Raw genomic sequence first — 51,344 nt, forward strand, 5'->3', positions numbered from 1 at the left:
AGGCGGCATTACGCCGCCCCCGGGACCATGCCTCAGTACGGCACCCACGCATCGCGCCAGGCCGAACCCACGCCCGGCCGGTAGGCCTCGGCGTTGACGTTGCACCACGCGCCTTCCGGGAACGGGCGGCAGGCGTACAGCTTGCCGTCGGTGCTCTTCACCACGGTCTCGCCGGGCTTGTAGCTGCCAAGTCCGGCCGGATACACGAAGTCGTAGTCGCCACCCGGCGGTGGATCCACAGGATCGACCGGATCCGGAACGCGTGTGTCGAGCTGGAACCGATGACCGGGCTTCAGATAGACGCGGTTCTCGGTGGCCGAGGCGATCGGCCTGATCACACCATTGTTCATCACACCAACGCGCGCCTGCTGCGCACTGGCGTTGACCGCATGGGCCAGAGCCAGCGGCCACTGGTTCGCCGCAGTCTGGCCGGCGGCCAGGGTGATCTTCGGGCGCTCCAGATCGTTGCCTTGGGCGTTGAACACGCGCAGGGTCAGGGTGGTGCCCACTTCCAGCGCGCCGCGGGCGGTGACCGGACCGGCATCCTGCCATTGCGCTGGCGGCTCGACGCCACCGCCTCCCTCGAAACGCACGTCCATGCAGGTGTAGAAGGCCTCGGCCGAATCCGAGCGCTGCCAGGTGTTGTAGATCAGGTGCTGGCCGCTGCGCTGGGGCAGTGGGCAGTCCAGCTTGTAGACACCGCCCGCGGACAACGGGACGTCGCCCAGCGTGCAGAACTCCTGCAGGTCGGCCCAGCGCAGCGGGCTGCCCGGCTGCCAGCCATCGCGGGTGACGTAGAACTTCCATTCGCGGGTGGCATGCGGGGCAGAGGCAAGAAATTCAAAGGTGTAACGGCCGTTGCCATCGGCGCGGATCGGCGTGGTCGACCAATCGGACCGGTCCAGATCCAGGCCGCGGTACTTGCTGTTGCCACCGCTGCACAGCTCGCCGTCGGGAACGACTGCCTGGTGGTTGCCATTGGCATTGGCCTGGTTGATGCCGGCCCAGTCGTAGAAGGGCTGTGCGCCGCCGATGTCCTTGGCCGCAGCACAGGCGGGGTTGGTCGGCTGCTCTGGATTGCCCTGGTAGCAGGCGTACACCCGGCTGGTGGGTTTGGACATGGTGCCGTGTGCCAGCGCGCTGGCAGAGGCGCCCAGGCTGGCGATGGCAGCCACCGCGAGAGCAAGTCGATTGAGCGGTTGCATGATGGGGTCCTGTGGACGGTGGAAGGTCCAGCGAGTCTCCACACGATGCACAGCGCCAACCATTCAACGATTCCGAAAAGCTGCAGGCTGCGACGGGATGTGCAGTGCCTGCGCGAACGGGTTAACACTTCAAGCCGGACCCGCAGGTCTGCCTCTGCCCCATTGCAGAAGCGGGGCGGCACGCGCGCGCCGCCCCCGCTCAGTCACTCAGTCACTCAGTACGGCACCCACGCATCGCGCCAGGCCGAACCCACGCCCGGCCGGTAGGCCTCGGCATTGACGTTGCACCACGCGCCTTCCGGGAACGGGCGGCAGGCGTACAGCTTGCCGTCGCTGCTCTTCACCACGGTCTGCCCGGGCACGTAGCTGCCGATACCGGCCGGATACACATGGTCGAAATCACTGCCGGGTGACGGCGTACCCGGGTCTGGCACCTTGGTGTCCAGCTGGAAGCGGTTGCCGTCCTTCAGGTACACGCGGTTGTCAGTGGCCGAGGCGGTCGGTGTGATCGCGCCGTTGCTGAGTACGCCGACGCGTGCATGCTGGGCACTGGCGTTGACCTTGCGCGCAAGCGCCAATGGCCACTGCGCCGGCGTGGTCTGGCCTGCGGCCAAGGTGGCTTCCACGCGTTCCACGTCGTTGCCGTTGGCATTGAACACACGCAGCGCCAGGGTGGTGCCCACCGGCAGCTCGGTACGTGCAGTCACCGGCCCGGCATCCTGCCACTGCGGCACCGGCGTGGTACCGCCGCCGCCTTCAAAGCGCACGTCCATGCAGGTGTAGAACGCTTCGGTCGAATCGGCGCGCTGCCAGGTGTTGTAGATCACATGCTGGCCGCTGCGCTGCGGCAGCGTGCACTGCAGCTTGTAGGTGCCATCGGCCGACAGCGGCGTGTTGCCCAGCGAGCAGAATTCCTGCAGGTCGGCCCAGCGCAGCGGGCTGCCCGGTTGCCAGCCGGCGCGGGTGACGAAGAACTTCCAGTCGCGCGTGGCGTGCGGGGCGGTCGCCTTGAACACGAAGGTGAACCTGCCGTTCGCATCGGGCTGGATCGGTGTGGTCTGCCAGTCGCTGCGCTCCAGGTCCAGGCCGCGGAAGGTCGGGTTGTTGCCGCTGCACAGCTTGCCGTCGGGCACCACGGCTTGGTGGTTGCCGTTGGCGTTGGCCTGGTTGATGCCGTTCCAGTCGTAGAACGCCTGCGAGCCGGCCACTGCCTTGGCGGCCGCGCAGGCCGGGTTGGTGGGGTTCTCCGGGTTGCCCTGGAAGCAGGCATAGACGCGGCTGACCGGGGTGATCATCGTGCCGTGTGCGGCGGCGTTTCCGGCAACGCCAACACCGGCGCCAACGAAGACGGTGGCCAACAGCAATGGGGTGTATCGCAGAGACATGGCGCATCCTTGTGGTCGTCGAAGGGAGCGGTGACCGCAGCACCCACGCCGTGTCGCGCGACGGACGATGAGCGGTACCGCCGCGAGTATCGAGCTGCAATACGCAGTGGGAAACCACGTCAACGCCGATCCGTGACTACGTGTGTGAAGCCCTTCCCGCAGGCTTCACGCCACGCTGAACGAACACGCTGGCGGTCACGCCTGCGGCGCGGCGATGATCACGTTCCCGTGCAACGTCATTGCCGCGGGTGGCCGACCCGATCCACCTGGCACGAAAAGCATCCATGCCCTGCGTTGTGCAGCTGCACGAAGGCCACCGTCGTATCGGCGAACAGCCGGTCCAGGTGCGCGGCAACCTCGGTGCCCTGGCAGACCAGGCCGCTCAGCATGAAGTCCGCGCTGTCATAGGCGCGCACCGAGATCAGCCGACGTTGCACGTAGGCAGGTACCACGCCCGCTGGCAGCACGCAGCGGGTTGCACCGCGCTGCACGAAGATCGGGCCCGAAGCGCGGTAAGGCGACTGCGTGGCCAGGTGGGTGTAAGGCAGCAGAAGCAGTTCTGCACCGGCAGGTGCGTCGGTCAGGCTGACCCTGCAGGGGTAGCCGCCGCTGTCGCCAGCGCGCCGGCGCACGATTCCCCGCGCGGCCAGCGCATCGTCGCTGGATTCGAACAGCGCCTCGAACGGCTGGTGGTCGATGCCACTGAGTTGCCACGGATGCATGGAGTGTCTCCCGGTTGTGCGCGCATTCTGCCGGCGCCACGGGCCGCCTGCTCGCCATTTTCCGCCACCTGATCGCGCTGGCCGATACCGCCCTGTACCGGGCAAAGGCCGAGGGTCGCAACCGTCTGGTGGCCGTGCCGACGCCGGCCCAGGACATCCGCCTGTCGCCGTCAGCGTCCGGCGCGTGTAAGTTGGGTCACATTCGATTGGTCACATCTGCCGCGGCACACCGTCGTGGTGGACAGGAACATCCCCAGGGGAATCACGCACGATGCAAAGACACCATTTCGCGCGGGCCGGGTTGCTGGCCAGCATGCTGATTGCCGGCTGCAGTGCACCGCCGCAGGCAGGGTCCGACGGCGCGGGCGATACACCCAGCCGCCGCTACGGCCAGATCGATTTCCGCCCCTGCACGCTGGCCACCGAAGGCGCCAATGCCAACGTCGAGGCGCAGTGCGCGACGTTCCAGGTGCCCGAAGACCGGAGCAGGCCGGATGGCCGCAGGATCGACCTGCGCGTGGCCTGGCTGGAGTCGGGAAACAGCGGTTCGGGCCTGCCGGACCCGGTGTTCTTCCTGGCCGGCGGACCTGGCCAGGCGGCCAGCGAGGTGGCCGTCATCGTCGATACGGCACTGCGCCAGGTGCGCAAGCAGCGCGACATCTTCCTGATCGACCAGCGCGGCACCGGCGGCTCCAATCCGCTCAGCTGCCTGGGCGCGGACGGCAAGGAGCTGCCGATGGATGAAGACGCTGCGCCCAGCGAGGCGCTGCTGCGCGAGTACGCGGAGCGCTGCGCTGCGTCGCTGAAGGGCCGTGCCGACCCGCGCTTCTATACCACCGCCGAAGCCATCGCCGATCTGGACGCGGTACGCCAGGCGCTGGGCGCCAACACGCTGAACCTGGTCGGTGGCTCGTACGGCACCCGCGTCGCCCAGCGCTACGCGGCCGCGTACCCGCAGCACACCCGCAGCATCGTGATCGATGGCGTGGTACCGAACGAGCTGGTGGTCGGCGGCGATTTCGCCACGACTTTCGACAACGCGATCACCCTGCAGTCCGAGCAGTGCCGCAAGGATGCTGTTTGCAGCAAGCGCTTCCCGGTCGACACCCGTGCGCAGCTGCGCAGCGTGGTGGAAACCCTGCGCCGCGCGCCGGTCACGGTCGACTACCGCGACCCCGGCACCAACGCGCCGCGGCAGGAGGTGCTGACCCCGGACAGCGTGGTCGGCCTGGCGTTCGCCTTCTCCTACGTACCGCAGTACTCCTCGCTGTTGCCGCTGGTGCTGGATGAAGCGGCACAGGGTCGCTATGCACCACTGGCGTCGCTGGCGCGCGGCGCTACCCGCAGCATGGATTTCCAGATCAACCGCGGCATGCAGTGGTCGGTGATCTGCAGCGAAGACGCTCCGCGCTACCAGCCGCCGGTCGAAAGCAGCGACAGCCTGGTCGGCCCGGAAGTGGCGCGCGCGTTCTTCGCCGCCTGCCCGGTGTGGCCGCACCAACCGGCTGCGGCGGCTGCGGCAGTGCCGCTGCACAGCGACCTGCCAGTGCTGCTGCTGTCCGGCGAACTGGACCCGGTGACGCCGCCGCGTTACGCCGAGCAGGTGCTCAAGGGCCTGCCGAAGGGACGCGCGCTGGTTGCCCGCGGCCAAGGCCACGGCACCCTCACCGCCGGCTGCATGCCACGCCTGCTCGGCCAGTTCATCGACACCACCGATGCCAAGGCGCTGGATGCCAGCTGCCTGGACACGCTGAGCTACGTGCCGGCGTTCACCTCGTTCAACGGATGGGCCCCATGATCGTCGCCGACAACCTGCACAAGGCCTTCAATACCCGCACCGGTCGCATCCAGGCGGTGGCCGATGTCGGCTTCCGCGCCGAGGATGGCCGCATCACCGGCCTGCTCGGGCCGAACGGCGCCGGCAAGACCACCACCATGCGCATGCTGTACACGCTGATGACGCCCGATGAAGGCAGCATCACCGTCGATGGCATCGACGCGGCCCGCGATCCGGTGGAAGTGCGTCGCCACCTCGGCGTGCTGCCGGATGCACGTGGCGTCTACAAGCGGCTGACCGCACGCGAGAACATCGCCTACTTCGGCGAGCTGCATGGCCTGTCGGCGTCGCGCATCCGCGAACGCATCGAAGTGCTGTCGCATGCGCTGGACATGGCCGACATCCTCGATCGGCAGACCGATGGCTTCTCGCAGGGCCAGCGCACCAAGACCGCCATTGCCCGCGCGCTGGTGCACGACCCGCGCAACGTGATCCTTGATGAACCCACCAATGGCCTGGACGTGATGACCACCCGCGCGCTGCGCCGCTTCCTGCTGGGCCTGCGCGAGGAAGGGCGCTGCGTGATCCTGTCCAGCCACATCATGCAGGAGGTCGGCGCGCTGTGTGACCACATCGTGATCATCGCCAAGGGTACGGTGATGGCCGCCGGCAGTGCCGATGAACTGCGCGCGCAGTCCGGCGAGCCCAACCTGGAAGATGCGTTCGTGAAACTGATCGGCAGCGAAGAGGGCCTGCACGCATGAGCATGATGTCGACCCTGATGACGGTGATGCGCAAGGAACTGCGCGACCTCTCGCGTGACCGCCGCACATTGCTGCTGACCCTGCTGTTCGGCCCCGTGCTGTACCCGCTTCTGATCCTGGGCATGGGCAAGCTGGCGGAAAGCCGCGTGCGCATCCAGATCGAACAGCCGCTGCAGATTCCGACCATCGGTGCGGAGAATGCGCCGAACCTGGTGCGCTTCCTGGCGGCGCAGGGATTGAACGCCGCGCCGGCACCGAAGGACCTGGCCGAAGCGATCCGCTCGCAGGAGATCGACGTGGCCCTGCGCATCAGCCCTGAGTTCGGCAAGGACTGGGCCGATGGCAAGCCCGCGCTGGTGGAAGTGATTCGTGACAGCACCCGTCGCGCCGCCGAAGTGCCCAGTGCACGCCTGCAGGCGGCCCTGGCAACCTACAACGGCCAGGTTGGTGCGCTGCGGCTGATGGCGCGTGGCGTCGACGCACAGGTTGCACGACCGCTGGATGTGGCCACCCAGGACATGGCCAGTGCCGAGGCCAAGCGCGGCATGATGCTGTCGATGCTGCTGCCGGTGCTGCTGACGCTGACCTCGTTCATCGGCGGCGCCTACCTGGTGATGGATGCCACCGCCGGCGAGCGCGAACGGCAATCGCTGGAGCCGCTGCTGGCGACCCCGGGGTCGCGCAGTGCCATCGTCAGCGGCAAGATCGCCGCCGCCTGCGTGGTCGGCTTCGCCTCGTTGCTGCTGACCTTGATCGCGTTCAAGGCCAGCGCACAGATCGCGCCCGGCAACGTCGGCCGACAGCTCAACATGAACATCGGCTCGATGCTGCAGATGCTGCTGGTGATGGTGCCGATGCTGCTGATCGGCACCTCGTTGCTGACCTTCCTCTCGGCCGCGGCCAAGAGCATGAAGGAAGCGCAGAGCCACATGACCTGGCTGGTGCTGCTGCCGATGCTGCCCGGCTACGCGCTGATGGCTTACCCGGTGAAGAGCGAGCTGTGGCAGTACGCGGTGCCGTTCCTGTCGCAGAACCAGATGCTGCTGAAGGTGATCCGCCACGAGGTGATCAGCCCGACCATCTGGGCGATCTACCTCGGCGCCAGCCTGGCGCTGGCCGCCGTGCTGTGGTTCGCCGCCGTGCGCCGCTACCACAACGAGCGGCTGGCGATTTCCGGCTGAGCGTAACCGGTAGCGCCGGGCCATGCCCGGCGGATGAAACGAGGCCCGGTCATTCCGGGCCTCGTGCATTTCAGTGCTGTGAAGCGTTTCCGTCTGCATACCGCGCCGGCGTCACTCCCATCTCGCGCTTGAACACTGCGATGAAGGAACTGGCCGTGTCGTAGCCCAATGACAGCGCCACCGTGGTGACGGATTCACCGGCCAGCAATCGCGGCAGGGCCAGCAGCACGCGCAGGCGCTGCCGCCAGCGGGTCAGGGTCATGTTCGTTTCGGCCTGCCAGCGGCGGGCGAGGCTGCGACTGGACAAGCCGCTGGCGGCTGCCCAGTCCTCGACGGTACGGGTGTCATGTGGCGCGCGTGCCAGGGCGGCGGCGATGCGGCGCAGGCGGCGGTCACCGGGTTGCTGCAGCGCAAGTGGCAACGGCGTGCCTGCAGCGATCTCATCGGCGATCACCCCGGCCAAGCGCTGTTGCCGCGCATCCAACGCCTGCCCGCACCAGTGCAGTGCCCGCGGCACCGCCACCTGCAACACGTCGCTGGGCTGGAAGATGCGCGGTGCGGTGGGCAGGTCCGCGCAGGCCGCCTTGCTGAAGTACAGGCTCCAGCCATCGAAGCTGCCGATGCTGGAAAGCGCATGCGGGTGCTGCGGCGGAAGCCATGCCACGTGCCCGGCCGGAAGCAGCCAGTGGGTGTCGCCCACCTCGATCCGCAACAGGCCGGTGTGGGCACCCAGCAATTGCCCGCGCGCGTGCTGGTGGCGGGCGGTGCGCCGTGAACCCGGCATCGTCAGCTGCGCGCCGAGCAGGGCCGGCCCGCCGCTGGCCTCAGCCAACGCAGGGTCGAGCAGTGGTGTCTGGAATGTCTGTTCTGCCATATCCATTGGCAGTTATACGGCAGAACCGCCGGTGGCGAGCGTCGACACTGGGCGCCCACCTCCCAGGAGCACGCCATGCAGCCGCACGACATCCTTCCCGACCACCAGAACGAGGTGCAGGTGAACGGCCTCACCCTGCGCAAGGGCAGCGTCGGCGCCTTTCTCGCCACCGTGCGGGAGTGGCAGGACCCGGCCCGTGATGCCGACCTCCGTGCCACCGCCGAAGCTGATCTGCGCAGTCTGCTGCCCGGGCTGCACGCGCTGGGCCTGTTCCAGGTGCTGAGCGCGCGTGATCCTGCGCTGCAACGGCTGATCGACAGCGCAGCCTGAAACGCACAAGGCCCGGACATGCCGGGCCTTGCTCCAGAACCGCCGGGCGCGGCCCGGCGCTGCCGCCGTGGGCATCAGCCGCCCGGTGCGAACACCAGCGTGCGGCGGGTGGTGACCGGGGCCGTGACCGGCTCGAAGCGCCAGCGCTTGACCGCGTTGAGGGCTTCGCGATCGAAGACACGCGATGGCGTGGCGCGCAGTACGCGCGCATTGGTCACCGAGCCGTCGGTGCCGACGGTGATCTCCACCAGGACTTCGCCGGAGGTACCCGAACGCAGTGCTTCGGCCGGGTAACGCGGGGCTGGCGTGCTGACCGGGCGCAGGCTAGGCGCAGCGGCGGTCGCGGCCTGGCGGGCGGCGTTGGCCTGCTGCGCAGCGGCCTGCTGCTGCTTCTGCTCGGCATCGCGACGCGCGGCAGCCTGGCGCTCGGCCTCCTGGCGCTCGCTGTCACGGCGGGCAACGTCCTGCTGCGCAGCAATCTGCTTGGCCGCCTCGGCTTCCTTGGCACGCTGTTCGGTCAGGCGCTGCTGCTCGGCCAGCTGCTTGGTGCGGTCTTCAGCGTCCTTCTTGACCTTCTCGGTCTCGTCTTCGGTGCGCTTGGCGGCGACCTGCACGCCCTTGGTCAGGCCTTCCTTCAGGCGCGGCAGGGCCGGGGCCGAGGCATCGACCTTTTCGATCAGGGCGACCAGCCGCTGCGCTTCAGTGAAATCCTCGCGACCCAGATGCTGCTCGGCGGCGATCAGGGTGTACGGCAGAAGATCGGTCAGCGCGCTCTTCACCGAGGCATCGTCCGGCGTCTTGTCGCGCAGTGCCAGGTAGTACTCGATGGCGTTGTCGCCGGCCGGGGCGTACATGCGGTTCTCGCGCAGTGCCTGGCTGGCCGATTCGCGCAGCTGCTCGGTGCCCATCGACTGCACCTTGGCGGCCACTGCCGGTGCGGCTGGTGCTGCAGCGGCGGGGGCGGCGGCGCCCTGTGCGGCCGGAGCCGGTGTTTCATCCTTGCCCGAGCAGGCAGCCAGGGCCAAAGCCAGAGCGACCGGCAACCACCGGCGCGCGGCAGCGATCATTGCGACGTGCGACATCCTGCTCCCCTCTAAGAAGACGACGTTACGAAAAACGTAGATACGCATGGCCGGGACGCAAGGTCCGGGCGTGGCGGGGGACGTTTCCCAGCGTCACCGTCGCCTGTAGCGAGGGTGCAATCTAGCATCCCGGCCTCACCTGCGCACAAGGGCAGGCGCAGCGGGCCGGTGGCGGCACGGGTACCGCCACCGGGATTGGGATCAATGGACGGCAGACTTGCCGTGGCTCTCGGCCTTGTCGTGGCTGCCGGACATCAGCTTGTCGGTCCAGGCGATGCCGATGGCCGACAGGATGAACACGCAGTGGATGATGGTCTGCCAGAGGACGCCGTCGGCCGTCAGCATCGAGCAGCGCGCCACGCCGATGTTGGCGGCAGCCACGCTCATCTGCTCCGGGGTGCACAGCGGGATACCGCCCAGCGCGCCGGTGGCGATGAACGTCTTCAACAGATGGATCGAGGAGATGCCGATGATCGCCATCGCCAGCTTCACTTTCAGCACGCTGGCGTTGACGTGGCTCAGCCATTCCGGCTGGTCCGGGTGGCCTTCCAGGCGCAGGCGCGAGACGAAGGTCTCGTAGCCGCCGACGATCACCATCACCAGCAGGTTGGAGATCATCACCACGTCGATCAGGCCCAGCACGATCAGCATGATCTGCTGCTCGCCCATCGACACCGAGTGCGAGATCAGGTGCCACAGTTCCTTGCCGAACAGGAACACGTAAACGCACTGGGCAACGATCAAACCCAGGTACAGCGGCAGCTGCAGCCAGCGCGAGGCGAAGATCAGGGTGGACAGCGGGGAGAGCGGCGGACGGTTTGCACTCATGCGGAGGATGCTGCGTTTCGGGGGAGAGGCGAGGTTACCGGCCCGCCATGACGGTGCCAAGCCAACGCACGCACTAGACTTCAGGTTCCTTTCCGTACCCCAGAGCCGCCGCCATGATCGACCTGTATTACTGGCCCACCCCGAACGGCCACAAAGTGACGCTGCTGCTGGAGGAAACCGGCCTGGAGTACCGCATCCATCCGGTCAACATCGGTTCGGGCGACCAGTTCAAGCCGGAATTCCTGGCCATTTCCCCCAACAACAAGATGCCGGCCATCGTCGACCACACCCCGGCCGACGGCGGTGCCCCGCTGAGCGTGTTCGAGTCCGGTGCGATCCTGCTGTACCTGGCCGAGAAGACCGGCCGCTTCCTGCCTGCCGACCCGCGTGGCCGCGTCACCACCCTGGAATGGCTGTTCTGGCAGATGGCCGGGCTGGGCCCGATGAGCGGGCAGATGGGCCACTTCAATGTGTACGCGCCGGAGAAGATCCCGTATGCGATCGAGCGCTACGACAATGAAGTGCGCCGCCTGCACGGGGTGATGGACAAGCGCCTGGCCGAGCACGCCTTCCTGGCCGGCGAGGAGTACACCATCGCCGACATGGCCAGCTACCCGTGGGTTGGCGCCTACGACAAGCTGCCGGCGGACTTCGACGCGTTCCCGAACCTCAAGCGCTGGCACCAGGCCATCGCCGCCCGCCCGGCGACCCAGCGCGCCTATGCGCTGCGCCAGCAGGTGAACCCGGACGCGGGCAAGCCGCTCAGCGACGAAGAACGCAGGCACCTGTTCGGCAAGCGCTGACCCGGGGCGGTGGGTGCCGACCGTTGGTCGGCACTCATTATGGGAAGACCTCATGGGCAGAAGGTCATGCTGTCTTCCTGCACCGCCTTGGTTAGGATGGACGTTGACCGTCCCGCGCCTGTCGCGGTGGCGGACCTGCCGTTTGCCGGGATCCTCCATGCGCCATCTGTTCGCCTCGCTCGCCCTCATGCTTGCCACCAGTACCGTCGCCCACGCTGAAAAACTCACCCTGGAAGCCATCACCGGTCCGCTGCCGTTGTCCGGCCCGACCCTGATGAAGCCGAAGGTGGCGCCGGATGGTTCGCGCGTGACCTTCCTGCGCGGCAAGGACAGCGACCGCAACCAGCTGGACCTGTGGAGCTATGACATCGGCAGCGGCCAGACCCGCCTGCTGGTGGATTCGAAGGTGGTGCTGCCCGGCACCGAAACCCTCAGCGACGAGGAAAAGGCCCGCCGCGAGCGCCAGCGCATCGCCGCCATGACCGGCATCGTCGACTACCAGTGGTCGCCGGACGCGCAGCGCCTGCTGTTCCCGCTGGGCGGCGAGCTGTACCTGTACGACCTCAAGCAGGAAGGCAAGGCTGCGGTGCGCCAGCTGACCCACGGCGAAGGCTTTGCCACCGACGCCAAGCTGTCGCCCAAGGGCGGCTTCGTCAGCTTCATCCGCGGCCGCAACCTGTGGGTGATCGACCTGGCCAGCGGAAAGCAGATGCAGCTGACCGGGGATGGCAGCACGACCATCGGCAACGGTGTCGCCGAATTCGTCGCCGACGAAGAGATGGATCGCCATACCGGTTACTGGTGGGCACCCGACGATTCGGCCATCGCCTACGCCCGCATCGATGAAAGCCCGGTGCCGGTGCAGAAGCGTTACGAGGTCTATGCCGACCGCACCGATGTGATCGAACAGCGCTACCCGGCCGCCGGCGATGCCAACGTGCAGGTGAAGCTGGGCGTGATCTCGCCGGCCGAACATGCGCAGACGCAGTGGATCGACCTTGGCAAGGAACAGGACATCTACCTGGCCCGCGTCGATTGGCGCGATCCGCAGCACCTGAGCTTCCAGCGCCAGTCGCGCGACCAGAAGAAGCTCGACCTGGTGGAAGTCACCCTGGCCTCGAACCAGCAGCGCGTGCTGGCCCACGAGACCAGCCCGACCTGGGTGCCGCTGCACAACAGCCTGCGTTTCCTCGATGACGGCAGCGTGCTGTGGTCGTCCGAGCGCACCGGCTTCCAGCATCTGTACCGCATCGACAGCAAGGGCAAGGCCACCGCGCTGACCCACGGCAACTGGTCGGTGGATGAACTGCTGGCGGTCGATGAAAAGGCCGGCCTGGCGTACTTCCGCGCCGGCATCGAATCGGCGCGCGAAAGCCAGATCTACGCCGTCCCGCTGCAGGGTGGCCAGCCGCAGCGCCTGTCGAAGGCGCCAGGCATGCACAGCGCCAGCTTCGCGCGCAACGCCAGCGTGTACGTGGACAGCTGGTCCAACAGCAGCACGCCGCCGCAGATCGAACTGTTCCGCGCCAATGGCGAGAAGATCGCCACCCTGGTCGAGAACGATCTGGCCGATCCCAAGCATCCGTATGCACGCTACCGCGACGCGCAGCGCCCGGTCGAATTCGGCACGCTCACCGCGGCCGACGGCAGGACGCCGCTGAACTACAGCGTGATCAAGCCGGCTGGCTTCGATCCGGCCAAGCGCTACCCGGTGGCGGTGTACGTGTATGGCGGCCCGGCCAGCCAGACCGTCACCGACAGCTGGCCCGGCCGTGGCGACCATCTGTTCAACCAGTACCTGGCCCAGCAGGGCTATGTGGTGTTTTCGCTGGACAACCGCGGCACCCCGCGCCGCGGCCGTGACTTCGGCGGCGCGCTGTATGGCAAGCAGGGCACGGTGGAAGTGGCCGACCAGCTGCGCGGCGTGGCGTGGCTGAAGCAGCAGCCGTGGGTGGACCCGGCGCGCATCGGCGTGCAGGGCTGGTCCAACGGCGGCTACATGACCCTGATGCTGCTGGCCAAGGCGTCGGACAGCTACGCCTGTGGCGTGGCCGGCGCACCGGTCACCGATTGGGGCCTGTACGACAGCCACTACACCGAACGCTACATGGACCTGCCGTCGCGCAATGACGCCGGTTACCGCGAAGCACGCGTGCTGACCCACATCGATGGCCTGCGCTCGCCGCTGCTGCTGATCCACGGCATGGCCGACGACAACGTGCTGTTCACCAATTCGACCAGCCTGATGAGCGCGCTGCAGAAGCGCGGCCAGCCGTTTGAACTGATGACCTACCCCGGTGCCAAGCACGGCCTGTCCGGTGCCGACGCACTGCATCGCTACCGCGTTGCCGAAGCTTTCCTGGGGCGTTGCCTGAAACCTTGATCATCATCCGGGAAGGAGCCCGCCCATGACCCTGCCGCCGCCGATTCCTGCGCCCTCCACCCTGGCTTCCGGCTGGTGGTGCCGGCATTGGCGCTGGGCGATGCCGTTGGCGGTGCTGCTGTTCCTGGCCGCACTGGGCGGCGCCATCACCTGGAGCGTGCTGCGCTGGACCGAGGCCGCGCACGACAGTGCGCCGATGCGCGAGGCGATGCGGCGCGCCGGCTGCAGCGTCGAACTGGTGCAGGTATTCGGCGAACCGCTGCAGGCCGGCACGCTGCCGCTGGGCAGCATGCAGACCGCCATCAACGGCGAGCGCGATGTCGGCCTGACCGTGGCGCTGGAAGGGCCGCATGCGCACGGCCGCCTGTTCGTGAAGGGCACCCGCAGCGACGACGTGTGGGATTACCCGGTGATGTACGTGCTGGCCGAAGACAAGCAGACCTTCGACCTGAGCGCGCTGGATGATGCCGAGGCGGCCGGCGAATGCGAACTGCAGGCCTGTCGGGAGCGTGGCGAATGCGCGCTGACGGCAGCGCTGTAGATGGCGTGACCTCCGACCGATTGTCGCCACCGCCGTGAGCGCGTAGGGTGCGGGCAACCCTGTCCTGGAGTGCTCCATGAAGCCGATCGCGCTTGCCATCGCCCTGGCCCTGACCGCCGCCCCACTGCTGTCGGCCCCACCGGCCCTGGCCGCACCGGCCGCCAAGGCCTCCACGCCGGCCAGCCCGGCCTGGGTCGTGCGCAGCAACGCGCTGGCGCAGATCCTGCTTGATGCGCAGGGGCCGTTCCAGCCCGAGGAGACCGGCTTCTTCGGCGTGCCCGGCTACGACGACAAGGTCGCCGACCTCGGCCCGGACAACGACCAGCGTTACCGCGCCGCGATGGCCAAGGCCCGCGACGAACTGAAGGCCAAGCTGGCCAGCGAGAAGGATCCCAACGTCCGCCAGGACCTGGAGATCATGATCGCCGCCGCCAACCAGAACATCGAAGGCAGCGAGCTCAACCAGAAGTACCTGCTGCCGTGGCGTGATGCGCCACAGAGCGTGTTCAGCGGCCTCAACCTGCTGCTGTCCGACCAGGTGCCGGCCGAGCGCCGGGCCAAGGCGGTCGATCGCCTCAAGGCGTATGCGGGCCTGCAGCCTGGCGGCACCGCGTTCACCACGCTGGCCCGCCAGCGTTACGAAGAGCGGTTGAAGGACAGCACGCTGCTGCAGCCGACGAAGATCGAAGTGCAGCAGTCGCTGGACAACGTCGAGACCTACATCACCGGCATCGAGTCGTTGCTGAAGAAGTACCAGGTCGCGGGTGCCGACGAGGCGATGAAGGCGCTTGCCGCACAGATGAAGGACTACGCCGCATGGACCCGCAAGGAGGTGCTGCCGAAGGCACGTGCCGATGCGCGCCTGCCGGCTCCGCTGTACGCTTACCAGCTCAAGCAGGTCGGCATTGATATCGACCCGAAGCTGCTGATGCAGCGCGCGCAGCTGGAGTTCATGGAAACCCGCTCGGCGATGCGCCAGCTGGCGCCGCTGGTGGTGAAGGAGAAGGGCCTGAAGGTCAGTGATCCGAGCGACCCGGTGGCGGTGATCCGCGCGCTGAAGGGCGAGAAGATTGCCGATGACCAGCTTGAAGGCCACTACCGCAAGGTGATCGATGCCATCGATCCGTTGATCCGCGAACACCGCATCGTCGACGTGCCGCAGCGCGCGATGCAGATGCGCCTGGGCTCGGCCGCCGAAAGCGCTGCCAGCCCGGCACCGCACTTCCTGCCTGCGCCGCTGGTCAACAACACCGGGCAGCAGGGCACCTTCGTGCTGCCGCTGGGCAACCCGGCTGCCGGTGCGGGTGCGCAGTACGACGACTTCAACTTCGGTTCGGCCGCCTGGACGCTGAGCGCGCATGAAGGCCGCCCGGGCCACGAGCTGCAGTTCACCGCGATGGTCGAGCGTGGCGTGTCGCTGGCGCGCACCATGTTCGCGTTCAATTCGGTGAACGTGGAAGGCTGGGCGCTGTATGCCGAGGCGGAGATGGTGCCGTACGAGCCGCTGGACGGGCAGATGATCGCGCTGCAGTTCCGCCTGTTGCGTGCCGCCCGCGCGATGCTGGACCCGATGCTCAATCTCGGCCTGACCGACCGTGCCAACGGCGAGCGCGTGCTGATCGAGCAGGTGGGTCTGTCCAAGGCGATGGCCACCCAGGAACTGGACCGTTACATGGTGCGCATGCCGGGCCAAGCGGGCAGCTACTTCTACGGCTATACCCGCATCCTCGAACTGCGCATGCAGACCGAGCTGGCACTGGGCGCGAAGTTCGACCGCCTGGCGTTCAACAACTTCCTGCTCGACCAGGGCCTGTTGCCGCCGGACCAGCTGGCCGAAGCGGTGAACCAGGTGTTCGTGCCGAAGTACCGGTAGCGCCGGGCCACGCCCGGCGAGCGCAAAGGTGTTCGTGCCGAAATACCGGTAGCGCCGGGCCACGCCCGGCGAGCGCAGCGGAAGAGACGCCGGGCACGGCCCGGCGCTACCCGCGGTGACGCTGCCGCGTCAGCGCTGCGGGGTGATCGTCTGCGTCGGCAGGCGTGCCGGCGGCTCAGGATTCGGTACCCAGATGGCCACGCCGGCGGCGCGCTTCTGCGTCGTCGGTATGCCGATGCCCACGCCGCCGCCCACGTGCGAACCGTAACTGCCGGCACCCACCGACATGCCGACCGGCGAGCCACTGCTGCCCACGCCCATCAGGATCACGCCGTTGGCACCCAGTGCAGCCGCTTCGCGCTTGAGGCGAGCCACGGCGGCATCGGTCTGGCCCTGCGTGCCGAAGCCCACCGCCGAAGACGATTCCAGCTGGGCGATTTCCTGCGAACCGGCGGGCGGCGTCGAATAGATCTGCACCTGGGCCGGATCGATCGGCGCGCGGGCGCGGCCCAGCATGACCTTGGAGGTGCTGGCGCAACCGGCAACGGTCAGCAGCATGGCCGCCAAGGCGACCCAACGGATGTTCATGGCGTATACCCCTGTAGGACTGGTTCGGATCATCAGCCGGGCACTCTGAATCGGCGCCAACATCGGGGCTCGACCCATGGCCGCACGCTAGCACGGGGCCGGTGAGGCTGACGGCAACGGCGGTAGGCGGCGCTGCCTGGAACGGCTATGGTTGGCGCATGAACAACCACCGGAGGGCGCTATGGGTGTGATCAGTCTGTTGTGGGGCGTACTGGCGCTGCTGTGGATGATCCTGGCGTTGATACCGCTGCTGGGCTGGGGCAACTGGTTCCTGATCCCGTTCGCCGCAGTCGGCGCGATCATCGCCGCGCTCGGCATCCTGTTCACCCACCCCAGCAAGCGCGGCCGGGCCTGGACCGGGCTGATCCTGAACGGCATCGTGGTGGTGGTCGGCATCCTGCGCCTGGGGCTGGGCGGCGGCGTGATCTGAGCCGGCCGGGCCGGTGCGACCGGGCGTCGCAGGGACACGGCCGCCGGCCGGGCAGGGAGTAGAATGGGCGGCTGCGCGAGCCCCCCGCGTGCCTGTCGAACCGCGCCCTGCGCGGCTGCTCCCATGATCATTCGTTCCCGCCCCCACGGCTGGCAACTGCTGTACATCCTGCGTGGCTCCATCGTTCCGGCCATCGCGCCGAAGGTGCTGGCCATCCTCGTCCTGTCCATCGCGGTCGCCGCGGTGGTGGAACTGGCGCCGCCGACCGGCATCGAGCGCGTCTCGGTCACCCCGTTCACCCTGCTCGGCCTGGTCCTGTCGATCTTCCTCAGCTTCCGCAACAGCGCCTGCTACGACCGCTGGTGGGAGGGCCGCAAGCTGTGGGGCCAGCTGGTGTTCGAATCGCGCTCGCTGGCGCGGCAGGTACAGGTGCTGCTGGCCGACGACGCACCGCGCCGCCAGCGCATCGGCTACCTGACCACCGCCTTCGCCTGCGCACTGGCCGCGCGCCTGCGCGCCCGCGACGTCGCGCTGGCGGCGGTGCCATGGCTGGACGAGGAACAGCGCGGGCAGCTCGCCCAGCGCGGGAACGTGCCCGATGCGTTGCTGGCGATGATCGCCGCCGAACTGGCCCAGGCCCGTCGCGCCGGCACGCTCGATTCCATTCTTTACGTCCAGCTGGAAGAGCGCCTGCACGCGATGTCCTCGATCCAGGCTGGCTGCGAACGCATCCTGACCACCCCGCTGCCGTTCGCCTACACCCTGCTGCTGCACCGCTGCGCGTGGATGTTCTGCGTGCTGCTGCCGTTCGGCCTGGCCAGCTCGCTGGGCTGGGCCACGCCGGTGCTGTCGGCGGTGCTGGCCTACGCCTTCTTCGGCCTGGACCAGCTGGGTGAAGAAATGGAAGACCCGTTCGGCCTGGAGCCGAACGACCTGCCGCTGGACGCGCTGGTGCGCACCATCGAGATCGACCAGCTCGACGTCCTCGGCGAACGCCCGTTGCCCGCACCCCTGCTGCCGCAGGGCTACCTGTTGCAATAGCCACTCCCCGGAGCCTGCCATGCCTCATCCCCATTACCGCCCGCGGCGCATGCGCCATGACGAATTCTCGCGCCGCCTGATGCGCGAGAACACGCTGACCACCGACGACCTGATCTATCCGGTGTTCGTGCACGAACCGGCCGGTCGCGTTGCGGTGCCGTCGATGCCGGGCGTGGAGCGGCTGTCGATCGAAGAGCTGCTGAAGGTGGCCGAGGAAGCGCTGGAACTGGGCATCCCGGTGATCGACCTGTTCCCGGTGCTGGATGCCTCGCAGAAGTCGCTGGATGCCTCGGCGGCATGGGCCGAGGACGGCCTGGCGCAGCGTGCGATCCGCGCGCTGAAGTCGCGCTTCCCGGAGCTGGGGGTGATGACCGACGTGGCCCTGGATCCGTACACCACGCACGGCCAGGACGGCATCATCGACGACAAGGGCTACGTGCTCAACGACATCACCGTCGAAGCGCTGGTCAAGCAGTCGCTGTCGCATGCCGAGGCAGGCGCGGACATCATTTCGCCGTCGGACATGATGGATGGCCGCATCGGTGCGATCCGTCGTGCGCTGGACGCCGACCACCACCTCAACGTGCGCATCATGGCCTACTCGGCCAAGTACGCGTCGGCGTTCTACGGTCCGTTCCGCGATGCGGTGGGCAGCGCAGCCAGCCTCGGCAAGGCCGACAAGAAGACCTACCAGATGGACCCGGCCAACGGTGACGAGGCGATGCGCGAGATCGCGCTGGACCTGGAAGAGGGCGCGGACATGGTGATGGTCAAGCCGGGCATGCCATACCTGGACCTGGTGCGGCGGGTGAAGGAAACCTTCGGGGTTCCGACCTTCGCTTACCAGGTCAGTGGCGAGTACGCGATGATGAAGGCGGCGTTCGCCAACGGCTGGCTGGACGAGCGCGCCTGCGTGCTGGAATCGCTGCTGGGCTTCAAGCGTGCCGGCGCCGATGGCGTGCTGACCTATTTCGCGCCGCAGGTGGCGCGTTGGCTGCGCGAGCGCTGACAATAGCGCCCACGACGGACGGAGGAACACGCGATGGGACCTGAAATGGGTTGGATGCAATGGCTGATCTGGGGCACCGGTACGCTGGTGTTCGGGGCCATCATCGTCGGCGTGTTCGTTGCTGCCTGGCGCGCCGCGCGGCGCCCGCCCGAGCAGCTCTCCGCTGCGGCCCGGGTTGCCCGCGAGCAGGCCGTGCCGGAAAGCGTGCAGGCCGAACTGGCTGCACTGAACCGGCGCAAGGACAACGGCCAGCTCAGCGAAGCGGAGTACGAACAGCAGCGCGCGAAGGTGCTGTCGCGCTGAGCGCCGTGGCCCGGGATCCGGGCCATCCACGCTTGGCGTGGATCTACTGGTAGTCGCCAACCTTGGTTGGCGGTTCTGTTTCTGTGCCGACCAAGGTCGGCACCTACCGGAGCGGGGGGCGGTCGGTATCCACCGAACGCTCATCCACGCATGGCGTGGATCTACTGCATGCACCCGGGCACTGCCGCCACCTTCGGTACGGCCAGCCGGTATACATCCACGCCACCGGCGCGGGGCGACTTCGCCGCGCTGCTGGCCACCATCATTTCGCCCGGCTTGGCGTTGTCGACCACCGGCGCGCCGGTCCAGCCGCTGGCCTGGTTGAACGACAGTCCGATCGGCTGCAGCGCAGCGCCCGTCCATGCACAACCGCTGGTCCAGACCTGCGCGGTGTCACCGCTGCCACGGCTGAAGGCCACCGCGCCAGCGCTGCCCAGCCAGTCGCCATCGGTTTCATCGGCGGGGCTGTTCAATGCCTGCAATGCCGTCGCCGGGCCTCGCACGCCCTGCGCGTCCAGCGTGGCCACGAACAGGTCCCAGCCGGCACCACGGCCCTGCTGGCGGGCAAACAGCAGCTGTCGCCCGTCCGCGCTCAAGGCCGGTCCGCGCTCTTCATGGCGGCCACCATCGCCAGCCAGCGCTTGCGGCGCCCCCACGCTGCCATCGGCGGCGATCGCCGCCCGGTACAGCCCCGACCGGCCCTCGCGGCCTGCGGCGAACAGCAGCCAGCGGCCATCGCGGCTGAAATACGGATCGCGCACCTCGCCGGACACCGCCAGCGGCAACGCCTGCGCCTGCTGCCAGCGGCCGTCGACCACGCTCGCCTGCCACAGCCCCCAGCCGGCCTCGCCACGGCGGGCGAAGACGATGCGCTGGCCATCGGCGCTGATCGTGGCCCGGCCTTCATCGGCACGGGTGGAGACCACGCCCATGCCTTCGATGCCGTACTCGTTCAACGCCATCGCCACCGGGGCAGAGAGTAGACTGGCGGCGAGCACCAGCAGGGTCGGGGCGATACGCATCATCCAGGTCCATGCACGAAAGAGCACCAGTCTAGCCAGCTTGAGGATTCCATGACCGATCGTTACGCCGTCTTCGGACACCCCGTCGCCCACTCGAAGTCGCCGCAGATCCATGCGGCGTTCGGTCGCCAGGAAGGCATCTCCCTCGACTACCGCAGCATCGATCTCGCCCCGGACGCATTCCTGGCCGGGCTGGAGGCGTTCGCCTCCGAAGGCGGGGTCGGTGCCAACGTCACCTCGCCGCACAAGGAAGCGGCGTTCTCGGTGTGCACTACGCTGACCGCACGCGCGCGCCGCGCCGGCTCGGTCAACACCCTGCTGCGCAAGGGCGACCGCTGGCACGGTGACACCACCGATGGCATCGGCCTGGTGCGCGACCTCACCGACCGCCACAGCCTGGACCTGCGCGGCCGCCGCGTGCTGCTGCTGGGCGCCGGTGGTTCGGCGCGCAGCGTCGCTCCGGCGCTGCTGGATGCCGGCATCACCGAACTGGTGGTGGTCAACCGCACGCCGGAACGTGCCGATGAACTGATCGATGCCATGGGCGAGCCGGGCCGCGCGCTCAGCCGCTACTGGGACGATCTGCGCGACCTCGGTGATTTCGAACTGATCGTCAACGCCACCTCGGCCGGCCGCGATCGCGACGCCGAGTTCAAGCTGCCGCTGTCGCTGGTCAACTCGATGACCACGGCCGTCGACCTGAACTACGGCGAGGCCGCCATCGCCTTCCTGGCGTGGGCGCGCGCCGCGCAGTGCCGCAACACGGTCGATGGCCTGGGTATGCTGGTCGAGCAGGCGGCGGAGAGCTTCCTGCAGTGGCATGCCGTACGCCCGCAGACCGACGAGGTCTACCAGCAGCTGCGCGCCGGTGCCGGCGCCTTCGCCGGGCAGGACTGATCGATGGATACCCAGGCTCTGATGGTCTCCCTGCTGACCATGGTCGGCGTGCGCCTGCCGGTGCTGATTGCCCTGTGTGTCGGCCTGGTCTGGGTGATGGGCGCGCCGCGCGATCCGGCACGCACCGGCGCGCTGACCGGCCTGCTGCTGTTGCTGGCGTCCAGCATGGGCAGCCAGCTGGCCAACCTGGTGCCGATGTGGATGGTCAGCAACGGCGACTTCGGCGCGATCTCGCAGCTGAGCACCGTGCTGGGCGTGGTGCACTTCGGCCTGGCGATGCTCGATGCCGTCGGCACGGTCCTGCTGGTCTGGGCGCTGGTACGGTTGCTGCGGCTGCGCGCCGCTACACCCTGACTCCGATGGCGGCCTTGGCCGCGTCGGTAGCGTTGCGGGGCGTGCATCCAGCCATCGTGCGACGCGGCTGACCCTGTTCAGCGCCCGCGCCTCGGAGCCCGTGGCCGGCCATGCGACAATGGCCGGCCTGACCCCGCTACGGTAGTTCTGGCGTGACCGAAACCGTCGCCGCTCCACGCAAGCTCGATGACACCTTGAAGGACGCGATCCGCAAGGCGTACACAACGCTGCAGGCCAACACCCCCGGCTTCTCCACCCGCCGCTCGCAGAGCCAGATGATCGGCGTGGTGTCGCGTGCGCTGTCCACCAGCGGTGGCGTGGGCGTGGTCGAGGCGCCGACCGGCGTTGGCAAGAGCCTGGGCTACCTGACCGCCGGGGTGCCGATTGCCCTGGCCAGCAAGAAGAAGCTGGTGATCAGCACCGGTACCGTGGCGCTGCAGTCGCAGCTGGTCGAGCGCGATATTCCGAACTTCCTCAAGGCCACTGGCCTGGAGGCGACCGTTGCCCTGGCCAAGGGCCGCACCCGCTACCTGTGCACGCGCAACGCCGCCGAGGCGCACGGCGAGGGCGCGCAGAACGGCATGTTCGAGGACGAGCAGCCGCTGTTCGACCGCCCGCTGGCGCCGATCGAGATGGACATCGCCAAGCGCCTCACCGTGGCCTTCACCAGCGGCAGCTGGGACGGCGACATCGACAACGCACCGGAAACCATCAGTCCTGGCCTGCGCAGCCGCATCACCACCCCGGCCTCAGGCTGCGCGGGGCGACGCTGCGCGTACTCGGCGCAGTGCGCGGTGCTGCGCTCGCGCAACACCGTGCGCGATGCGCAGATCGTGGTCACCAACCACGCGCTGCTGCTGTCGGCGCTGTCCATTGGTGACAGCGACAACGGCCAGCCGATGATCGCCGCGCCGTCGGACATGCTGCTGGTACTCGACGAAGGCCACCACGTGGGCAACGTGGCCATCGACCAGGGCGCGGCCAGCCTGGCATTGGATGAAATGGCCAAGCGCACCGGCCGCCTGCAGATCCTGATCGCCGGTGCCTACCGCGCGGTCGACAAGGATCGCCTCGGCAACCTGCTGCCGAACGAAGCCATCGACGCGGCCAGCAACGTGGCCAAGGGCCTGCGTGCGTTCCGCGACCACGTCGAGGCGGTATGGATGCCGGCGCCGGCCGACGAGGAACCGATGTGGCGCGCGGCCAATGGACGCCTGCCCGAGGCCTGGCGCGAGCCGATCGAGGCGCTGGCCGACGATACCCGCAGCCTCTACAACTGGGCGCACGCGGCCACCGCGCAGGTCGCCAAGGGCAAGCCGGACGATCCGGCGCGCGAGCGCCTGCAGCGCAACCTCGGCATGGCCCTGGAGATGATCGAGCAGCAGTACAACCTGTGGCAGGTCTGGCGCCGCGAAGACAAGGAAGGCGCGCCCCCGATGGCGCGCTGGGTGACCGCCACCCGCGATGGCGACCTGGTGCTGCACGGCTCGCCGGTGTCGGCCGCGCACGTGCTGCGCAAGCTGTTGTGGGATGAAGTGGATTCGGTGGTGATGACCTCGGCGACGCTGACCGGTGGCGGCGACTTCCAGGCGCTGGCGATCGACAACGGCATCCCCGAAACCGCCGAGATGGTCTCGCTGTCCTCGCCGTTCGACCTGCCCAACCAGGCCGAGCTGATCGTGCCGCCGTTCCCGGTTACGCCCGATGACCGCGAAGGCCACCCGCGCGAAGTGGCGCGCTACATCGGCAAGGAACTGGATTGGACGAAGGGCTCGATGGTGCTGTTCACCTCGCGCTGGAAGATGGAGAAGGTGGCGGGGCTGATGCCGGCCGCCAAACGCAAGCAGGTGCTGGTGCAGGGCGAGATGTCGAAGACGCGCATGATCGACGAACACCTGCGCCGTGTCGCCGCCGGCGAGGGGTCGGTGCTGTTCGGGCTGAACTCGTTCGGCGAAGGCCTGGATCTTCCCGGTGAGGCCTGCACCACGGTGGTGATCACCCAGGTACCGTTCGCGGTGCCGACCGATCCGCAGACCGCCACCCTGAGCGAATGGGTGGAAGCGCGTGGGCTCAATGCGTTCAACCTGATCGCGATCCCGCATGCGCTGCGCACGCTGACCCAGTTCGCCGGCCGCCTGATCCGCACCTCCACCGACACCGGGCGGGTGATCATCCTCGACTCGCGCCTGCTGACCCGCCGTTACGGCAAGCGCATCATCGACGCGCTGCCGCCGTTCAAGCGCACCATCGGCTGACCCCGCACTGGTAGCGCCGGGCCATGCCCGGCGGAGAGCCTCAACCGCCTTCCGGCTTCCGGCAGGCCGGGTTGCCCATCGCATTGTGGTAATCGCGGTCGAAGCAGCGCAGGAAGGCATCGAGCACATCGAGATTCGGCGGCCAAGGGGCATCCACCTGCTGCCCGCCTTTGGTAGTGAAGTGGAAACGACCGTTCTTGATGTTCTCCGCCATCGTGGGTGGCGTCGGTATCGCGACCAGCGCGGCACGTGCCTTTTCCAGTCCGCCGCGATCACGCCGCAGGAACGCGATCGTGCCGTCCACGTAGGCGTTCCAATAGCCGGGGTCGGTGTCCTTCGGCTTGTAGGTGCGCTGCATCAGCGCGATCGCCTGCGCGGTTTGCCCAAGCTCCGCGCGCAGCTGCCCTTCGTGCCAGATGAGGGTGGTGTTGCCCGTCGCCTTGGGCAATGTCGCATACGCGGCCAGCAGGTCCGCGGCTTCCTGGGTGCAGCCGCGATCGGCCAGCGGGCGCCAGCCCCCGTCCATGTCCTGGTCGAACATGCCCGGTTCCATCGCCAGCATCGCCGCGCGGTCGTAGCTGCAGTCAGGGGCCTGCGGCGGTTCGGCGCTCGCGCCCATGGCCACGGCCAGGGCGAGGAAAAGTGACGTCATCACAACCTCCGTGTCGGTGATATCGGGATACCTTAGCGGACTACGAGGGAGGCTGCCGGCCAGCGGCCGGCACTACCGTCTTCAGTCGCCCAGCAGGGCGGTGTTACGCACGGCGCCCTTGTCGGCACTGGTGGCCAGCAGGGCATAGGCCTTCAACGCGCTGGTGACTTTGCGTGGTCGCGGTGCGCGCGGCTTCCAGCCCCGTGCATCGGCGTCGGCGCGGCGCTGGACCAGCGTCGCCTCAGCCACCAGCAGGTCGATGCGCCGCGCCGGGATGTCGATGCGGATGCGGTCACCATCCTCCACCAGTCCGATCACACCGCCGCTGGCCGCTTCCGGCGAAACGTGGCCGATCGACAGGCCCGAGGTGCCACCGGAGAATCGGCCGTCGGTCAGCAGTGCGCACTGCTTGCCCAGGCCTTTCGACTTCAGGTAGCTGGTCGGGTACAGCATCTCCTGCATGCCCGGGCCGCCCTTCGGGCCTTCGTAGCGGATCACCACCACGTCGCCGGGCTTCACTTCATCGGCAAGAATGCCGGCCACGGCAGCGTCCTGGCTTTCGTAAACGCGCGCGGGGCCTTCGAACACGTGGATCGACTCGTCCACGCCGGCGGTCTTCACCACGCAGCCATCCACGGCCAGATTGCCGCGCAACACGGCGAGGCCGCCTTCCAGTGAGTACGCATGCTGCAGCGAGCGGATGCAGCCTTCGGCGCGATCCCGGTCCAGCGACGGCCAGCGCGTGGCCTGGCTGAAGGCCTCCTGGGTGGGAATGCCGGCGGGACCGGCCTTGAAGAAGGTGTGCAGGGTGTCGTTGTCGCTGCGCATCACGTCCCAGCGATCCAGTGCTTCGCCGAGCGTGGCGCTGTGCACGGTCGGCACCGAGGTATTCAGCAGGCCGGCGCGATCCAGTTCACCGAGGATGCCGAACACACCACCGGCGCGGTGCACGTCCTCGATGTGGTACTTCGGCGTGTTCGGTGCCACCTTGCACAGCTGCGGCACGCGCCGCGACAGCGCATCGATGTGGGTCAGGTCGAAGTCGACCTCGCCTTCCTGCGCAGCGGCCAGCAGGTGCAGGATGGTATTGGTCGAGCCGCCCATGGCGATGTCCAGGGTCATGGCATTGGCGAACGCGGCCTGGGTGGCGATGCCACGCGGCAGCGCACGCGGGTCTTCGCCGCCATACCAGCGGTGGCAGAGTTCGACGATCAGGCGGCCGGCGCGACGGAACAACGCTTCGCGGTCGGCATGCGTGGCCAGGGTGGTGCCGTTGCCGGGCAGCGACAGGCCCAGTGCTTCGGTCAGGCAGTTCATCGAGTTGGCGGTGAACATGCCCGAGCACGAGCCACAGGTGGGGCAGGCGCTGCGCTCGTAGTCGGCGACCTTCTCGTCCGAAGCGCTGTCATCGGCAGCGACGACCATCGCGTCGACCAGGTCAAGCTTGTGCTCGGACAGCTTGGTCTTGCCGGCTTCCATTGGTCCGCCGGAGACGAACACCACCGGGATGTCCAGGCGCAGCGCCGCCATCAGCATGCCGGGGGTGATCTTGTCGCAGTTGCTGATGCACACCAGCGCATCGGCGCAGTGGGCATTGACCATGTATTCGACGGCGTCGGCGATGATCTCGCGGCTGGGCAGCGAGTACAGCATGCCGTCGTGGCCCATGGCGATGCCGTCGTCCACGGCGATGGTGTTGAATTCCTTGGCGACGCCGCCAACCTGTTCGATCTCGCGCGCGACCAGCTGGCCAAGGTCCTTCAGGTGCACGTGGCCGGGCACGAACTGGGTGAAGGAGTTGGCGATGGCGATGATCGGCTTGTGGAAGTCGCCATCCTTCATGCCGGTGGCACGCCACAGGGCGCGGGCACCGGCCATGTTGCGGCCGGCGGTGGAGGTGCGGGAGCGGTATTCGGGCATGGCTGGCGGAACGGGCGGGCCGTACGACGTGGGGGTCGGTTGATCATGGCCAATTTTTTCGGTTGCTGCTGCAACCACCGGAGACGGTCCGGCAGGGCTGCGCCCTGCACCTGCCGAATCAACGTCAACGTCAAAATCAAAAGCGGGCTATCCGCGGGATGGCGGGGTGGGTCCGGTGGCGGGGGACGCCGTAAATACGTCCATGTAGGCTCGGTCGCGCCTTGCTCGTGTGCGCTCTCCTGCGCACACGGCAAGACCAGGGTTGGGCGTCCTGCCCAACCCGCCCGAGGCATGCCTCGGGCCCATGGCGCTCACGCCCCCGCCACCGGACACCCCTTAGTGCTGCGCGTGTTCGGCCAGCATCTGCCGGAACAGGGCATCCAGCCATGGACCATCGCCATGCCCGGCGGGCAGCTGCGGACCCTCGGCGCGCGTGGCCATTTCCTGGTCGATGTAGTCGCTGATGGCGATGATGCGGGGACCGGCCGTCACTTCGGCGCTGGCACGCTTGACCACCAGCAGCGCTTCGATCGCCCCGCGTACCGGGCCATCCGGCAGCAAACGCTCCAGCAGATGCTCGAATGCCATGGGCGGCGGGCTGGACTCGCTTTCGATCCACTGGCAGGCCAGCAGCGCGCGCAGCACGTACAGATACTTCTTGGTGCTGATGGCCCCGCCGCCGAGATGTCGGCTGTAGGTGGTGCGCGCCATGCTCATGTAGTGCCACCAGCTGCCCAGCGGCGAGTAGAAGCGCTGGGCAGCCTCCCAGAGCTGCGCCACGGCGGCATCGTTCTGCTGGTAGATGATCGGCGAACGCAGCCATTCGATCAGCGTCGGGTTCGACTTGGATACCAGCCGCAGTGCCTTGCGCAAATCCCAGCCGCTGACGTCCAGCTCGTCGTCGATCGGCAGTTCGATCACATCGCGCTGCGCCTCGCCCGGCCCGGTGCTCTCGTTGACACTCAGGTACCAGGGCTGGCGGTGCACGTAGATGAAGCGTGCATCGTAGTCGCTGTCCGGCGACGAGAAACCCCAGCCGCGGCTGCCCGATTCGCAGGCCAGCAGCACGCGCACGTCGTGCGTGCGTTCGATGTCGGCCAGGGTGGCCAGGATGGCGGCGCGCTTGTCCGCCGCGATCGGATGGATGTCGTCCATGCAAGGAAGCTCCTGCTGTTGTTGCGTCGAGCCCATCGACTCTACAGGCAGCAGGCGGATACGTGTAGCGCCAGGCCATGCCCGGCGCACGCGATCATCGGGGCTATGCCACGCGTCCGCGCCGTGCGCGCTCCAGGTGCACCAGCAGCAGCGAGATCGCCGCCGGGGTCATGCCCGGAATGCGCTGGGCCTGGCCGATGGTCTGCGGACGCACGCGCTCGAGCTTCTGCAGCGCTTCGGCCGACAGCCCGCGCACGATGGCGTAGTCAAAATCGCCGGCAATCGGCGTTGCTTCATGGCGCTGCTGGCGCTCGATCTCCTCGCGCTGGCGATCCAGGTAACCGGCGTACTTCACCCCGATTTCCACCTGTTCGGCCACCTTGCCATCGGCCACGGCCGGGCCGAGCGAGGGCACCCGCATCAGCTGCGCGTAATCCAGTTCCGGGCGCTTGATCAGGTCCAGCACGTTGGTTTCGCGGCTGACCGCCACGCCCAGCGTTTCCTGCACTTCGCGGCCCAGCGCATTGGCCGGCGTGGCCCACAGCGCGCCCAGGCGCGTGCGCTCGGCGGCCACGGCAGCCTGCTTGGTTTCGAAGGCCCGCCAGCGACGATCATCGACCAGGCCCATGTCGCGGCCGGCCGGGGTCAGGCGCTGGTCGGCATTGTCTTCGCGCAGCTGCAGGCGGTACTCGGCGCGGCTGGTGAACATGCGGTACGGCTCGTTGGTGCCGTGGGTGATCAGGTCATCCACCAGCACGCCGAGGTAGGCTTCGTCGCGACGCGGGCACCAGCCCTCGAGGCCACGCACCTGGCGAGCGGCGTTGAGGCCGGCCAGCAGGCCCTGTGCGGCTGCTTCTTCATAACCGGTGGTGCCGTTGATCTGGCCGGCGAAGAACAGGCCGTTGACCAGCTTGGTTTCCAGCGAGGCCTTCAGCCCGCGTGGATCGAAGAAGTCGTACTCGATGGCATAGCCGGGGCGTGTGATGTGCGCGTTCTGGAAACCACGGATGCTGCGCACCATCTCCAGCTGCACGTCGAACGGCAGCGAGGTGGAAATGCCGTTGGGATAGATCTCGACGATGCCCAGGCCTTCGGGCTCGACGAAGATCTGGTGGCTGGCCTTCTCGGCAAAGCGCACCACCTTGTCCTCGATGGAGGGGCAGTAGCGCGGGCCGATGCCTTCGATCTGGCCGCTGTACAGCGGCGAGCGGTGCAGGGCGTCGCGGATGATCTGGTGGGTCTGCTCGCTGGTGTGGGTGATCCAGCAGCTGACCTGCTGCGGATGCTCATCCACCGAGCCGAGGAAAGACATCACCGGGCGCGGCGTGTCGCCGGGCTGCTCGTCCATCACGCTGTAGTCCAGCGAACGGCCGTCGATGCGCGGTGGCGTGCCGGTCTTCAGGCGGTCCACCTGGAACGGCCGCTCGCGCAGGCGTGCAGCCAGCGTGGTGGCGGGCGGATCGCCCATGCGGCCGGCTGCGTACTGGGTCGGGCCGACGTGGATCTTGCCGGCCAGGAAGGTGCCGGCGGTCAGCACCACGGCCTCGGCATCGAAACGCAGGCCGGTCTGGGTGATGACCCCGCGCACGTGGTCGCCCTCGATGACCAGGTCATCCACCGCCGCCTGGAACACGGTCAGGTTGGCCTGGCCCTCGACGATGGCGCGGATCGCCATGCGGTACAGGTTGCGGTCGGCCTGGCAGCGGGTGGCGCGCACGGCCGGGCCCTTGGAGGCGTTGAGGGTGCGCCACTGGATGCCGGCGCGGTCGGCGGCATGCGCCATCGCACCGCCGAGGGCGTCGATTTCCTTGACCAGATGGCCCTTGCCGATGCCACCGATGGCCGGGTTGCAGCTCATCGCTCCCACCGTTTCGATGTTGTGGGTCAGCAACAGGGTGCGCACGCCGGTACGGGCCGCAGCCAGCGCGGCCTCGGTGCCGGCGTGGCCACCGCCGATGACGATGACGTCGTAACGATGGAAGGAATCGATCATGGGGGCTGTTCAGCAAGGGGCAGGCGCAGCCGGAGACGGCGCCGGGGTGGCGATTTTAGCGCCAATCGGGGCAGGGACGTTGGCGCCGGCCGGCCGGAGTCGAAATCAACCCTAAAGTTGGCAGGATTTTTGCAGATAACCCAATAGCACCCACCGTGGCTGGCGCCGCAGGCGCTGGTGACCGGAATTGGAACAGGGGCCGGTACAGGCGCACGGTGGGGAAGCAGAGGGGCCGGCAGTCGGGGGACTGTCCGGCCCTGTTTTTTTGGGGCGGCTGGGAACGCGGCATCCACGCATGGCGTGGATCTACCGCCCGCGCGCCCTGGTGTCCCCAACAACAAACGGCCCCGCAGTGCGGGGCCGTTTGCCTTCAAAGGTGCCGACATCCGACAGGGCCGGAACAGGGGGGATCCAGATGTTCCTGTCGGATATCGACGTAGAGCTGTTTGGGACGGGCTCTTAACGCTTTTGTCACTTTGTGACGCTGGCAGTCACCACCTGCGTAGATTGAGGCTTGGACCGTGTGAAATGCAAGATGGAACAAGCGTCAACTGTGCGCTATCTCTCACGATCCATGGCACGCCAGGGGGAACTGTTCATCCTCGGCGCACGCGGAGCCGGAGCCGGAGCCGGACGCGCCTGCGGCGGCGGCGAGGGGCGCTCGACCCGCTGTGCAGGCTGCGGCGGTCGACGCATCGAATCCATGTTGCGCCAGGGCGAGCCGCCATTGTTCTGGCGCGGCGGCGGTGGCGGGCGGTTTTCGCCGCCGTTGCCGGGACGCGGTGGCGGGCGGTGGTTGTGGTGCGGCGGGCGGTAGATCGGCCGCTGGTAGTACGGGCCGCCATAGCCGTAATAGCCACCGCCGCCGTAATACGGATAGCCGTAGTCGGCCGGGTAGCCATAGGGGTAGCGGTACTCCACCGACGGTGCGCCGTGGTAGTAACCGCCGCCGCGGCCACCGACATAGTCATACGTGGTGCAACCGGTCAGGGCCAGCAGCAGGCCACCGGCAAGCATCAGGCGCGTTTTCATGATGGGTCCCCCCAGAGGACGGGTATGCAGGCAGCTTCAGCCGCCGGCGTTGAATCAGCCCTTAATTCCGCCGGCCAGGATGAATGGCGGTGTAGGCATGCATGCTGGCATGACCGATGGCGCCCTCGCCAGCGCGGGGCCATACGTTAATCTTGCGTCATGAGCGATTCACTGTTGCCCCGCGCTGATGACGTCCTCGCCGCCGCCGCGCGGATCGCGCCCCATGCCAGCGTGACCCCGGTGCTGCGCTCGCGCACGCTGGACGCGCTGGCCGGTGCGCAACTGGCGTTCAAGGCCGAGCACCTGCAGCGCGGCGGCGCGTTCAAGTTCCGCGGTGCGTGCAATGCGGTGTGGTCGCTGGATGCCGATCACGCCGGTGCCGGTGTGGTGACCCATTCCTCCGGCAATCACGGTGCCGCCTTGGCGCTGGCTGCCCGCACACGGGGCATTCCCTGCCATGTGGTGGTGCCCGAAGGGGCCGTGGCCGCCAAGCTGGCCAATATCGCCCGGCATGGCGCCACCCTCTGGCGCTGCCCGGCCACCATTGCCGACCGCGAGGCCACCTGCGCCAAGGTGCAGGCCGATACCGGCGCCACTCTGGTCCATCCGTACACCAACCCCGCGGTGATCGCCGGGCAGGGCACGGCCGCGCTGGAGCTGCTGCACAGCGAGGAGCCGTTCGACGTGCTGGTGGTGCCGGTGGGCGGTGGTGGCCTGGCCAGTGGCACCGCGTTGGCCCTGCAGCGCGCCAGCCCGGGTACGCGGCTGGTGCTGGCCGAGCCGGCCGGTGCCGACGACACCGCCCGTTCGCTGGCGACCGGCAAGCGCCAGGAGGCATTTACCCCGGACACGATCTGCGACGGACTGCGCACGCTGATCGGCGCCCCCAACTTCGCGCTGCTGCAGGCCGCGGGCGCCGAGGTCATCGTGGTTGACGATGCCGCCACCGTGGCGGCGATGCGCCTGCTGTGGGACGTGCTCAAGCAGGTGGTCGAGCCGTCCTCGGCGATCGTGCTGGCGGCGGTGCTTGCGCAGCCTGCGCGCTTCGCCGGCCTGCGCGTTGGACTGGTGCTGTCCGGCGGCAATGTCGATCTGCCTGCCCTGCGTTGGGGAGCGCCATGAGCCGCGGCCGCCATCGCGAACGTACCGGCCTGCTCGGTTGGGTGTGGCGGTTGTTCGTACTGCTGGTGATCTGGCTGCTGGGCGTGACCGCCTGGATCGTCTGGGTCGGCGAGCGCGACCAGGCGGCCAAGGCGGACGCGATCATCGTGCTGGGTGCGGCGGCCTACGATGCCAAGCCCTCGCCGGTGTTTGAAGAGCGCATCCGCCACGGCCTGGATCTGTACGACGCCGGCTACGCGCCACTGCTGATCTTCACCGGTGGCTACGGAGGCACCGGTGCGCGCTTCTCGGAATCGCAGGTGGCCCGGCGCTATGCGCTCAAGCACGGCATTCCCGATGAGGCGATCCTCATCGAGACCGCCTCGCGCAATACCGTGCAGAACCTGGTCGAGGCCAAGCGGCTGATGGACCAGCGCAAGCTGCATTCGGTGATCATCGTCAGCGACCCGCTGCACATGGCGCGCGCGCTGCGCCTGAGCAAGGCGCTGGGCATCCAGGCGTTGGCCTCGTCCACACCCAGCACGCGCTTCCGCAGCTTCCATACCAGCTGGCGCTTCCTGGTGCAGGAGATCTACTTCTTCCACCGCGACCTGGTACGGCCGCCGTTGAGTTCACCGGCCAATACCTGAGCGGCTGCCGCTGCGCTCGCCGGGCATGGCCCGGCGCTACCCATGACGCGCGCCTGGCCGGGACCTGCTTTGGTAGTTGCCGACCTTGGTCGGCACGGGAAGCACAGCGCCGACCAAGGTCGGCTGGTAGCGCCGGGCCATGCCCGGCGGCGCCTTCGAATCAGGTCTGCTTGCGCCGGATCGGGATCGCCGACACCGGCACGGAAGCAATGTCATGCCCACCTTCGCGGATCGGCGCGCCCGGATCCGGCGCCCAGGCATGAGCGTAGATTACTTCCCAGCTGCTGGGCAGCTTGCCATCGGCACGGCGCATCGGTTCGTACGCCGCCGCTGCCGCCGCGAACCGCCCCCGGCCGGTCAACGTATGGCGGCGATCGACCCGTGCGTTGGTCGCGCCCATCGCGCGCAGCTCGCGCATCAACGAGGGCAGATCGTCGTAGGTCAGGGTGAACAGGTCGCGGTCCAGTACCGGATCGCGGAAGCCGGCCATCATCAGCGCATCGCCGAACTGGGCGATCTGCGCGAAGCGGCTCACGTGCGGGCGGTCGTCGGCGGCGGCGAAGGCCTCGTTGAGCTCGACCAGCGTTTCCGGCCCGAACGTTGAACACACCAGCAGCCCACCGGGCTTGAGCACGCGGCGGAAACCGGCGAACACCGCCGGCAGGTCGTCCACCCACTGCAGGCACAGGTTGCTGAAGATCACATCGACGCTGTTGTCGGCCAACGGCAGCGCCGTGGCATCGGCGGCCAGGCGCTGGAACGGCTTCCACCAGCCGGCCTGGCGCTTGGCCTGGTCGAGCATCGGCAGTGCCACGTCCAGCGCGATCACCTGCGCCTTCGGCCAGCGCTTCTTCATCAGCGCACTGGCATGGCCGGTGCCGGCACCGATATCCAGCACCACCTCCGGCTTGCGTGCCTCCAGGTAGTCCAGCGATTCCAGCAGCCGCGACTGCACCTCGCGCTGCAGGGCGGCGGCAGCATCGTAGCTGGTAGCGGCGCGGGCGAAGGCGCGGCGGACATGGCGGGCATCGAAGTGGGACGGCATTGCAGAAGTCTCTTAGAACGTACCGGGGTAGGCGCCGCCGTCGATCAGCAGGTTCTGCCCGGTGAGGTAACCGGCCTGTGCACTGCACAGGAAGGCGCAGGCGGCGCCGAATTCGTCCGGCGTGCCGAAGCGGCCGGCGGGAATCTGCTGGCGGCGGCGTTCGGCCACCGCCTGCACGTCCCCGTCCTGGCCGGCGGCGTGGGCGAAGTTGGCGCGCAGGCGGTCGGTATCGAACTGGCCGGGCAGCAGATTGTTGATCGTGACGTTGTGGACGACGGTGCGCCGCGCCAGCCCGGCGACGAAGCCGGTCAGGCCGCTGCGCGCGCCGTTGGACAGCGCCAGCGCGTCGATGGGTGCCTTCACCGATGACGAGGTGATGTTGACGATGCGGCCGAAGCCGCGTTCGATCATCGCGTCCACGGTGGCGCGGATCAGCGCGATCGGTGCCAGCATGTTGGCGTCGAGCGCGGCGATCCAGTCGTCGCGCTCGAACGTGCGGAAGTCGCCCGGCGGCGGACCGCCGGCGTTGGTCACCAGGATGTCGACCTGCGGGCAGGCGGCCAGCGCCTGGGCGCGGCCCGCCTCGGTGGTGACGTCGGCGGCGATCGCATGCACTTCAGCGGCACCGCGCAGCGTACGCAGTTCTTCAGCCGCGGCCTGCAGCGCAGCGTCACCGCGGGCGACGATGACCACGTTCACGCCTTCGCGTACCAATGCGCGCGCGCAGCCCAGGCCAAGCCCCTTGCTGGCGCCGCAGACCAGTGCCCAGCGGCCGGAAATGCCCAGATCCATGCGTCAGTCCTGCACAAGCTTAGGAAGGCTCATTGTCCGCCATCGGCCGGTGACAGGCGGGCAACGAAGTGTTGCAGGGCGGCCGCAACGTCATCGGCATGGCCGAGGAAGGGCGCGTGGCCGCCATGGCCGACGGTCAGCGACTGCCCGCCGGGCGCCAGCGCGGCAGCGGCCTGCATCGCCGCCGGCGAGACCAGACGGTCACGCTGGCCGGCAATCCACAGGCTGGGCTTGCCCAGTGCGGGCAAGGCACCGCGCAGGTCGGTGCTCTCCAGCAGCTGCAGGCCCTCGCGCAGTGCGCGTTCGGTGGGCGCTCCGCGTTCGACCAGGCGCAGCCGCAGGGTGCGCAGTTCCTCGCGGGCATGCGCCGAACCCATCACGTCCAGTGCCAGGAAACGTTCCAGGGTGCCACTGAAGTCCTGCGCGAGGTCACGACCGAACTGCTCGAATACCGATGGCTCCACCGCATGCGGCCAGTCATCACCGCGCACGAAGCGCGGCGTGGCGGCGATCATCGCCAGACCGCGCACCTTCGGCAGCGTGGCCGCCGCGTGCAGCGCGAACAGGCCGCCCAGTGACCAGCCGCACCACACCGCCGGCGGCGTGGCCGCGGCAATGGCATTGACCACGAACGGCAGGCGCAGCGGGGTGCTGTCGTCGCGGCTATGGCCATGGCCGGGCAGGTCGACCAGATGCAGCGTGAATCGATCGGCCAGGCGCTGCACCAGCGGCGCAAACACGCCGCCCTGCAGGGCCCAGCCGTGGATCAGTACCAGGTCCGGCCCATGGCCGGTCACTTCAATATGCATGGGGAACTACACGATCACTCAGGCCAGCGCCGGCAACGACGGCGGCAGCACTTCACGCGCGGCAAAGGCCACGCGGTCGCGTGCAACGGCGATGGCGTCGACCAGGCCGCGTACCTGCTCGGTGGTGTGCAGCGCGGACAAGGTGACGCGCAGGCGCGCCTTGCCTTCCGGCACGGTCGGTGGGCGGATCGCGCCGACCAGCCAGCCGGCCTGCTCCAGCGCCTGCGACATCGCCATGGCAGTGTGGTCGTCGCCACACAACAGCGGCTGGATCGGCGTTTCCGATGCCATCAGATCCAGCCCATGACGTCGCGCTTCGCTACGGAACAGGGCAATCAGATCGGCCAGCTTCGCGCGGCGCCAATGATCGCGGCGGGCCAGGCGCACCGCTTCCAGTGCGGATGCCGCCAGCGCCGGCGCCATGGCGGTGGTGTAGATGTAGGGGCGTGCGGTTTCGGCCAGGTGCTCGATCAGGTCTTCGCGGCCGAGCACCAGCGCGCCGGAACCGCCAAGCGCCTTGCCCAGGGTGACCAGCTGCAGCGGCACATCGTCCACGCCCAGGCCGGTGGTGGCGACCGCGCCACGACCATCGCCGAGCACGCCCACGCCATGTGCATCGTCCACGTAGAACAGCGCCTGCTGCAGGCGCGCGACCAGCGACAGCGCACGCAGCGGCGCGATATCGCCATCCATGCTGAAGACACCGTCGGTAGCCAGCATCGCTGCGCCATCGGGCGCATGCTTGAGCTGGCGCATCGCACCTTCCGCGTCCAGGTGCGGGTAGCGGCGCAGGCGCGCGCCGGCCAGCCGGGTGGCATCGAGCAGACTGGCGTGGTTGAGCTTGTCCTGCACGCAGACATCGTTCTCTTCGCCCAGCAGCGCCTGCTGCACGGCCAGGTTGGCGGTGAAGCCACTGCCGAACAGCAAGGCACGCGGGTAACCGAGCCACTCGGCCACTTCGCGTTCCAATGCGTCGTGCAGCGCGTGGTGGCCGCAGACCAGGTGCGAAGCACCGGCACCGGCACCTTCGCGCGCGGCGGCATCCTGCAGTGCGTTGACCACGCTGAACTGCTGGGCCAGGCCCAGGTAATCGTTGCTGCAGAAGCCGGTCAGCCAGCGCCCATCGACTTCCAGGCGCACACCATCGCGACGGGTGACCGTGCGCCGCGGGCGGCGACGGCCTTGTGCATCGCGCAACGCGCGCTGGGCTTGGAGGCGGGCGGTCAGGTCGGGGCGTGCCATGGCGGCTGGATGCGGCGACGGGGCGGCTAGGGTAGCGCGTTGCCGCGACGCCTGCTTGGCCGCCGGCTCAGGCCGCGTGGGTGCAGCCGCAGCCGGGGCCATCGGCGCTGATATCGGCATGCACGGTTCCGCCATGGTCATGACCGTCGGCGTCCACCTGCACCGCCATCGGCTGCAGGCCCAGGCGTGCGAACAGGGCCATGTCGCGCTCGCTCTCCGGGTTGCCGGTGGTCAGCAGCTTGTCGCCATAAAAGATGGAGTTGGCGCCGGCCAGGAAGCACAGCGCCTGCAGCTCGTCACTCATCGACTCGCGGCCGGCCGACAGGCGCACCATCGAACGCGGCATGGCGATGCGGGCCACGGCGATCATGCGCACGAACTCGAACGGGTCCAGCTCGGCACTGCCATGCAGCGGCGTGCCGGCCACCTGCACCAGCTTGTTGATCGGCACCGAATCGGGATGCGCCGGCAAGGTGGCCAGCGCCAGCAGCAGACCGACCCGCTGCGCGCGCGTTTCGCCCATGCCAACGATGCCGCCGCAGCAGGTCTTCAACCCCGCATCACGGACATGGCCCAGCGTATCCAGGCGATCCTGGTACTGCCGGGTGTGGATGATCGACTCGTAGTAGTCCGGCGCGGTATCGAGGTTGTGGTTGTAGTAGTCCAGGCCGGCGTCCTTCAACGCGCGCGCCTGCTCGCCACTGAGCATGCCCAGCGTGGCGCAGGTTTCCAGGCCCAGCGCTTTCACCCCGGCGATCATTGCCGCCACCTTGGGGATGTCGCGGTCCTTCGGCGAACGCCACGCTGCACCCATGCAGAAACGCGAGGCACCGGCCGCTTTGGCTTGGCGGGCCTTGGCCAGCACCGCGTCGGTGTCCATCAGTTTCTGTGCGTTGACCCCGGTGCTGTAGCGCTGCGCCTGCGGGCAGTACGCGCAGTCTTCCGGGCAGCCACCGGTCTTCACCGACAACAGCGTGGATACCTGCACCTGGGCCGGATCGAAGTGCTCGCGGTGGACGGCGGCGGCGCGGAACAGCAGTTCCGGGAGGGGCAGGTCGAACAGCGCCTGCAGTTCGTCGTGGTGCCAGTCGTGGCGGATGGCGGTTGCCATGGCGGGACCTTGGAAGGGCTGGAGCGAGGGCGCAGTCTGGGTGGGGTTGGGAACGCTGTCAACTATAAATATAAAGTAGTGGTTTACAGGGGTCGTCGCCCGGGTCAGTTGCAGCGGTGCTAAGTTGGCCGCTACGCATGGAACGTGAGAATCGGCATGGACACGCACAAGAACGCCGCAACCCTTCGCAACGCTGTGCTGTGCAGCCTGGCTGATCTGCCCGATGGAGGCTTGCGCGTGGTAATGGATGACCTGCGGAAATCGGACACCGCCGGTATGTGGCAGCACCGCACGTTCGTTACGTTCAAGGACTATCCACCAGGCATGCTTGCCGACCCGGTAGGCCTGTCCGAAGCGGAGTTGGCAGACTTTGGCTTCTTCGTGCTGGTCCGCCTGCTGGCTGTAAATGGCCGGCTGGCTGACACTGACGACGCGCCGGACTGCGATGCGCACCTCACCAACGAACAGCGGCACCGCATCGCAGCGCTGACCGAGGAGGACGTCGCGCGGATCGATCAGCAGCTGCTTTCCCACTGTGACGGTCAGTTCCGCAAAGTCGCCTATATCGTGGGCACGGCGATGTCGTTGGATCCCGAACGTCCGCCGGGAATTCCAGATGTGTTCTACGCAGGGCGTGTGCGCAAGCTGGTCGAGCGTGGCGCGCTGCAGGCTGCCGGCGACCTGTCGCGCATGCGCTACAGCGAAGTGCGCCGGGTCAGCTCTGCTTGAAGACGGTTCTCTGCCCGATCGCGCTGGACTTTCGAACGTCGGACCGGCCCAGCCCGGGAATCAGGAAATCGGCAGGGCTGCGGCCATGCTTGGTCTTCTCGGCAAGCCAGCGCGGCATCCGGCCGCGGCCCGACCACGTATTGCGCTTGTTGTCCGGGTCGCGGTACTTGGCCGCCACCTTGCCTGCCCTGCGCCGTGTGGCAGGTTTGCGGACCGGTGCAGCGGCCTCGGCGGGCGCAGCCCCGATCAGCTCTTCAATCGTGTAGCCGCACTGCGCGGCGAAGGCGATCAGCTTGCGACGGACGACGGCCACGGGGCGGCGGCTGGCAACCAGCGCCCTCCGCTGCTCGGCAGCAGTCACAAGGGCGTTCAGTTCGCGCAGGCTCAGGTGTTCGACGTCGATTGTCATGCCGGAAGGGTCCGGACATCCCGGCAGCCTGTCAAGCAGCGGACGGTTCACCCAACCCGCCACAACGAGGCCACTGCCGACCGCAAATGGTCAGACGCGGAGCGCGCCCTTCACCTACGCGCATGTGCTGGCTTCGCCGATGGGCAGCATCCACCTGCGTGGCGATGCTGCGGCATGCGCTTCCCACTGCCTTCTGCCCTTGGTGAACCATTACAGGCCGCCTTTCGCCTGTTGCTGCCCCTGCGCTGCCTGGTCTGCGGCGAGCCCGGCCACGACACCTTCGACCTCTGCGTCGCTTGCCTCGCCGACCTACCGTGGGCGGGTCGCGCCTGCCTTCGCTGCGCGCTTCCGCTACCGGAGGAGGCCCTGCCCATCTGCGGCACCTGCCGTGACGAGCCGCCGCCGCAGACCGCCACCCACGCCAGCATGCTGTACCTGCCGCCGATCGATCAACTACTGGTCCGCTACAAATTCCACCAGGACCTGGCTGCCGGACGCCTGCTTGCGCAGTTGATGCTGCGCAACCCGCCGCCATGGTCGTGCCCACCCCTGGTACCGGTGCCGCTGCATCCCAAACGCCTGCGCCAGCGCGGCTATGATCAGGCAGCCGAGCTGTGCCGGCTGCTGCGGACACCGAGGTGGCGCGGGCTGTACCGTCGCCGCCATACCGCGCCGCAGTCCGAACGCAGCGCCGAGCAGCGCCGCGACAACCTGTTCGACGCCTTCGATGTGCGCGGTGCCGTCCCCGCGCGGCTGACCATCGTCGACGACGTGATGACCACCGGCAGCACCGTGCTGGAAGTCGCCGAGACGCTGCGGCTGGTGGGGGCTGAAGATGTGCGGGCATGGGTCTGTGCGCGGGTGCCGTGATCGCACCTTTCATTCCGTAGGTCTAGGATGTTCACGAACCCGGATCGAAGGAGTGGCCATGAATTCCCCTCTGTCTCCCTTGTTGTCGGCCGTTGGACGCAGCTGGTGGATCCTGCTGCTGTACGGTCTGGTCGCGCTGGGCTTCGGCATCATCGCGATCGGCTGGCCGATGTCGGCGGCCATCGCGCTGGCGTGGACGCTGGGCGTGATGGCGATCGTGGAAGGCGTCATCAGCCTGCTGGCGTTGATTACCGGTGGTAGTGGCGCCTCGCGTGGCTGGCTGCTGCTGTACGTGGTCGCCTCGCTGGGCTTCGGCATCCTGGCGGTGATCAATCCACTGGCCACCGCCAGCGTGCTGGTGCTGTTCCTGGCGGCATGGCTGCTGGTGGCAGGCATCTATCGCATCGTCTTCGCCATCCGCGTGCGCAGGCAGATCCAGGGTGAGTGGTTGCTGATTCTCAGCGGCGTGCTGGCCATCGTGCTGGGCCTGCTGTTCGCGGCCAATCCGTATGCCGGCGTAGCGGTAACCACGTTGTGGATCGGCATTGGCAGCCTGCTGTACGGCGTGCTGCAGGTGCTGGTGGCGTTCAAGCTGAGGAAGCTGCGCTGATGCGGGCCTGGAACAGATGGGCGCTGCTCGGCGGCGGCCTCGCGGTGTTGCTGCTGGCGGGCTGCAACCGGGTGCTTCCGGCGGAGACCCGGCATCCGCCGCGGGAGGGGGTGCAGGTGCAGATGCGTGAGGTCGATCCCGATGGCCGCGCTACCCTGCAGTGGCAAGGGCGCAGCATCGCCGTGAAAGCGCCGCCGATACTCACCAGTGCCGATATCGTCGACGTGCGAGCGGCGTTGGACGCCGCGCACCAGCCCGTACTGGAACTGACGTTCCGCAAGGAGTCCGCCGGCCGGTTGCTGCACGCGACCGAGGCCCTGGTGGGCAAGCGGGTGGCGCTTACCGTCGATGACCACGTGCTGTCCGTGGCCACCATAGCGGGCCCTTTTGGCGAGTCCATGCAGGTGGCCGGTACCAACATGAGCGTGGCCGAAGTGCACGACATGGCGCGCTACATCGTGCACGGCGGCCCTGCGCCGCCACAGCAGCGCTGAATCAGCGCTGCTTCCCCGCAAACCCGGCTTCGATCTCTTCCAGCGAGCGCCCCTTGGTCTCCGGCAGCCAGAAAGCGGCCACCAGGAAGAACACGAACGTGCAGCCCGCCCAGAACAGGAACATGCTGGCGTAGCCGTAGTGCCCCACCGTCGGCAGGAAGATCGCGGCAATGGTGGTGGACACGAACTGGTTGATCAGCAGCGCGATGCTCATGCCGTTGGAGCGGATGCGGTTGGGCATCAGCTCGGACAGCGCCAGCCACACGCACACGCCTGGGCCAACTGCGAAGAACGCCACGAATACCAGGATGCAGGCAGCGACGGCCCAGCCATGCGCGGGCGGCGGAATCGGGCCGATACGGGCTTGCTCGATGCGCAGCGGTGCCTGCGCGGCACTGGCCGGGTCGGCGAACGGATTGAGGTGCAACGTGCGGAAGAACGCGCCGATGACGCTGTCCGGCTGTACGGTGCCGGCGCGCTCGATGCGCAGCTCGCGGTCGGTCAGGTTGTCGCTGCGCAGCGCGCGCACGTTGGTGAAGTCGCCATAGGCGTAGGACACGGTCAGCTGCAGCGGCCGGCCCTCGCGGTCGACGCCACCGGCAAGCCGCTGCCACTGCGCGTCATCCAGTACCAGTTGCAGGCCATCGCCGCTCACTGCGGCCTGCAGGTGCGGCTGCACGTCGGCGCGGCCCCGTTCGGCCTGGAAGAACAGCGTTGCTGCGGCCAGCAGGGCCACGCAGATGCCACCGCTGCCCAGCATCAGCAGGAACTTGCGACCCTTGCGGTCGACCAGCAGCAGCGCGGCGACGGTCATCACCGCGTTGAGCAGTTTGATCGCCACGTCGGCGCCGTTGGCCACCGAGCCGGACAGGCCTGCCTGGTTGAGGATGTTGACCGCATAGGCCAGCACCGAGTTGATGCCGGTGGCCTGGGTGCAGGCCAGCACCACGCAGGCCAACACGAACGGCACCACGTAGCGGCGGCTGAGCAGCGGGTCACGCTTGCCGCTGCTGCTGCTCGATTCCGGAGCCTGGATCTGCGCCAGGGTGGGCTCGACGTCGGCAGCGGGCAGCACGCGCTGCAGGCTGCGGCGCGCATCATCGGTGCGGCCACGACGCACCAGCCAGCGCGGTGATTCGGACAGCCAGAAGATGCCGGCGCAGAACAGCAGGCCCGGTGCCAGGCAGGTCCAGAAGATGGTGCGCCAGGCGTGGTCCTTCACCGTGAACAGCTCCTGCGCCTGCCGCGCGACCGGCAGCGAGCGCACCGACTCTGTGGCGGCGTCCACGGCATGGGCGTGGTACAGGCCGATCAACGCGGCCAGCACCAGGCCGACGGTCAGCAGCAGCTGGAACATCGCCGCGCCGCGGCCGCGTCGTTCCGGGCTGAGCACTTCGGCCAGGTACAGGGGAATGACCACGCCGATCAGGCCGCCGCTGACACCCTGCAGCAGGCGCCCCAGCAGCAGCGGGGTGTAACCCGAGGCCAGTGCCATGATCGGGATGCTGGCGGTGAACAGCACGCCGGCCAGCAGCATCGCGCCACGGCGGCCGATGAGGTCGGCGATCATGCCGGCGAACAGTGAGGACAGCACGCTGCCCAGCAGCACCGCGGCGACGACGAAACCGAGCTGCTGGCTGCTGAGCTGCCAGGCGTGGCTGGCGGTGGCTTCAAGATAGGGCAGGGCGCCAGCGATGATGCCGATGTCGATGCCGTACAGCAGGCCACCGAGGCCGCCGATGAAGAGCAGGTAACGTACGGGCCAGCGCGGGGCGGTGGAAGCGGGTACGGCAGGTGCAGTGGCTGCGGTCATCGGCTCGTTCCTGGACTGACGGGAGGGTGCGTGGCTGATGCAATGCGCTTGCGCGCCTTGTGTGCGGCATCCGGGCCGCATGGCGTGTGTCAGTCCAGATCGATCAATCGACCACCTACCACCACTTTCTGCAGGCGCAGTTCCGCATCCAGCACCACCAGGTCGGCGCGGGCGTCGGGCGCAATGCGGCCGCGATCGCTCAAGCCCAGGTAATCGGCCGGGAAGGTGGAAACGCGCTGCGATGCGTCAGCCAGATCCAATCCCACCTGCACCAGGTTGCGCAGCGCCTGGTCCATGGTCAGCGCGCTGCCGGCCAGCGAGCCGGTGGCCAGGCGCACGCAGCCGCCGCACTTGTGTACGCGCTGCTCGCCCAGTGCGTACTCGCCATCGGGCATGCCGGTGGCGGCCGTCGCGTCGGTTACCGCATACAGGCGCGGAATCGCGCGTGCGGCCAGACGGATCACGCCGGGATGGATGTGCTGCAGGTCGGGAATGATCTCGGCGTACTGCGCATGCGCCAGGGCAGCGGCGGCGATGCCCGGCCGGTAGTGGTCGACGCCGGTCATGCCGTTGAACAGATGGGTGAAACCGGAAGCGCCGGCCTGCAATGCGGCCACGCCTTCCTCGTAGGTGCCGGCACTGTGGCCGAGCTGCACGCGGATGCCGAGTGCGGACAGCGCGGGGATCAGTGCGGTGTGCTCGCCGATCTCCGGCGCCAGCGTCATCACCCGGATCGGTGCCAGCGCGTGCAGCTGCCGCACCAGCGCCATCGTCGCCTCGATCGTACGATTGGGTTGTGCGCCCAGCCGCTGCGGGCTGATGAAGGGGCCTTCCAGGTGCACACCGGCGATGCAGGCAGCATCGGCATCGGGCGCTGCCATCGTTGCCGCAACGCCCTGCAGCGCGTATTCGATCTCGTCCAGGCCAGCGGTCATGGTGGTTGCCAGCAGCGTGGTGGTACCAAAGCGCGCATGGGTGCGGGCGATGGTGCGGGCCACGTCGCCGCCCTGCATCAGGTCGACGCCGGCCGCGCCATGCACGTGCAGGTCGATGAAGCCGGGCAGGATCACCGGCAGCTGCGGGTCATCGCCGTCGCTGTGGTCATCTACCTGCAGCTGGCGCACGTGTGAATCGAACTGCACCTGGCCGCGACGCCAGCCCAACGGGGTGAGGATGCGGCCGTGCAGGGAGCGGGTGTCGGTCATGCGGGGGGCTCGGCGATGATCACTTCGATGCCCAGCCGCTGCAGCCCCTCGCGGGTCGCGTCGTCGATGCCGGCGTCGGTGATGATGGCGTGGATCTGATCGAGGCGGGCGATGCGGTGCAGGCTGACGCGTCCGAATTTGGAGGCGTCGGTGAGCACCACGATGCGCCGCGCGCGTTCGACCATGCGGTGGTTGAGGCGGGCTTCGGCTTCGTCGTGGGTGGTCAGGCCGAACTGCAGGTCCAGGCCATCCACGCCCAGGAACAGCGTGTCGAAACTGTAGGAGTTGAGGCTGGCTTCGGCCTGGCTGCCCTGCAGCGACAGCGATTGCTGGCGCAGCAGTCCGCCGGTCAGCAGCACGGTGATGCCGGCGGCGTTGGCCAGTTCCCAGGCGATGTTCAGGCCGTTGGTCATCACCGTCACATCGCGGTGTCCGCGCAGGTGGCGGGCCAGGGTCATCGTGGTGGAGCCGGAGTCGATGATGATGTTGTCACCGGCCTGCACCAGGCGCGCGGCCGCCGTGCCGATGGAATCCTTCAGCGGCAGGTTCAGCGCATCCTTTTCATGGATGTCCTGCTCCTGCGGCGGCGTTCGCACCAGGGTGGCGCCACCGTGGGTTCGCGTGGCCAGCCCCTGCGATTCGAAGTGGGTCAGGTCGGCACGGATGGTCACCGCCGACACGCCAAAGCGCTCGACCAGATCGGCCACCTGCACCGAGCCGTGCTCGATCAGCAGCTGCAGGATCTGTTGCCGGCGGGAGCGGGTGTTGCGCATGGCCATTCTCGGTTTCGCGGGGAAAGGTAGAGATTAGCCGTTCGCAAGATCGGCGGCAGCCGGACTTGCGTTGTGCTTGCGGGTTCCCGCCTCGTTGGCGCTGCAGGCGCGGGCGTATTCGCCCAGGCACAGGCCGATGCGATGCTGCACCAGGGCGGTAGGCGTATTGGCCAGGGTGCCCTCGCGCACGGCGCGGTACTGCTCCGGCAGGTACTGGCTGAGCAGCACCAGCGGCGGCGCGTGCTGTTCCAGGTTGGCGAACAGGGTCTGCACGGCTTGCACCAGCGCCGGCTCGCCCCAGTAGTAGCGGCAGCGGTCGCTGAAGGAATAGCTGCGCAGCAGGCGCAGGGTCGCTTCGTCGCCCTGGTAGTACGACTGCCAGGACTTCGGCTGCGCCACCATCACCTCGTCCAGCACCTGCGGCAGGCGCGAGCACTGCGCGGCCGGCAGCAGCTCGGCTTCGATGGCAGCGAGTGCGAACAGCGCTTCGCGGTAGGCGAAGGTGGCCGCGGGGCCGACCTTGAGGATGGCGAAATGGTCGCGCACCAGCGCATGCAGGCCGCTTTCGCGCTGGTAGTCGGTCGAATGCGCTTCGAACACGATGCGCGGCTGCTGTTCGAGGAAGTCGGCCAGCTCGCTGGCGGCGGCCGCGTCGTACTCGTGCACGCTGCTGTGGTCGAAGTCCACGCCCGGCTGCACCACCATGGCCAGCACACGCTGCCATGCATCGCGCAGCAGCGGGGTGTCGAAGGCCTGACGGTGGATGGCCAGGGTCTGTGCAGCGGCGGCCGGGGTGGTCACCTGCAGGCCACCGGCCAGCGAGGCTTCGCCACCGGGAATCGGCACTTCGGTGCCGATGACATAGACCGGCGGCGGCAGGCCGTGCTCGGCGGCGGTGCGCTCGGCGATCTCGGCCAGCTCGGCCGAACGTGCAGCAACGATGGCATCGGGCAGCGGCACCGGGTCATCGGCGCAGGACATGCTGCAGTCCAGGTGGATCTTGTGGAAACCCGCGGCGACGTAGGCCTCGATCAGCACGCGCGCATGGGTCATCGCTTCGGCGGCCGGGCGCTTCTGCCAGGCGTTCGGGCCAAGGTGGTCACCGCCGAGGATCAAGCGCTCGCGCGGGAAGTCTTCCTCATCGGCCAGGGTGCCGACGTAGTCGCGGTACTGCGGCGGGGTCATGCCGGTGTAGCCGCCGAACTGGTCGACCTGGTTGGAGGTGGCTTCGATCAGCAGCACGGTATCGTGCGCCAACGCCACGTGCATGGCCGCGCGCAGCACCTGTTCGTTGCTGCAGCAGACACTGTACAGGCCGACGTTGTGGCCGGCGCGGTGGGAGGCAAGCAGGGTCTGCAACGGGGACATGGTCAAGCTCCGGACATCAGGAAAACGAGGGTTGGCAGGCCAGCAGGGCGGCACCGCGTGCACCACCGGCATCGCCGAAGCGCGGCGGCACGATGGGCGGCACCTGCACGCCGTTGAACAGATGCGCGGCGATGGCCGCCGGCAACAGCTGGTACAGCGGTGCGTACTGGGACAGGCCGCCACCGAGCACGATCACGTGCGGGTCCAGCGCCAGCACCAGGGCGGCCAGGCTGTGGCCGAGCAGGTCGCGATGGATGTCCAGTGCCTGCCGTGCACGTGCATTGCCGGCCTCGGCCAGGGCGACCACCGCGCTGGCATCGGCAGCGCTGCCACCGAGGTGGCGCTCGATCATCGCCAGGCCACTGCCGGACACGTAGCGCTCCACGCAGCCTTGCAGGCCACAGGCGCAATCGATGAGCGGCAGGCCATGACGCTGCAGCAGGTGACCCGGCACGCTCCAGTGGCCCCATTCGCCGGCCAGGCCGTTGAAGCCGGACAGCAGGCGCCCCTGCAGGCAGAAGCCGCCCCCGGCACCGGTGCCGAGGATGGCGCCGAACATGCTGGGGTAGCCATCGGCGGCGCCACCATGCGCCTCGGAGAGCGCAAAACACTGCAGGTCGTTGCCGAAATGCAGCGGACGCTGCAGGCGTGCCTGCAGATCAGCCGCCACGCATTGACCGGTCAGCGCAGGCACATTGGCGCTGAGCTGGCGGCCGTTGCGATGATCACGCACGCCGGGCAGGGCGATGCCGATGGCCGCATCGCTGCGACCCAGCGCAGCATCGGCTTCAGCAACCAGTGTCACCACCGCCTGCAGGAAGCCGTCGTAGTCGCCCTGCGGGGTAGCCACGCGGCGCCGCCAGGTGACCTGCATCGCCGCATCGCACACCACCAGCTCGATCTTGGTGCCGCCGATGTCGATGCCGTAGCAGGCGTTGGCGATCAGCTCAGCCATGGTGGATGGTGACACCCTTGACCACGCGGTTGACGGTGCCGTCCGGGAACGGATTGTCGGGGGTCAGGCCGAGTGCGGCCGAACGCTGCAGCGCGTACAGCTGCGCAAAGCCCAGCCACACCGGCGCCAGCCACGGGTCATCCAGGGCAGGCACGGTGAGGGTGTAGTCATCGTCGGCGCCGATATCCGAATGCGGGCCGATCGACAGCACCTGGCCGGCCACGCCGTCGCGGCGCAGCTCTTCCAGCAGGTCCTGCTCATAGCGGCGTGCCAGCGGCTGCACGCTGCGCAGCACGACCACCAGGGTGCTGCCGTCCAGCGTGGACTTCGGTCCATGGCGGAAGCCGAGCGGGGTGTTGGCCAGCGCCAGCACGCGGCCGGCGGTCAGCTCCAGCACCTTCAGCGCAGCCTCGCGCGCCAGTGCTTCCAGCGGGCCGCTGCCAAGGTAGATGACCCGGTTGAACGGGCGCTGCGCCAGCGCGGCCACAGCGGCATCCCACTGCGCCTGGCCTTCGCGGGCCAGACCGGCAATCTGCTGCAGGCGCGCGATGCGCGCATCCCACGGCGAACGGTCGAACACGGTCAATGCCGCCAGCAGCATGCAGGTCAGGCTGCTGGTCATGGCGAAGGCGCGGTCGCAGCTGGCCGACGGCATCAGCAGGGTGCAGGTGTCGGCACGGCCGGCGCCACGGCGGGCCAGCTCGCCCTCGGCATTGCAGGTGATGTCCAGGAAGCGCGCGTCATCCACGTCGCTGCGCACGCGGTCCACCGCCGCCACGCTCTCCGGGCTGGAGCCGCTGCGGCCGAACGAGACCAGCAGGGTCGGGCGGTCGCGCTGCAGGTACAGCGCCGGGTGGGTCAGCAGGCTGGTGGTGTGCACCACGCGCACATCAGCTGGCCACTGCGCGTTGATCGCATCGGCCACCATTTCGGCAATGAAGCCGGAGCTGCCGGCGCCGGTGAACAGCACGCGCTGGTTGGGGTCGCTGAGGCTGTCGCCGAGGAAGGCCTGCAGGCGGTCGCGGGCACGCGACAGGTCCTGTGCGAGGGCCTCCCACAGCGCAGGCTGCTGGGCGATTTCGGTAGCGGTATCGGCTCCGCCAAGGCGCTGCCAGGCGGACACATCGGAAAGCAGGGTGACGTCCATTCGGAGGTTCCAGTTGGGCCAGCGCACCATCTGTGTTTTCTTTCGAAATGTCAAATAGCGAAAGTAAAAAGAAAGAAAATGGAGCGATGACTTTTCCCGCTGCCGACTGCCCGAGAAAACGAAAGATCGAGCCGAATGCCGTATCGCACAATGCTTAACAGGCGGCTGCAAGCGCTTACACAAAGTATTGCAACGCAACAACTTTCGTTTCAGTGGAATATATCTTCCTTTTTCCTTTCAATTTGTTGACATCTTTCGAATCGCTGCCCTAGAGTCGGCCCAACCGCTTTCGAAACCCCCGGTGAACGGGTTGGGAGTCCGTGTGGAAATCTGCGTTCGTCGCTCGCCGCTGATGCTGGCCCTGTTGCCGGCATTGATGCTGGCGTCCATGCCGGCCCGGGCCGAGCCGGTCGGCAACCTGCGTACCGTCAGCGCCAGCGCCAGCCACGATGGCGTGCAGGGCTGGGACCTGCAGACCGACAAGGGCGCACGCATCCGCATCGAACTGCCGGCCACCGACATCATCCGCGTGCAGGCCGGCCGCAACGGCACACTGACCGGTGCCGGCGACAAGGCCGCACCGATCGTGCTGCCGCAGCCCAAGGCCAACGTGCAGGCGCAGCTGGAAGAAGACGCGCAGGAAATCCGCGTGCGCACCGATGCCCTGGTGCTGCATGTACAGCGGCAGCCACTGCGCATGCGCCTGGAACGCCTGGACAACGGCCAGCCCACCGCGCTGTGGCAGGAATTGCAGCCGTTGGACCTGGATGCCGCGCAGAGCGTGCAGGTGCTGGCCTCGCAGGCCGATGAAGGCTATTACGGCGGTGGCCAGCAGAACGGCCGGTACCAATTCAAGGGCCGCGAGCTGGAAGTGTCCTATTCCGGCGGTTGGGAAGAGGGCGATCGCCCGAGCCCGGCACCGATGCTGCTGAGCAGCCGTGGCTGGGGCATGCTACGCAACACCTGGAGCGATGGCAGCTACGATCTGCGCGAGGCCGACCAGGCCACGCTGCTGCACCGCGAAGACCGCTTCGATGCGTACTACTTCGTCGGCGCCGACCTGCCGAAGCTGATCGAGCGCTACACCCAGCTGACCGGCCGCCCGAACATGGTCGCGCGCTGGGCGCTGTCCTACGGCGATGCCGATTGCTACAACGATGGCGACAACAGCAAGAAGCCCGGCACCGTCCCCGAGGGCTGGAGTGACGGCCCGACCGGCACCACGCCGGATGTGATCGACAGCGTGGCCAAGCAGTACCGCGCCAACGACATGCCCGGTGGCTGGATCCTGCCCAATGATGGTTACGGTTGCGGCTACAAGCAGTTGCCGGAAACGGTGAAGGGCCTGGCCGGGTATGGTTTCCGTACCGGCCTGTGGACCGAGAACGGCGTCGACAAGATCGCCTGGGAAGTGGGCAAGGCCGGCAGCCGCGTGCAGAAGCTGGACGTGGCCTGGACCGGCAAGGGCTATCAGTTCGCGATGGACGCCAACCGCCAGGCCTTCAACGGCATCCTCGACAATTCCGATTCTCGCCCGTTCCTGTGGACGGTGATGGGCTGGGCCGGCATCCAGCGCTATGCGGTGGCCTGGACCGGCGACCAGAGCAGCAGCTGGGATTACATCCGCTGGCACGTGCCGACCCTGGTCGGTTCGGGCCTGTCCGGCATGGCCTACGCCAGTGGCGATGTCGATGCGATCTTCGGTGGCAGCGCCGAAACCTTCACCCGCGACCTGCAGTGGAAAGCCTTCACCCCGGTGCTGATGGGCATGAGCGGCTGGTCGTCGAACGCACGCAAGCACCCGTGGTGGTACGACGAGCCCTATCGCAGCATCAACCGCGATTACCTGAAGTTGAAGATGCGCCTGACCCCGTACATGTACGGGCTGGTGCACGAGGCCGCGCAGACCGGTGCACCGCCGGTGCGTGGGCTGATGTGGGACAACCCGCGCGACCCGCATGCGCAGGATGAAACCTACAAGTACCAGTTCCTGCTTGGCCGCGACCTGCTGGTCGCGCCGGTGTACCGCAGCCAGGCCGCCAGCCGTGGCTGGCGCCGCGATATCCATCTGCCGGCCGGCGGCTGGATCGACTACTGGGACGGCCGCCGCGTGCAGGCCGCCGCCGACGGCCGCCAGCTCGACCGCCAGGTGGACCTGGCCACGCTGCCGGTGTTCGTGCGCGCCGGTGCGATTCTGCCGATGTACCCGTCGATGCTGTTCGATGGCGAAAAGCCGCTGGATGAAGTGACGTTCGACCTGTACCCGCAGGGCGATTCGCAGTACACGCTGTACGAAGACGATGGCAACACCCGCCGCTACCAGCAGGGCGAATCGAGCACGCAGCAGATCCGCGTGCAGGCGCCGGCACAGGGCAGTGGCCCGGTGCAGGTGCAGATCGACGCAGTACAGGGCAAGTACAACGGCCAGCTGGCGCAGCGCCGCTACGGCCTGCGCGTGCTCAGCCGCCAGGCGCCGCGCGCGGTGCAGGCTGGTGGCCGCGCGCTGCCGGCGCTGGCCGACGCGACCGCATTCAACAGCGCCAGCGAGGGTTGGTACTTCGATGCCAAGGAGCGTCGCGGCACCCTGCATGTACGCACCGCGGCGCAGGACATCCGCCAGCCGCTGCAGCTGCAGCTGGACTTCGCCGTCGCCGCAGCGGCCGCCGACGATGCCTATCCGGCTGCACCGGTGCTGGGCCGCGAACTGCCGGCCGACAGCCTGCTGGTGGTCAACCGCCCGTCCGAAGAACCCGGCCATGCGCTGGAGAATGCCTTCGATGATGATCCGGCCACCTGGTTCCGCAGCGTGCGCAACCAGGCCGTGCGCACCGGTGCCCATGAGTGGGTGATCGGCTTCGGCGAGCGGAAGATGATCGATGGCATCGACATCGCGCCGCGCAACGACAAGAACTGGAAGCACGGCCAGGTGCGCGACTACGAGGTGTACCTGGGCGACAGCAACGGCGAGTGGGGTGAACCGATTGCCCGCGGCCACCTGCAACTGAAGGAAGGCACGCAGCGCATCGACTTCCCGGCCCACGCCGGCCGCCTGCTGCGCTTCCGCGTGCTGAGCGTGCAGAACCCCGAAGGTGACGGTGCCTCCAGCACCGATCCGATGGTGACCGCTGCACAGGGCAGTGCGCGTGCCTTCGACGCGCTGCAACCGCGCGACGTCGGCCCGATTGCGCTGTCCACCTTCCACATCCTCGAACACCAGGAACCGGAGCGACCGGCCCGGCAGCGCTATCTCTCCGAGCTGCCGGTGCCGGCCGCGCTGGCCAGCCATGTGCACGCCGACAAGGCGTTCACCGGCGACGCCGGCATGCGCATGAACGGCCTGCAGTTCCGCCGCGGCCTGGGCGTGTCCGCCAACAGCCGCATCGACCTGCGCCTGCAGGGGGGATGGCGCCTGCTGCGTGCCGACCTCGGCATCGACGACGCCTGCCGCACGGCCGGTGGCCTGCAGTTCCAGGTCTGGGGCGACAACCGCCTGCTGTATGACAGCGGCCTGGTGAAGGCGCCCGGCGTGGTCAAGCCGGAGCTGGACATCCGTGGCCTTTCCACCCTGAGCCTGCGCACGCTGGGTGCGCAGGGCAGCCAACCCGCCCAGGTCTGTGCCAACTGGGCCAACGCCGTGCTGATCGGCCAGGAGGGCGACTCCGCCAGCATCGTCGCCCCATGACCGCCACGTAACACCGCTCCTCCCCCGCCCATTCCGACTACGGCTTCACCACGACGGTGGGAGCCGTGGCCCGGGAGCGTTTTGCCCGCCGATCCACCCTTCGCGCCGCACCCCTGCCAGGAGAGAACCCCGATGTTGCC

Annotated in this window: 47 protein-coding genes; 22 read left to right on the forward strand and 25 right to left on the reverse strand. The window is 68.1% G+C overall.

Going from position 1 to position 51,344, the window contains the following annotated elements; translation table 11 throughout:
* Positions 1-32: 32 nt before the first annotated feature.
* The 3 genes from TEP_RS00755 to TEP_RS00765 form a co-directional block, all read right to left on the reverse strand.
* A complete protein-coding gene (locus tag TEP_RS00755; RefSeq protein ID WP_132823701.1) occupies positions 33-1,205 on the reverse strand; it encodes a lytic polysaccharide monooxygenase in 1,173 nt (390 codons plus the stop codon).
* A gap of 215 nt (positions 1,206-1,420) precedes the next feature.
* Entirely contained in the window at positions 1,421-2,590 is a 1,170-nt protein-coding gene (locus TEP_RS00760; protein WP_132823702.1) for a lytic polysaccharide monooxygenase, read from the reverse strand.
* Positions 2,591-2,826: 236 nt separating this feature from the next.
* Positions 2,827-3,312 carry a DUF1203 domain-containing protein gene (locus TEP_RS00765; protein WP_132823703.1) on the reverse strand — a complete coding sequence of 162 codons (486 nt, stop codon included), beginning with the start codon at positions 3,310-3,312 and terminating at the stop codon, positions 2,827-2,829.
* Positions 3,313-3,583: 271 nt separating this feature from the next.
* Between TEP_RS00765 and TEP_RS00775 the strand changes: the two genes are divergently transcribed.
* From TEP_RS00775 to TEP_RS00785, 3 genes are read left to right on the forward strand one after another with little or no spacing between them, the layout of a single operon-like run.
* Positions 3,584-5,110 carry an alpha/beta hydrolase gene (locus tag TEP_RS00775; RefSeq protein ID WP_132823706.1) on the forward strand — a complete coding sequence of 509 codons (1,527 nt, stop codon included), beginning with the start codon at positions 3,584-3,586 and terminating at the stop codon, positions 5,108-5,110.
* Positions 5,107-5,853 carry an ATP-binding cassette domain-containing protein gene (locus TEP_RS00780; protein ID WP_025877565.1) on the forward strand — a complete coding sequence of 249 codons (747 nt, stop codon included), beginning with the start codon at positions 5,107-5,109 and terminating at the stop codon, positions 5,851-5,853. The genes TEP_RS00775 and TEP_RS00780 overlap by 4 nt, the downstream gene beginning before the upstream one ends.
* The gene (locus TEP_RS00785; protein WP_059065550.1) at positions 5,850-7,034 is read left to right on the forward strand and encodes an ABC transporter permease; all 1,185 of its coding nucleotides are present in this window, start codon (positions 5,850-5,852) and stop codon (positions 7,032-7,034) included. Before TEP_RS00780 ends, TEP_RS00785 begins: the two co-directional genes overlap by 4 nt.
* 70 nt (positions 7,035-7,104) lie before the next feature.
* Here the strand turns inward: TEP_RS00785 and TEP_RS00790 are convergent, their stop codons facing one another.
* Entirely contained in the window at positions 7,105-7,908 is an 804-nt protein-coding gene (locus TEP_RS00790) for a helix-turn-helix transcriptional regulator (protein WP_132823708.1), read from the reverse strand.
* 75 nt (positions 7,909-7,983) lie between these two features.
* On the opposite strand from TEP_RS00790, the gene TEP_RS00795 reads away from it, so the two are divergent.
* Positions 7,984-8,238: a hypothetical protein gene (locus TEP_RS00795; RefSeq protein WP_132823710.1), complete on the forward strand. Its 255-nt coding sequence runs from the start codon at positions 7,984-7,986 to the stop codon at positions 8,236-8,238.
* A 74-nt stretch (positions 8,239-8,312) separates the two neighbouring features.
* On the opposite strand, the gene TEP_RS00800 is transcribed toward TEP_RS00795, so the two are convergent.
* Together TEP_RS00800 and TEP_RS00805 are read right to left on the reverse strand one after the other, a co-directional pair.
* A complete protein-coding gene (locus tag TEP_RS00800; RefSeq protein WP_025877557.1) occupies positions 8,313-9,320 on the reverse strand; it encodes an energy transducer TonB in 1,008 nt (335 codons plus the stop codon).
* A 201-nt stretch (positions 9,321-9,521) separates the two neighbouring features.
* On the reverse strand, positions 9,522-10,148 hold the full coding sequence (locus TEP_RS00805) for a TIGR00645 family protein (RefSeq protein WP_032976840.1): 627 nt from the start codon (positions 10,146-10,148) through the stop codon (positions 9,522-9,524).
* 113 nt (positions 10,149-10,261) lie between these two features.
* Here TEP_RS00805 and TEP_RS00810 point away from each other — a divergent pair, with 113 nt between their 5' ends.
* From TEP_RS00810 to TEP_RS00825, 4 genes are all read left to right on the forward strand, one after another.
* On the forward strand, positions 10,262-10,951 hold the full coding sequence (locus tag TEP_RS00810) for a glutathione binding-like protein (RefSeq protein ID WP_132823712.1): 690 nt from the start codon (positions 10,262-10,264) through the stop codon (positions 10,949-10,951).
* Positions 10,952-11,108: 157 nt separating this feature from the next.
* On the forward strand, positions 11,109-13,334 hold the full coding sequence (locus TEP_RS00815) for a DPP IV N-terminal domain-containing protein (protein ID WP_132823713.1): 2,226 nt from the start codon (positions 11,109-11,111) through the stop codon (positions 13,332-13,334).
* A 25-nt stretch (positions 13,335-13,359) separates the two neighbouring features.
* Positions 13,360-13,875, forward strand: coding sequence for a cytochrome c oxidase assembly factor Coa1 family protein (locus TEP_RS00820; RefSeq protein ID WP_132823715.1), 516 nt, complete (start codon positions 13,360-13,362; stop codon positions 13,873-13,875).
* Positions 13,876-13,951: 76 nt separating this feature from the next.
* Positions 13,952-15,748: a DUF885 domain-containing protein gene (locus tag TEP_RS00825; RefSeq protein ID WP_132823717.1), complete on the forward strand. Its 1,797-nt coding sequence runs from the start codon at positions 13,952-13,954 to the stop codon at positions 15,746-15,748.
* 129 nt (positions 15,749-15,877) lie between these two features.
* Here TEP_RS00825 and TEP_RS00830 read toward each other — a convergent pair whose 3' ends face one another.
* On the reverse strand, positions 15,878-16,336 hold the full coding sequence (locus tag TEP_RS00830) for a hypothetical protein (RefSeq protein WP_132823718.1): 459 nt from the start codon (positions 16,334-16,336) through the stop codon (positions 15,878-15,880).
* A 181-nt stretch (positions 16,337-16,517) separates the two neighbouring features.
* Here TEP_RS00830 and TEP_RS00835 point away from each other — a divergent pair, with 181 nt between their 5' ends.
* From TEP_RS00835 to TEP_RS00850, 4 genes are all read left to right on the forward strand, one after another.
* Positions 16,518-16,766 carry a hypothetical protein gene (locus TEP_RS00835; protein ID WP_032952021.1) on the forward strand — a complete coding sequence of 83 codons (249 nt, stop codon included), beginning with the start codon at positions 16,518-16,520 and terminating at the stop codon, positions 16,764-16,766.
* 123 nt (positions 16,767-16,889) lie between these two features.
* Positions 16,890-17,807: a bestrophin family ion channel gene (locus TEP_RS00840; protein WP_132823720.1), complete on the forward strand. Its 918-nt coding sequence runs from the start codon at positions 16,890-16,892 to the stop codon at positions 17,805-17,807.
* A 19-nt stretch (positions 17,808-17,826) separates the two neighbouring features.
* On the forward strand, positions 17,827-18,816 hold the full coding sequence (gene hemB, locus TEP_RS00845; protein ID WP_025877543.1) for a porphobilinogen synthase: 990 nt from the start codon (positions 17,827-17,829) through the stop codon (positions 18,814-18,816).
* A gap of 33 nt (positions 18,817-18,849) precedes the next feature.
* Positions 18,850-19,119: an SHOCT domain-containing protein gene (locus tag TEP_RS00850; RefSeq protein ID WP_025877541.1), complete on the forward strand. Its 270-nt coding sequence runs from the start codon at positions 18,850-18,852 to the stop codon at positions 19,117-19,119.
* Between the two features lie 161 nt (positions 19,120-19,280).
* Here TEP_RS00850 and TEP_RS00855 read toward each other — a convergent pair whose 3' ends face one another.
* Positions 19,281-20,144 carry a PD40 domain-containing protein gene (locus TEP_RS00855; protein WP_132823722.1) on the reverse strand — a complete coding sequence of 288 codons (864 nt, stop codon included), beginning with the start codon at positions 20,142-20,144 and terminating at the stop codon, positions 19,281-19,283.
* A gap of 48 nt (positions 20,145-20,192) precedes the next feature.
* On the opposite strand from TEP_RS00855, the gene aroE reads away from it, so the two are divergent.
* The 3 genes from aroE (at position 20,193) to dinG (ending at position 23,647) form a co-directional block, all read left to right on the forward strand.
* Positions 20,193-21,038 carry a shikimate dehydrogenase gene (gene aroE / locus TEP_RS00860; protein ID WP_093819437.1) on the forward strand — a complete coding sequence of 282 codons (846 nt, stop codon included), beginning with the start codon at positions 20,193-20,195 and terminating at the stop codon, positions 21,036-21,038.
* A gap of 3 nt (positions 21,039-21,041) precedes the next feature.
* Positions 21,042-21,392 carry a hypothetical protein gene (locus tag TEP_RS00865; protein ID WP_132823723.1) on the forward strand — a complete coding sequence of 117 codons (351 nt, stop codon included), beginning with the start codon at positions 21,042-21,044 and terminating at the stop codon, positions 21,390-21,392.
* Positions 21,393-21,544: 152 nt separating this feature from the next.
* Positions 21,545-23,647 (forward strand): ATP-dependent DNA helicase DinG, encoded by a 2,103-nt coding sequence (dinG, locus tag TEP_RS00870; protein WP_025877533.1) that lies wholly within the window; start codon positions 21,545-21,547, stop codon positions 23,645-23,647.
* 40 nt (positions 23,648-23,687) lie between these two features.
* Here dinG and TEP_RS00875 read toward each other — a convergent pair whose 3' ends face one another.
* The 5 genes from TEP_RS00875 to TEP_RS00900 form a co-directional block, all read right to left on the reverse strand.
* Positions 23,688-24,299 carry a hypothetical protein gene (locus tag TEP_RS00875; RefSeq protein WP_132823725.1) on the reverse strand — a complete coding sequence of 204 codons (612 nt, stop codon included), beginning with the start codon at positions 24,297-24,299 and terminating at the stop codon, positions 23,688-23,690.
* A gap of 81 nt (positions 24,300-24,380) precedes the next feature.
* Positions 24,381-26,219 carry a dihydroxy-acid dehydratase gene (gene ilvD / locus TEP_RS00880; protein WP_132823726.1) on the reverse strand — a complete coding sequence of 613 codons (1,839 nt, stop codon included), beginning with the start codon at positions 26,217-26,219 and terminating at the stop codon, positions 24,381-24,383.
* A gap of 336 nt (positions 26,220-26,555) precedes the next feature.
* Entirely contained in the window at positions 26,556-27,374 is an 819-nt protein-coding gene (locus tag TEP_RS00890) for a nucleotidyltransferase domain-containing protein (protein ID WP_093819423.1), read from the reverse strand.
* 103 nt (positions 27,375-27,477) lie between these two features.
* Positions 27,478-29,367 (reverse strand): tRNA uridine-5-carboxymethylaminomethyl(34) synthesis enzyme MnmG, encoded by a 1,890-nt coding sequence (mnmG, locus tag TEP_RS00895; RefSeq protein WP_080149610.1) that lies wholly within the window; start codon positions 29,365-29,367, stop codon positions 27,478-27,480.
* Between the two features lie 558 nt (positions 29,368-29,925).
* Positions 29,926-30,399 (reverse strand): hypothetical protein, encoded by a 474-nt coding sequence (locus TEP_RS00900; RefSeq protein WP_132823728.1) that lies wholly within the window; start codon positions 30,397-30,399, stop codon positions 29,926-29,928.
* Between the two features lie 159 nt (positions 30,400-30,558).
* Here TEP_RS00900 and TEP_RS00905 point away from each other — a divergent pair, with 159 nt between their 5' ends.
* Both TEP_RS00905 and TEP_RS00910 read left to right on the forward strand, forming a co-directional pair.
* Positions 30,559-31,521: a pyridoxal-phosphate dependent enzyme gene (locus tag TEP_RS00905; protein ID WP_132823729.1), complete on the forward strand. Its 963-nt coding sequence runs from the start codon at positions 30,559-30,561 to the stop codon at positions 31,519-31,521.
* Positions 31,518-32,150, forward strand: a complete 633-nt coding sequence (locus TEP_RS00910; RefSeq protein ID WP_025877503.1) for a YdcF family protein — start codon at positions 31,518-31,520, stop codon at positions 32,148-32,150. Before TEP_RS00905 ends, TEP_RS00910 begins: the two co-directional genes overlap by 4 nt.
* Before the next feature lie 160 nt (positions 32,151-32,310).
* On the opposite strand, the gene bioC is transcribed toward TEP_RS00910, so the two are convergent.
* From bioC to bioB, 5 genes are all read right to left on the reverse strand, one after another.
* Positions 32,311-33,195, reverse strand: a complete 885-nt coding sequence (bioC, locus tag TEP_RS00915; RefSeq protein WP_025877501.1) for a malonyl-ACP O-methyltransferase BioC — start codon at positions 33,193-33,195, stop codon at positions 32,311-32,313.
* A gap of 12 nt (positions 33,196-33,207) precedes the next feature.
* Positions 33,208-33,987 carry an SDR family oxidoreductase gene (locus TEP_RS00920; RefSeq protein WP_132823731.1) on the reverse strand — a complete coding sequence of 260 codons (780 nt, stop codon included), beginning with the start codon at positions 33,985-33,987 and terminating at the stop codon, positions 33,208-33,210.
* A gap of 29 nt (positions 33,988-34,016) precedes the next feature.
* The gene (gene bioH, locus TEP_RS00925; RefSeq protein WP_132823732.1) at positions 34,017-34,796 is read right to left on the reverse strand and encodes a pimeloyl-ACP methyl ester esterase BioH; all 780 of its coding nucleotides are present in this window, start codon (positions 34,794-34,796) and stop codon (positions 34,017-34,019) included.
* 18 nt (positions 34,797-34,814) lie between these two features.
* Complete coding sequence (gene bioF, locus TEP_RS00930; protein ID WP_132823734.1) at positions 34,815-36,038, reverse strand: 8-amino-7-oxononanoate synthase; 1,224 nt, start codon at positions 36,036-36,038, stop codon at positions 34,815-34,817.
* A 67-nt stretch (positions 36,039-36,105) separates the two neighbouring features.
* The gene (gene bioB, locus TEP_RS00935) at positions 36,106-37,149 is read right to left on the reverse strand and encodes a biotin synthase BioB (RefSeq protein WP_132823736.1); all 1,044 of its coding nucleotides are present in this window, start codon (positions 37,147-37,149) and stop codon (positions 36,106-36,108) included.
* A gap of 156 nt (positions 37,150-37,305) precedes the next feature.
* Between bioB and TEP_RS00940 the strand changes: the two genes are divergently transcribed.
* Positions 37,306-37,878, forward strand: a complete 573-nt coding sequence (locus tag TEP_RS00940) for a DUF3658 domain-containing protein (RefSeq protein ID WP_099785785.1) — start codon at positions 37,306-37,308, stop codon at positions 37,876-37,878.
* Here TEP_RS00940 and TEP_RS00945 read toward each other — a convergent pair.
* Positions 37,865-38,338 carry an H-NS histone family protein gene (locus TEP_RS00945; RefSeq protein ID WP_240790606.1) on the reverse strand — a complete coding sequence of 158 codons (474 nt, stop codon included), beginning with the start codon at positions 38,336-38,338 and terminating at the stop codon, positions 37,865-37,867. The genes TEP_RS00940 and TEP_RS00945 overlap by 14 nt on opposite strands.
* A gap of 123 nt (positions 38,339-38,461) precedes the next feature.
* Between TEP_RS00945 and TEP_RS00950 the strand changes: the two genes are divergently transcribed.
* The 3 genes from TEP_RS00950 to TEP_RS00960 are packed head-to-tail and all read left to right on the forward strand — an operon-like array spanning position 38,462 to position 40,261.
* The gene (locus TEP_RS00950) at positions 38,462-39,157 is read left to right on the forward strand and encodes a ComF family protein (protein ID WP_132823737.1); all 696 of its coding nucleotides are present in this window, start codon (positions 38,462-38,464) and stop codon (positions 39,155-39,157) included.
* A gap of 58 nt (positions 39,158-39,215) precedes the next feature.
* A complete protein-coding gene (locus TEP_RS00955; RefSeq protein ID WP_025877483.1) occupies positions 39,216-39,767 on the forward strand; it encodes an HdeD family acid-resistance protein in 552 nt (183 codons plus the stop codon).
* The gene (locus TEP_RS00960; RefSeq protein ID WP_132823738.1) at positions 39,767-40,261 is read left to right on the forward strand and encodes a hypothetical protein; all 495 of its coding nucleotides are present in this window, start codon (positions 39,767-39,769) and stop codon (positions 40,259-40,261) included. The genes TEP_RS00955 and TEP_RS00960 overlap by 1 nt, the downstream gene beginning before the upstream one ends.
* Position 40,262: 1 nt before the next feature.
* Here TEP_RS00960 and TEP_RS00965 read toward each other — a convergent pair whose 3' ends face one another.
* From TEP_RS00965 to TEP_RS00990, 6 genes are all read right to left on the reverse strand, one after another.
* The gene (locus tag TEP_RS00965) at positions 40,263-42,074 is read right to left on the reverse strand and encodes an MFS transporter (protein ID WP_132823740.1); all 1,812 of its coding nucleotides are present in this window, start codon (positions 42,072-42,074) and stop codon (positions 40,263-40,265) included.
* Between the two features lie 89 nt (positions 42,075-42,163).
* Complete coding sequence (locus TEP_RS00970) at positions 42,164-43,279, reverse strand: amidohydrolase family protein (RefSeq protein WP_132823741.1); 1,116 nt, start codon at positions 43,277-43,279, stop codon at positions 42,164-42,166.
* Positions 43,276-44,052: a DeoR family transcriptional regulator gene (locus tag TEP_RS00975; RefSeq protein WP_049465791.1), complete on the reverse strand. Its 777-nt coding sequence runs from the start codon at positions 44,050-44,052 to the stop codon at positions 43,276-43,278. Before TEP_RS00975 ends, TEP_RS00970 begins: the two co-directional genes overlap by 4 nt.
* A gap of 33 nt (positions 44,053-44,085) precedes the next feature.
* Positions 44,086-45,420, reverse strand: a complete 1,335-nt coding sequence (locus TEP_RS00980; RefSeq protein ID WP_132823743.1) for a D-tagatose-bisphosphate aldolase, class II, non-catalytic subunit — start codon at positions 45,418-45,420, stop codon at positions 44,086-44,088.
* 16 nt (positions 45,421-45,436) lie between these two features.
* Positions 45,437-46,375 carry an ROK family protein gene (locus TEP_RS00985; RefSeq protein WP_132823744.1) on the reverse strand — a complete coding sequence of 313 codons (939 nt, stop codon included), beginning with the start codon at positions 46,373-46,375 and terminating at the stop codon, positions 45,437-45,439.
* The gene (locus TEP_RS00990; protein ID WP_132823746.1) at positions 46,368-47,522 is read right to left on the reverse strand and encodes an SIS domain-containing protein; all 1,155 of its coding nucleotides are present in this window, start codon (positions 47,520-47,522) and stop codon (positions 46,368-46,370) included. Before TEP_RS00990 ends, TEP_RS00985 begins: the two co-directional genes overlap by 8 nt.
* A gap of 322 nt (positions 47,523-47,844) precedes the next feature.
* Between TEP_RS00990 and TEP_RS00995 the strand changes: the two genes are divergently transcribed.
* Positions 47,845-51,204 carry a TIM-barrel domain-containing protein gene (locus tag TEP_RS00995; protein WP_132823748.1) on the forward strand — a complete coding sequence of 1,120 codons (3,360 nt, stop codon included), beginning with the start codon at positions 47,845-47,847 and terminating at the stop codon, positions 51,202-51,204.
* The last annotated feature ends 140 nt before the right edge of the window (positions 51,205-51,344 follow it).

The sequence above is a fragment of the Stenotrophomonas sp. TEPEL genome (assembly GCF_004348785.1).
In the GTDB taxonomy this organism is placed as follows: domain Bacteria; phylum Pseudomonadota; class Gammaproteobacteria; order Xanthomonadales; family Xanthomonadaceae; genus Stenotrophomonas; species Stenotrophomonas indicatrix.

What these genes read in the sequence shown, in the direction of transcription:
- TEP_RS00965 (WP_132823740.1), bottom strand. Translation starts at nt 42,074, where the DNA reads ATGACCGCAGCCACTGCACCTGCCGTACCCGCTTCCACCGCCCCGCGC.
- TEP_RS00955 (WP_025877483.1), top strand. Translation starts at nt 39,216, where the DNA reads ATGAATTCCCCTCTGTCTCCCTTGTTGTCGGCCGTTGGACGCAGCTGG.
- bioB (WP_132823736.1), bottom strand. Translation starts at nt 37,149, where the DNA reads ATGGCAACCGCCATCCGCCACGACTGGCACCACGACGAACTGCAGGCG.
- TEP_RS00800 (WP_025877557.1), bottom strand. Translation starts at nt 9,320, where the DNA reads ATGTCGCACGTCGCAATGATCGCTGCCGCGCGCCGGTGGTTGCCGGTC.
- TEP_RS00805 (WP_032976840.1), bottom strand. Translation starts at nt 10,148, where the DNA reads ATGAGTGCAAACCGTCCGCCGCTCTCCCCGCTGTCCACCCTGATCTTC.
- TEP_RS00850 (WP_025877541.1), top strand. Translation starts at nt 18,850, where the DNA reads ATGGGACCTGAAATGGGTTGGATGCAATGGCTGATCTGGGGCACCGGT.
- TEP_RS00820 (WP_132823715.1), top strand. Translation starts at nt 13,360, where the DNA reads ATGACCCTGCCGCCGCCGATTCCTGCGCCCTCCACCCTGGCTTCCGGC.
- TEP_RS00835 (WP_032952021.1), top strand. Translation starts at nt 16,518, where the DNA reads ATGGGTGTGATCAGTCTGTTGTGGGGCGTACTGGCGCTGCTGTGGATG.
- TEP_RS00815 (WP_132823713.1), top strand. Translation starts at nt 11,109, where the DNA reads ATGCGCCATCTGTTCGCCTCGCTCGCCCTCATGCTTGCCACCAGTACC.
- TEP_RS00780 (WP_025877565.1), top strand. Translation starts at nt 5,107, where the DNA reads ATGATCGTCGCCGACAACCTGCACAAGGCCTTCAATACCCGCACCGGT.
- TEP_RS00795 (WP_132823710.1), top strand. Translation starts at nt 7,984, where the DNA reads ATGCAGCCGCACGACATCCTTCCCGACCACCAGAACGAGGTGCAGGTG.
- TEP_RS00960 (WP_132823738.1), top strand. Translation starts at nt 39,767, where the DNA reads ATGCGGGCCTGGAACAGATGGGCGCTGCTCGGCGGCGGCCTCGCGGTG.
- TEP_RS00825 (WP_132823717.1), top strand. Translation starts at nt 13,952, where the DNA reads ATGAAGCCGATCGCGCTTGCCATCGCCCTGGCCCTGACCGCCGCCCCA.
- TEP_RS00785 (WP_059065550.1), top strand. Translation starts at nt 5,850, where the DNA reads ATGAGCATGATGTCGACCCTGATGACGGTGATGCGCAAGGAACTGCGC.
- bioF (WP_132823734.1), bottom strand. Translation starts at nt 36,038, where the DNA reads ATGGCACGCCCCGACCTGACCGCCCGCCTCCAAGCCCAGCGCGCGTTG.
- TEP_RS00830 (WP_132823718.1), bottom strand. Translation starts at nt 16,336, where the DNA reads ATGAACATCCGTTGGGTCGCCTTGGCGGCCATGCTGCTGACCGTTGCC.
- TEP_RS00865 (WP_132823723.1), top strand. Translation starts at nt 21,042, where the DNA reads ATGGATACCCAGGCTCTGATGGTCTCCCTGCTGACCATGGTCGGCGTG.
- TEP_RS00790 (WP_132823708.1), bottom strand. Translation starts at nt 7,908, where the DNA reads ATGGCAGAACAGACATTCCAGACACCACTGCTCGACCCTGCGTTGGCT.
- aroE (WP_093819437.1), top strand. Translation starts at nt 20,193, where the DNA reads ATGACCGATCGTTACGCCGTCTTCGGACACCCCGTCGCCCACTCGAAG.
- TEP_RS00980 (WP_132823743.1), bottom strand. Translation starts at nt 45,420, where the DNA reads ATGTCCCCGTTGCAGACCCTGCTTGCCTCCCACCGCGCCGGCCACAAC.
- TEP_RS00970 (WP_132823741.1), bottom strand. Translation starts at nt 43,279, where the DNA reads ATGACCGACACCCGCTCCCTGCACGGCCGCATCCTCACCCCGTTGGGC.
- TEP_RS00910 (WP_025877503.1), top strand. Translation starts at nt 31,518, where the DNA reads ATGAGCCGCGGCCGCCATCGCGAACGTACCGGCCTGCTCGGTTGGGTG.
- TEP_RS00755 (WP_132823701.1), bottom strand. Translation starts at nt 1,205, where the DNA reads ATGCAACCGCTCAATCGACTTGCTCTCGCGGTGGCTGCCATCGCCAGC.
- TEP_RS00810 (WP_132823712.1), top strand. Translation starts at nt 10,262, where the DNA reads ATGATCGACCTGTATTACTGGCCCACCCCGAACGGCCACAAAGTGACG.
- TEP_RS00760 (WP_132823702.1), bottom strand. Translation starts at nt 2,590, where the DNA reads ATGTCTCTGCGATACACCCCATTGCTGTTGGCCACCGTCTTCGTTGGC.
- TEP_RS00875 (WP_132823725.1), bottom strand. Translation starts at nt 24,299, where the DNA reads ATGACGTCACTTTTCCTCGCCCTGGCCGTGGCCATGGGCGCGAGCGCC.
- TEP_RS00855 (WP_132823722.1), bottom strand. Translation starts at nt 20,144, where the DNA reads ATGATGCGTATCGCCCCGACCCTGCTGGTGCTCGCCGCCAGTCTACTC.
- TEP_RS00985 (WP_132823744.1), bottom strand. Translation starts at nt 46,375, where the DNA reads ATGGCTGAGCTGATCGCCAACGCCTGCTACGGCATCGACATCGGCGGC.
- TEP_RS00900 (WP_132823728.1), bottom strand. Translation starts at nt 30,399, where the DNA reads ATGAAAACGCGCCTGATGCTTGCCGGTGGCCTGCTGCTGGCCCTGACC.
- TEP_RS00840 (WP_132823720.1), top strand. Translation starts at nt 16,890, where the DNA reads ATGATCATTCGTTCCCGCCCCCACGGCTGGCAACTGCTGTACATCCTG.
- ilvD (WP_132823726.1), bottom strand. Translation starts at nt 26,219, where the DNA reads ATGCCCGAATACCGCTCCCGCACCTCCACCGCCGGCCGCAACATGGCC.
- TEP_RS00975 (WP_049465791.1), bottom strand. Translation starts at nt 44,052, where the DNA reads ATGCGCAACACCCGCTCCCGCCGGCAACAGATCCTGCAGCTGCTGATC.
- TEP_RS00775 (WP_132823706.1), top strand. Translation starts at nt 3,584, where the DNA reads ATGCAAAGACACCATTTCGCGCGGGCCGGGTTGCTGGCCAGCATGCTG.
- TEP_RS00765 (WP_132823703.1), bottom strand. Translation starts at nt 3,312, where the DNA reads ATGCATCCGTGGCAACTCAGTGGCATCGACCACCAGCCGTTCGAGGCG.
- TEP_RS00990 (WP_132823746.1), bottom strand. Translation starts at nt 47,522, where the DNA reads ATGGACGTCACCCTGCTTTCCGATGTGTCCGCCTGGCAGCGCCTTGGC.
- TEP_RS00905 (WP_132823729.1), top strand. Translation starts at nt 30,559, where the DNA reads ATGAGCGATTCACTGTTGCCCCGCGCTGATGACGTCCTCGCCGCCGCC.
- hemB (WP_025877543.1), top strand. Translation starts at nt 17,827, where the DNA reads ATGCCTCATCCCCATTACCGCCCGCGGCGCATGCGCCATGACGAATTC.
- mnmG (WP_080149610.1), bottom strand. Translation starts at nt 29,367, where the DNA reads ATGATCGATTCCTTCCATCGTTACGACGTCATCGTCATCGGCGGTGGC.
- TEP_RS00950 (WP_132823737.1), top strand. Translation starts at nt 38,462, where the DNA reads ATGCGCTTCCCACTGCCTTCTGCCCTTGGTGAACCATTACAGGCCGCC.
- bioH (WP_132823732.1), bottom strand. Translation starts at nt 34,796, where the DNA reads ATGCATATTGAAGTGACCGGCCATGGGCCGGACCTGGTACTGATCCAC.
- TEP_RS00920 (WP_132823731.1), bottom strand. Translation starts at nt 33,987, where the DNA reads ATGGATCTGGGCATTTCCGGCCGCTGGGCACTGGTCTGCGGCGCCAGC.
- TEP_RS00940 (WP_099785785.1), top strand. Translation starts at nt 37,306, where the DNA reads ATGGACACGCACAAGAACGCCGCAACCCTTCGCAACGCTGTGCTGTGC.
- bioC (WP_025877501.1), bottom strand. Translation starts at nt 33,195, where the DNA reads ATGCCGTCCCACTTCGATGCCCGCCATGTCCGCCGCGCCTTCGCCCGC.
- TEP_RS00890 (WP_093819423.1), bottom strand. Translation starts at nt 27,374, where the DNA reads ATGGACGACATCCATCCGATCGCGGCGGACAAGCGCGCCGCCATCCTG.